The following is a 51,805-nucleotide window of genomic DNA, read 5'->3' on the forward strand; positions in this document are numbered from 1 at the left end:
TTTGGTTTTTTAAGATCATCAGAAGCATCTTACTTAGCTGGCCCAGATGATATTTATGTATCTCCAAGCCAAATTCGCCGTTTCAGCATGCGTACTGGCGATTCTATTTCAGGGCTTATTCGTCCACCTAAAGATGGCGAACGCTACTTTGCTTTATTAAAAGTAAATGAAGTTAACTTCGATAAACCTGAAAACTCTCGCACTAAAATTCTTTTTGAAAACCTTACCCCACTACATGCAAACGAACGTTTTCGTATGGAACGCGGTAACGGCAGTAAAGAAGACATTACCGCTCGTGTACTTGATTTAGCATCTCCAATTGGCCGTGGGCAACGTGGTTTGTTAGTAGCACCGCCTAAAGCGGGTAAAACAATGCTACTGCAAAACATTGCACAATCAATTACTCACAATCACCCAGATGTTACATTAATGGTTTTACTTATTGATGAGCGTCCGGAGGAAGTAACCGAGATGCAACGCCTCGTTAAAGGTGAAGTTATTGCATCAACGTTTGATGAGCCAGCTTCTCGCCACGTACAAGTTGCAGAAATGGTTATTGAAAAAGCAAAACGTTTAGTTGAGCACAAAAAAGATGTGGTTATCTTGCTTGATTCAATCACCCGTTTAGCGCGTGCTTACAACACCGTTATTCCTTCATCAGGTAAAGTACTTACCGGTGGTGTTGATGCTAACGCACTGCACAAGCCTAAGCGCTTCTTTGGTGCTGCACGTAATGTTGAAGAAGGCGGTAGCTTAACGATTATAGCTACAGCTCTTATCGACACTGGCTCTAAAATGGATGAAGTTATCTACGAAGAGTTTAAAGGTACCGGTAACATGGAACTACACTTAAATCGTAAGATTGCTGAAAAGCGTGTATTCCCTGCCATCGACTTTAACCGCTCTGGTACGCGTCGTGAAGAACTACTTACTAAGCCAGATGAGCTACAAAAGCTGTGGATTTTACGTAAGATTGTTCATGAAATGTCAGAGATTGATGCAATGGAATTCTTAATTGATAAGCTTTCTATGAGCAAAACGAACGATGAATTCTTCGATTCGATGAAACGCCAATAAGCGCGTTTTCGTTACATAAAAAAAGCGCCTAGGGCGCTTTTTTTATGTTTAAACGAAATACCAATCGGCTTAGATATTTAGCCTTTCTAGCATACTAAATAAAGCGTTAATGGCGTTATAAATTTATTATGTAGAGCAACTACGTGTCAAAATTCATGCCTTATTACCACTTTATTTATCTGTCGCTATAAATGCCTAATAACCTAACACGATTGGTATCATTAACTCTCGTTATATTTTTTAAGTACACGCTGTAATTCATCTACAAGCTTTTGAATGTGTTCTTTACTTTGGCTTTGTTTATTGAGTAAAGCCATATCGAGATTTTTAGCGGCTTTGGCAATATCGTCTAACGCAAACATTTGCGCAGCACCTAAAATACGATGGCTGTCTTTTTGTAGTGCCTCTAGGTCATTACTATTATGGTGCTGACTTATGGTTTCGCTTTCAAACGTGAAGCTTTGCTTAAAACTTGTTACTAAGTCGCTCATGTCTATCTTAGCTGTATAGGCTGCCTCTTGTTTTGCTTCACCTAAATGCTGGGAAAGGGTGTTATAAAACGCGTTTTTATCTAATGGCTTACCTAAATACCCTGTAAACCCTAGGGCAAGATAATCATCAACTTCATGGCTCATTGCATTGGCCGTTAAAGCAAAAATAGGCGCTTGAAAGCCGCACTGTTGCAACAACGAAAACGCAGCGCGCCCGTCCATAATAGGCATTTGTATATCAAGCAGCACGAGGTCTGGGTATATTTGTAGGCACTTCTCAACCGCTTGCTCGCCATTTTCTACCGCAATAACTTCAAGCCCCATAGAACGTAAATAACGACTTATGAGTCTGCGATTGTCGGGATGATCCTCAGCCAGTACTACGCGCCCGGTTAACTGCTTAACCTGTTCAGCGGCGCTTACATGTTCGTACTCATCTAGCTCTTTTTCGACCTCTACACAGGGTAAAAACAGCGAAAACTGACTTCCGCGCTTAAACTCACTTTGTACGCTAATATAGCCGCCCATCATAGAGGCTAGCTGTTGAGACAAACTAAGCCCTAATCCGGTGCCACCAAAGCGGCGGCTAATACTGTTATCGGCTTGGCTAAAGCATTCAAATATTTGTTTTAGCTGTGATGAATTCATGCCAATACCGGTGTCTTTAACTATAAAAACAAGCCCTTGCTCGGTTTTGTTTAAAGACACAACAACCTGCCCCGCCTGAGTAAACTTAACAGCATTAGCACATAAATTAATGAGTATTTGCTTCACCCGCATTAAATCAAGCTTGGTATAAAACGCATTGCCTACATGGTTATCAAAACGAATTTGTAAATGCTTCGCCTTAGCCTGCGTAATAAACATGGCATGCACATCGCTAACTAGCTGCACTATGTCAAAGCACGAAATATTAAGCTCTAATCTGTTTGCTTCTATTTTACTTAAATCAAGTACGTCATTAATTAAACTTTTTAAGTGATCGCTATGTCGTTGAATTATTTTTAATTCGTCTTGTAGGTTTTCAGGCTCGTACAAACCATTAATTAAATCATCTGTTTGGCCTAAAATAGCGGTGAGCGGGGTTCTAATTTCATGGCTAATATTTGCCAAAAACTGGCTTTTAACATCATTTGCTTCTCGTAGCTCTTGGGCAATAGCTTGTAGCTCTGCTGTACGCTGCGCGACTTGTTCTTTTAATAACTGCTTAGCACGCTTTTCGGCGCCCCGACGATAAAGCGCGGTGCCCGTTACAATTACTAAAAATAATAAAACAAAAATAAAAACCGTAAGCTGCGAACGTTGGCTCATTTTTAACTTTTGTACTTTTCGTTCTTGCTTCAGCTTTTGAATTTCTTGATTTAACTGAGTAGCTTTAAATTGATTTTGTAATACAGCTAAGGCGCTGGTAATTGTTTCGCTATTTATACCGCGCTGCTCTGCTACAAACTTTTCGTGCAGAGTTAATGCCTCAGCGTAGTTGCCTTTGCTTGCCTCTAGGAGCGAGCGTGTACCAAAAGCATCGCGCTTTATACGCACACTATTATATTGTGTGGCCAAATCGGTTGCTTTATCTAAGCTTTTTTGCGAATCAGCAAGCTCGCCTCTCACAAATTGTATTTTAGCCAGTGCATGTAAGGCGTTAAGCTCTAAACTGTGATTGGCAATTTTAAGGGCATTTTGCACCCCCAATTTAGCTTGCTCGTAGGCAACATCCACGTTATTAAGAATTAAATTGATGTTTGCTAAATTAGTATATTGGGTAGATAACTTATTATAATCATTGGTAGAAATATAATAGCGCAGTGCCATTTGGTAATAATGCAGCGCTAAATCAAATTGCGAACTTTCGTAGTAAGCAACCCCTAAATTATTGTTAACTTGCGCTATGCCGCTGGTATCAGCTAATTTTTGATAAACTTTAAGTACTTCTTTATAAAATAAAATGGCGCTTTCGTAACGCGATAACCTTATGTACACCCCTGCGATATTTAGCAAAATATCAGCTTGGTCTTGAGCACTGCCCTTTTTCTCATAAATCTCTTTTGCTTTTAAATAATATTCGAGCGTTAGCTCCATATTATTCATTTCAAAGTACGCTAAACCAATATTACTTAGCAGGTTTGCAAGCTCTACTTGCTTATTGTTTTTTTCAACAATCACCATGGCGCGGCTATATTCAACAATAGCTTGCTGAAAATATCCCTGAAAATAAAACACAACGCCTTGCATTTTAATGGCTCTAAAGTGCATATCTGGTAGGTAGTTTAAGGAAGTGTGCTGTTCTAATTTTTTAAAATACAGCAGGGCATTTTCAAAATCATCTGAGGAGAAGGCTAAATCGGCAAGTTCAGAATACACACTGACCTTTTGGGATTCTGTAATATTTTTTGCTTCAAGCAGTGCATTACCGAGCGTGAGTTTTACGTCCCACTGCTGCTCTTTTTTAAATTCATCAAATAAAGATACACTATTTTGAGCAAAGCTTGGCAGTATGAACACACAACATAAAACAAATAAAAGGCACTTCAATTTGCCTTGCATAATATTATTCCTTCAAACTTTAGCTTTAGTCAGTGTAATCTTTATTGAAGATACACAACAAAACGAGTGCAAACAATGCTTAACCCCCTGATTGATGAGATTTTTGAGCTACTTTTAACTCAGCGTGTTTGGAAAGTTCATACCTTAGCTGCAACGCTCGCTCAACAAGGGGTGTTACCACCTTTAGATGCAAACCCTGAGCAAAATTTATTTAAAAAGAATTTTTTAATTATGAATGCTTTATTTGAGCTGCAAACACAGCTATTACCCAAGCACTTAATTATATCGTCATTACATATTGAACTTACAGAGCCAAGTAGCAATGTAGCAACACAATCCCATTTAAAAGGTTACTATTTAAACTGGGAAAACTACGACACCAGTGCCAAAGACATAGAGGCATTATTAGATAGTTTTTGGCAGCAATTTAACCCACTAATAAAGCAACCAGTTGGGCAAATTGAGCCATTACTTAAGGCTTGGCAACTACCGCCAAACTTTAGCCTGGCTATGCTACAAAAGCGCTGGCGGCAATTGGCATTAAAACATCATCCCGATAAGCAAACTGGGAGTGCATGTAAATTTAGACAAATAAGAGCCGAGTATGAGCAGCTAAAGCTAGCTGCTCAAAACAGGTAATTAACGGGTAAGGCGACGGGCACGAATTTTACGTCCTTTAATATTGCCCTCGGTTAATTTACGTAGCGCAGGTTTTGATGCATTGCGCTCAACGGCTACAAAGGCAACGTTATCGAGTACATTTATTTTACCTACTTGGCGTCCTGCAACACCATCTTTGCCAGTAAGTGCACCTAAAATATCACCAGCGCGCACTTTTTGCTTTTTGCCCGAGTCGATCATTAGGGTAACCATTTCAGGCTTGTAAGGCGGCTTTTCTAATAAACTAAAAGCAGGCATTGGCTCTGGCAAAAAGTCTCGTTCGTAATGGTCGCCTATTTGCGCCACTTTAAACTGCTCAGCCTCACCGTAAATAGAGCATGCAATGCCTTTTTTACCCGCTCGGCCTGTGCGCCCTACACGGTGTACATGGGTTTGTGGGTCGTGTGCTAAGTGGTAATTTATTACCATATCCATGTCGTCAATATCTAAGCCACGCGCGGCAACATCGGTAGCAACTAATATTGAGGCGCTCTTATTAGCAAAATGAATTAACGTACGCTCGCGATCACGCTGCTCTAAATCACCGTGCAACGCCACTGCGCTAAAGCCTTCACTTGCTAAATCATCACAAACTTGTTGTGTTTCTACCTTGGTATTACAAAAAACAACACAGCTTTGTGGTGTAAATTTAAGCAGTAATAATTTAAGCGTTGAGTAACGCTGTTTGTTGTTATCCATTTTGTAAAAGTATTGCTTTATTGTGCTTTTTTCTTGCTCTTCTTCTACTTTTATCATCTCTGGATTTTTTAATACGCGCTTTGCAATAGCTTCAATTGCACGCGGAAAGGTTGCACTAAATAACAACGTTTGACGATTTTGCGGTATGCGCTCAATAATGGCATCAAGGGTATCTTGAAAACCCATATCGAGCATTTGATCTGCCTCATCAAGTACCAGCGTTTCAACATCGTCTAAACGTAGTGTGCCTTTACGAATATGATCGTCCACTCGCCCAGGAGTACCCACAATAATGTGCGCGCCATGCTCAAGCGAGCCTATTTGTGGGCCAATAGAAACCCCGCCACACAAGGTTAAAATTTTAATATTGTGAATACCGCGGGCAAGTTTGCGCATTTCTACCGCCACTTGCTCGGCCAGTTCGCGCGTTGGACAAAGTACAAGCGATTGAATACGAAAACGTTTTACATTTAATTTAGCTAACACACCTAAACTAAAAGCAGCTGTTTTACCTGAACCGGTTTTTGCTTGCGCAATTATATCTTTACCTGCCAAAACTGGCGGTAAGCTTTGCGCTTGTACAGGCGTCATTTGCGAGTAGCCAAGTGTTGATAAATTATCAACTAAACCAGCAGGTAAAGCCAAAGATGAAAATGCAGTAGAAGTCACAATTAATTCCAAAATAATAAAAACAACACAGGGCTTAGCCCCAAAATATGAGCTGTATAATAGCAGAATTCAGATAAGGCAACCATTAATACCCGATGACCATTATTTTACGATGCGTTAATCCTTGTTAATAAAAAAGTTGCAAATGATACTAGTTTTCATTAAGATCTCCAAAAATTTTAACACCCTAACACTGGATGTAATTGATGAAACTAAACTCACTGTACGTAGCACTTGTTGGTGCCATTAGCACAAGCGCCTTTGCCGCCCCTACTGACCTAGAGCGAATTGAAGTTAAAGGCAGCTATTTCAACGACTACAAAGTCGACAACGCCAACGGAGCAATGAGAACATCAGCGTCATTGTTAGAAACAGCGCAATCAGTCACTGTTATTAGCGATACAATAATTAGCGAGCAATTAGCAACCACTCTTGGCGAAGTGCTTACTAACGATGCAAGTTTAACTGCCGGCTCTCAACAACGTAACCGTGAAGTATTTAACTTACGTGGCTTTGAGCTTAGCTCTTCAACAGGCTACTTACGTGATGGGCACCAACATTGGTCTCACTACCAGCAACCGATTGAAATTCTACAACAAGTAGAAGTTATTAAAGGCCCATCAAGTATTTTATACGGACAATCAGGTCCAGGTGGCTTGATAAACATGGTGACAAAAAAGCCTACAGCAACCACATTATTTAACGCCAGTGCAGATGTAGACCAACATGGCTCTACCCGCTTCATGCTAGACGCGGCTGGTGCACTTACCGACGCTGAAGATTTACGTGCACGCGGTATTTTAGTAAAACAAGATGTTGATTACTGGCGCGAATACCAAAACGGCGAAAACCGTGAACGCGACCGCTTTTTAGGCGCTGTAATTGTTGATTACGATTTAAGCGATAACGCATTAGTACGCGTGCATTACGACCGCACAGACGATGAAGCAGGCCTTGATACAGGTGCATGGATAGATGACAACGCTAATGTGATTGGCGATGACAAAACCATTCGCGATATGTCTTGGGCATTTACCGACATAACGGTAGAAAACTTAGGCGTAGATTTTGAAGTGTACTTAAACGATCACTGGCAAGTTAAGCTTGGTTACAACGAGCAAACATTTGAGCGCCAGCGTTTTGAGTCATCTCCTAGTCGAAATTCTTACATCTCACAAACGAATACATACACTTCGAACCCATACGATCGTTTTGATGATTGGCAATTCACCACTGCATTTATTGATTTTATTGGTGAATTTGAAACGGCTGGCATACAACACCAATTTCTAATCGGTGCGAACTCGCTTGACTACTATTATGGTCAACTACGCACATCTGCTGATTCATTTAGTTTTACAGCAGGCCAAAATGAACCTGCCCGCCCAGATGTCAGCTATAAAACTGATCTCACTAAAAGCGAAACTGAATATGACTACTACGGTGTATACGCCCAAGATTTAATTACTTTTTCACCACAATGGCAAGTGTCTGTTGGCGGTCGCTTTGATAAGCAAACACGTGAAGGACAAAATAACGAGTCGTTTTTGCCTAAATTCGGCGTACTTTATCACCCGAATGCATCTGCAACTATTTATGCCAGTTATACAGAAGGTTTTGAGCCACAAAACGAAACCATTACTAACGAAGAAGATATCAACTTTGGTATGAAAATAGATGCTGTCACCTCTGAACAAAGAGAGCTTGGTATTAAATGGCAGCTATTTGATGAGCGTTTAATGCTTAGCGGTGCTATTTTCGATATAAGTAAAAATGGAACCTTAGTTACAGAACAACTTGAAACACCTATCGGCTCAATTACCACTGAAACAAACCAAGTTGGTGAACAGCGTCATAAAGGTTTTGAAATGGCAGCACAAGGTGCAGCAACTGACCGTTTATTTGTTATGGCATCTGCAATGTATTTAGATGCTAACTATGAAAGAGCGAACGAAAATCTACAAGGTAAACGACCTACCGATGCCCCTAAATGGTCTGCATCACTTTGGACACGCTATGAGTTAAACGACACCATTGCGTTTAATGCCGGTGCTTTTTATGAAGGTGAACGCTTTGCAGATAGCGATAATTCTATTACCAAAGATGCCTATACACGTATAGATGTTGGTGCAACTTATAAGTTTAACATGAGTAACACCGATATAAATCTTCGCCTTAACGTTGAAAATCTATTTGATACTGATTACTTAGGTGGCGGCGGTAATGGTAATGTAACTATTGGCGAAGGCACCAATGTACGCCTAGCAGCTCAATTTAGCTTTTAAGTTATAAAACTTATACTTATAAAGCCCGCACAATAATAATTGTGCGGGCTTTTTACTGCCTATTAAAAACACCACTGCATTCATCTCATCTATTTTTTAAAGCCTTTAAAAAGTGCTCTAATACACTTAATTATAAAAAGGCTTACTCTATATGAAAAAAATTATTACAGCGCTACTAATGACTAGCAGCCTCAGCGTTAGCGCAAACAATGCAGAATTCACCACAACGCAATTACAACAGGTTGATGAGGTGCGCACTGCTGCACTTAAAAGCCATTTAAGCTACGAGCTACTCGAGTCACTCACAACAGAAGTTGGCCCTCGCTTACCCGGCACTGAAAACGATAAAAAAGCAGTAGCATGGGCTAAAGCAAAATTTAACGAACTTGGTTTTGATAAAGTATGGCTTGAAGAAGCAACATTTCCAAAATGGCGCCGTTATAGCGAAAGCGGAAAAATACTCACCCCAAGTGAGCAACCTCTGCATTTAACTGCGCTGGGTAACAGTGTAAGCACACCTGATGATGGCATTAGTGCACCGGTTGTGTTGTTTGAAACATTGGATGAGCTAATTGCAGCACCAGCAAATAGCTTAGAAGGTAAAATTGCCTATATTAATTACCGCATGAACCGCGACATAGACGGCAACGGATACGGCCCCGCAGTAAAAGCACGTGCCACAGGCGCAATTGAAGCTGCAAAAAAAGGCGCGGTTGCTTACATGATGCGCTCAGTGAGCACAGCTCACCATCGCTTTGCTCACACTGGTGGTAGTTACTATAAAGAAGGGGTTAAAAAAATACCTAACGTAACTATTGCCAACCCGGATGCGGATCAAATAGCGCGCTTAGTGGCCTTAAACAAAAAGGTAACGGTTAATATAAATGTACAAACACAAAGCCTAGGAGAAGGCACAAGCTATAACGTTATAGGCCAATTTAATGGCACCGAAAACCCAGAACAATATGTGTTAATTGGCGGCCACCTAGACTCGTGGGATTTAGGCACTGGCGCATTAGATGATGGTGCAGGTGTTGCGCTAACAATGGCTGCGGCTAAACACATTAGCGATGTTAAACGCCCTAAGCGCAGTATTCGTGTTGTACTGTTTGCAGCAGAAGAGCTTGGACTTTGGGGTGCAAAAGCTTACTTTGCACAACACAAAAGTGACTTACACAATATAGTTGCAGCTGCTGAGTCGGACTTTGGCGCCGATGTAGTATATGGTTTTGAGTCAAATGTTAATGCGGCTTCTCTGCCAGTAGTGCGTGCCATAGCAAAAGAGCTGGCTGCGTTAAACATTGAGTACATTGGTAAAAACCAGGCTAACGGCGGGCCGGATTTAATCCCATTTAAAAAAGCGGTGTCGGCACCTATATTTGAGTTGGCCCAAGATGGCACTGATTACTTTGATTACCATCACACAGCTGATGACACTCTCGATAAAGTAACGCCTGCTAAACTGCGCCAAAATACCGCTGCCTATGCTGTATTTGCGTTAATGGCAGCAGATGCCAAAACAACAATTCAACCGAAAGCGCAGGCTAACTAATAACTGACATACTTACTTACAGTTTGTCGCTTTGATAAACGCACTCCTTGTTTTACCTTTATATAAATTAAATAAAACAAGGAGTGTGCGGGCATGTTGCTTTTCAATACGAGTCAGTCGTTTCCTCATTTTGCACAAACACAGTGCTGCCCTAACTGCCATAGCCGCGCCTATCATCTAATAAACCAAAGTCGTTTTTTACGCTTTACGGTTATTCCGGTTCTACCTTTAGCACTAAACTATAAATACGAATGCTATCAATGCGGCCATAATGCGCCTGTAAAGTTAAAGCAGTTACCGATGTTTGAAATTTTCACTCTACCTAAATACTTTATAGGGGTATTTTTAGCGTTATGGGTGGGGCTATTTTTTTACCAACAACACGCTGCAGCGCAAGCGCAAAAGCAAAGCTACTTAACTAACCCTAAAGCCTACGATACGTATTTAGTACACGCTGATAAATTTACTCATGAGCCATGGACACTCACCAACTTAAAAGTTGCGCAAGTTTTAAGTTTTGACGAGCAGTTTATTACGTTTCAAGTAAGTAACTACAGCTATAAGCGCAACAAAGGCATTACTACTGCAATGCGTACCAGCTTATTAGTACAAAGAGGTTACTTCTCAGATGACAAAATTACTTTGCCTCGTAGCGAAGTAAAAAGACTTTACAGCGACGGGGTGATTTACGATGTACTGCGCCCCTCAGCAAACAGTTTATATGGTGGTTTTGTAATGTTTCCGCCAAAACCAAAACCGCTATATAAAGGCTTAAAGCTCGACAAAAATAACCAACAGGGCATTACGTATTTTAAAAACGAACAGTATAGCGATGCGCTTGAGAGTTTTACTCTAGCCGCAAATGCCGGCTCGCAATGGGGGCAGCTCAATCTTGCGCAAATGTACCGAGATGGACAAGGCGTGACTCAAAATGTACAAACAGCAAAACATTGGTATGAGCAGGCAATAGCGCAAGGTAATAGCAAAGCTAAAATAGAATTAGAGGAAATGTGCGATAAAGCAAACTGCAAATAAAAAATGGCCAGTTTAACTGGCCATTTTCAATCTTCGTTCATACTTATAATTAGAAAGTCATATGCTCATCTAAAAAGTTAAGTACCTGCTTGTAGTAGCGCGTTCTGTGCTCTGCTTTATAAAAGCCATGCCCTTCATCTTCAAGTAACTCGTATATGTAAGGATGGTTTTCTTTTTTTAGCGCTGCAACTAAAGACTCAGCTTGCTCAATTGGTGCTCTTTCATCCTGCCCACCATGTACAATTAAAACTGGCGCTTTAAGCTTGTCTATGTTGTAGCTAGGTGAAAAACGCTTTAACAGTGCCTCATCAGTACCAAGCGCGCTTTTAAGATAGCGCTGTCCACTGTCACGTTCAGAGATATCGCCTTCTTCAAACATTAGCGGTAAATCGTACACCCCAACGACACCAATAGCACACTGAAACATATCAGGTTCTAAAATTGCACTTTGTAGTGCCGAATAGCCACCAAAACTTGCGCCCATTATACAAATATTATCTTCATTTACAGTGCCTTGCTCTATTAAGTATTTTACACCGTCAATAATGTCGTATTGTATTTCAGCACCCCATTTTTTATGTCCGGCATGTTCAAAGTTGCGGCCAAAGCCACCAGAACCTCTAAAGTTAACTTTGAGTACTGCAATGCCTCTACTGGCTAATAGCTGAGCTTCGCTCTCATAGCCCCACCAATCTCTCGGTCCATGAGGCCCACCGTGAGGCATAACAACTAAAGGTAAGTTTTTCTCATCAGTATTATTAGGGATGGTTAAATATCCGTATATTGTTAAGCCATCTCGCGCTTTATAATTTACAGGTTTGGTTATAGCCATTTCACTTGGCTTGATCCAGCTTTTAGTCGCAAACAAAAAGCGTAAGCTATTCTTTTTGGCATCGAACAAGTAGTAACTGCCAGGATTAGTATCGCTTGACGCAAAGATAATACTCTTCTCACCATCTTTAGTACTACTAACAAGCTGAACTTGCTGCCCTTGAAGCGATTGTATTAATGCCTTTAAGCGCTCACTTTTATGTGAATTATTTATAAAGGAATAGGCAGGATAGCCAAGCTCATTTTCAATTGCGAATAATTCTTTAGAAACTTCATCTACCCACACTTTTTTTGGAGAGACCTGTGGTTCTTTATGTAAAAGCTCAAACTTTTTGCTCTCTAAATTTAGTTTATAAAGCCCCTTTGCTTCGCCATTTTCTGACGCTGTAACATAAACAGAAGCCCCCGTACTATCAAACGCATGGAGGCTAATATCAGTGTATTTTAACTCTCCTAAATCAAGCTGTTGCCATTCACTACCTGACTTCTCACGGGTATAAATTTTTTGGTTAATGTAATCATCGTTTGAAACAGCAACACGCACATTACCATCATGATCTGTTAAAAAGCCTGCCATTCTTGATGGTGAGCGAGCGACTCTTTTTCGCTTTCCACTGTAAATATCAACTTCATAAACTATTGTATGCGGCTCATTTGAAGCGCTCCATGGGTAGGTCAGGATCAGCATTTTACGCCTATCATGAATAAGCGGGTCTAGTACATAAGAAGTACCTAGTATGGGTGTCGCTTTTTTTATACGGGTTCCTGTTTGCATTTCACCTTGGTAACCCACTAGGTATTTGCCTTGGCTACCATCAGCATTTACACCAAAAAGCTCACCATGAAATTCGGGATGATCTTTCCAGCCTTTAATGTACTCTTTAGCCAGTACAATTCTTTCATTGTTAACCCAATAATAATTACCAACCTGGGCATCATTAGGAAACCTAATTGCATGACTTACTTTAAATGTATCAGTGCTTAGCACCATTAATACATTTTTTCCTTCAGGGCGAGTTATTACAGCTAAGTATTTTCCATCAGGTGAAATTTTCACACCTGCAAACTCTATATCTTTACTAAAGCTTTCTATCGGTACCAAGTCGTTACTTGCTGTAGTATGAGAGCTAAAAATACTAGCCAGCAATAAAGACAGACAAGCCAAAAACTTATTCATTAAAGTTCCTTTTATTTATTTTTGATTGAGCTTTTATGTTACATACTTTTAACAAAAATATACACCATACTTCTTCCCTTTATGTAAACAGGCGTAAATTAATAGGGTTATAAATCTAATGCTTAGGGTTAGTAAGCTTACTCCAAACTAAATGCAGAATAACAATGCATAGCCCTGCTACTACTCCTAGTAATCCGTCAAATATAAGGGGGGCTAATGTTTCGCCGGTGCCATTTAATAACGACTTGCCTATGGCTATTACTTCTAATTGCCAATGATGTAGTAGCTCAATACCGTGGGATAAAATGCCGCCACCGACTAAAAACATGGCCACCGTGCCGGCAAAGGCTAAAAATTGCATAAGCCTTGGTGCTGCAGCTAATAACCCCTTACCAAGCATCTCTTTAAATTTATTAGCCGACACCTTTGATTGATTAAGCAAGTACAACCCCGCGTCATCAAGCTTTACAATACCGGCTACAAGGCCGTATACACCTATGGTCATTAATACGGCTATAACACATAATACAAGCGCCTGATTTACAAGTGTGGCACCTGCAACCGTTCCTAAGGTGATCACTATAATTTCGGCAGAGAGAATAAAGTCGGTGCGTATGGCTCCTTTTACTTTTTGCTTTTCATACTCAGCTGGGTCTAATTGTTGCGACTCATCAGCCTCTTTTTCGGGGTGAGGTAAAAACCGAGTAAATACTTTCTCAGCGCCTTCAAAACATAAAAATAAGCCACCGATTATTAGCAGCGGGGTTATTAACCAAGGCAGCCATACACTTATGAGCAATGCACCAGGCACCAAAATGGCTTTATTTAAAAATGAGCCCTTTGCCACAGCCCAAACTACAGGTAATTCGCGGTCGGCTGTAACCCCTGTAACTTGCTGAGCATTAAGTGCTAAGTCGTCACCAAGTACACCGGCTGTTTTTTTAGTGGCGACTTTACTCATTGTGGCAATGTCATCAAGTAAGGTGGTTATATCATCAAGTAATGTTAAAAGGTTAATGCCTGCCATGTTGCTTCCTAGCTAAAAAATAATGCTATCAACATAGCGTAATCCGTAATTTTCACCAACGGTTAATTTTGCTTTGTTATGCTGATTAAACGCACTGATTTTTATCAATGGCAAACTTACTTAGGGGATATTAATGAAAGCATTGGTGGTTATTTTTACAAGCATGCTGGTTTTATCAGCCTGTAGTAATGAGTCTAAAAGTACCCACTACTTATGCAACGAGCGCGTAGTAGAATTAGCCCACCAAGGAGCGGGGGCAACACTTACTTTAAATGAGCAAACATATACGCTTAATAAAGAGCCGAGCGCATCAGGGGTAAAGTATATTAATGAGCGAGTGCTATTTTGGTCTAAAGCCGATGAAGCCATGCTGATTGTTTCAGGTAATAAATACCATTGCCAACTTCAACAAGCCGACGCCTTATAATTTTGTCGTTCGCGATTTAAACTTTTTCTTTTTTCTCATCGTAATAAATAGCCTGTTTTTACGCTAAACAACTGCACATGCATTTGTTGTTTAGTTGGGTATAATACTTTCACTTTTTGCTTAGTAGCGGCCTACCATGAAATATAAAGATTTACGTGATTTTATCGATTTGCTTGAAAAAAAAGGCGAACTTAAACGAATTACTCAAGAAATCGACCCGTATCTTGAAATGACCGAAATAGCCGACCGTACATTACGTGCTAAAGGCCCCGCATTATTGTTCGAAAACCCAAAAGGTCACAGTATGCCTGTGCTTGCAAACTTATTTGGTACACCTAAACGCGTTGCTATGGGCATGGGCCAAGAAGATGTAAGCGAGCTGCGTGAAGTTGGCACGCTACTCGCTTTTTTAAAAGAGCCCGAGCCACCAAAAGGGATTAAAGAAGCACTAGGGCAAATTCCGGTATTTAAACAAGTACTCAATATGCCGGCTAAAGAAGTTAAAAAAGCACCGTGCCAACAAGTTGTTCTAGAAGGTGACGAGGTAGATTTAACTAAGTTACCAATACAGCATTGTTGGCCTGGAGATGCCGCTCCCCTTATTACTTGGGGTTTAACCGTTACCAAAGGGCCTTATAAAAAGCGCCAAAATTTGGGTATTTACCGCCAGCAGCTATTAGGTAAAAATAAAATAATTATGCGTTGGTTATCGCATCGCGGTGGCGCACTCGATTTTCAAGAATGGTGTAAAGAAAACCCTGGCGAGCCTTACCCGGTTTCGGTTGCATTAGGGGCTGATCCTGCCACTATTTTAGGTGCGGTGACACCTGTGCCAGACACGTTAAGCGAATATGCCTTTGCTGGGTTACTGCGTGGTAGTAAAACAGAAGTGGTTAAGTCAATTTCAAATGACTTACAGGTCCCTGCCAGTGCCGAAATAGTACTTGAAGGCTACATTATGCCTGGCGAAATGGCTCCCGAGGGGCCATATGGCGATCACACTGGTTATTACAATGAAGTTGATGACTTTCCTGTGATGACAGTGACCCATTTAACACACCGTAAAAACCCAATTTACCACAGTACATTTACCGGCCGTCCACCTGATGAGCCAGCTATTTTAGGTGTGGCATTAAACGAAGTGTTTGTGCCTATATTGCAAAAGCAATTTCCAGAAATCGTCGACTTTTATTTGCCACCCGAAGGCTGCTCTTACCGTATGGCCGTGGTAACCATGAAAAAACAATACCCAGGCCATGCTAAGCGCGTCATGATGGGCGTATGGTCGTTTTTACGTCAGTTTATGTACACTAAGTTTGTTATTGTTTGCGATGATGATGTAAATGCCCGTGACTGGAACGATGTTATTTGGGCCATCACTACCCGTATGGACCCTGCGCGCGACACCACATTAATTGAAAACACGCCAATAGATTACCTCGATTTTGCATCGCCGGTATCTGGGCTTGGCTCAAAAATGGGCATGGATGCAACAAATAAGTGGCCAGGTGAAACCGACCGCGAATGGGGCGAGCCAATTGTCATGGATAAAGCGACAAAAGATCGTGTTGACGAAATTTGGCAAAGCCTCGATATACTTTAAGCACGCTTAGTGAATATAAACAGGCTATAAAATAACCCCGCAGATATGTTAATATTGCTCCACTTAACTGCATATCTGCGTAAACGCTGCTAAAAGGTAAAAAATGCAAACATTAAAAGCTGAAGTTGTTGCCATCAGCCCACTTACAGAATTTGTTCATAAAGTAATTTTAAAGCCTCAACAACCTGTTACGTTTGAAGCTGGCCAATACATGCAACTTGTACTTGGCGAAAAAGACAAGCGCGCATTTTCGATTGCAAGTCGTCCATCGCAATGTGATGAAATAGAGCTTCATATTGGCGCATCTAAAGCCGATTCATACGCAATGCAATCGCTTGAGCATTTGCGTAATGCGCATCAAAATAATACACCGGTAGATATAGAAGCCGGCCTTGGTGTATCGCAACTACGCCTTCAATGCGAGCGCCCTATTATTTTATTGGCTGGCGGCACTGGTTTTTCTTATGCAAAATCAATGGCTGATCACTTAGCTGAAATTAACTGCGACCGCCCGGTATTATTTTACTGGGGTGTTAAAGAAGAGTCTGCATTGTATGCTCACAGCGAAATGCAAGCATGGGCAGAGAGTAACGAGCACTTTGAATTTATTCCTGTTGTAGAAAACCCATCTGCTAATTGGCAAGGCCACACCGGGTTTGTACACAAAGCAGTCATGCAAGATATTGTGTCGTTAGAACCTTACGACATTTATATGGCTGGTCGCTTTGACATGATTGGCATTGTCCGGGATGACTTTATTGCTCACGGCGCTGTTCGCGAAAACATGTACGCCGATGCATTCGCGTTTATAAAATAAATTTTTATTTATAATACAAAGGCGCCCCATGGCGCCTTTGTTATTTCTATCAAATTTAAGCTATTAATTGGTATAACCTATTACTTTAATCAGTATAAACAATTTCCTAAATTCCTATCTATAAACCATACTTTGTATAGAACATCAGCGGGAGAGACCCAAATGTTAAATACAAAAGTAAAAGATTTTATGCAACGTAAGTTGCCACACATTACCCCAAATACCGAAATGACCACCGCCATTAGTGAGCTGCAAAAGTTTAACTTATTAGGTGCACCAGTATTTGATGACAATAAATCGCTGGTTGGCTTTATATCTGAGCAAGAGCTGTTAAAACCATTAATGCGAAGCAGCTATTTTTGCGATGGCGTTGTAAAAGTTTCGCAGCTTATGCAAACCGAGGTTGTAACCGTTAATGCCGATACCAACATTATCGAGCTTGCAGAGCAAATGAAAACAGGAAAGCCAAAAAACTACCCCGTTGTTGAGGGTGATACCGTGATAGGGCTAATTGGCCGAAGCGATGTATTAAAAGCACTGTTTGATAATTACGTGAGCTGCCAAACAAAAGTAAGCTAACATAAAAATGCCGCTAATAAGCGGCATTTTTTGTATTAAGCGTATTTAACGTGCTGCAGCAAGCGCAGTTAATGCGTTTTTATCGCTGTCGCTTAAAAATGCAATCTCTAAGGCATTAGCTTGTGCCTTATGCATATCGGCTTGTGTTAAACCCGCCTTTGGCGCAGCCACTAAATATTCATGCTCAATTTCAATGCCCTCTACAGCCGGATCGTCGGTATTTATACACGCTAAAATACCGTGATCTAAAAACTGTTTAAGGGGGTGTTTAGCTAAATCGTTTACGGTACTGGTTTGAATATTACTGGTTAAGCACGACTCAATACCAATGCGGTTATCGCGCAGGTAGTCCATTAGTTTAGGGTCTTCAATTGCTTTTACCCCATGGCCTATACGGCTTGCACCTAATTCATTAATGGCTTGCCAAATACTCGCTGCGCCCAGCGCTTCACCGGCATGAATGGTAGCGGCTAGGTAAGCGTCTCTTACTTGCTTAAATTGTTCGACAAAAAGCTCTCCCGGAAAACCAATTTCATCTCCGGCTAAATCAATCGCCACTAAATCATTTTTAAAGGCAAGTAATGCGTCAAGCTCCTGCTGGCAAGTTTTAACACCGTAAGTACGCGACATAATACCAATTAAGTTTGCTTTAATATTTGCGCCTTGAGTAGCCGATTTAATACCATCAACCACGGCCTCAACCACCCCTTGCGGGTGTAAACCTTGGCTTTGTGCCATATAATACGGGCTAAAGCGAAGCTCTACATAATCAAGTCCCTGCGCTTGAGCATCTTCTATGTTTTCAACTGCAATGCGTCTACAGGCGTCGTAGTCGCCCAGTACCGTTACCCCCCAGTCGAGCTTTTGCAAAAATGCCATTAAATCAGGCTCAGGATCAATAACTTGCACGTGAGGGATAAGCGCCTCTACGTTATCAGCAGGTAGCGTAATATTAAACTGTCGACCAAGCTCTAGTATGGTTTGCGCACGTACATTGCCATCTAAATGACGATGAATATCTAGCAGAGGTAATTTTTTATTTATCATAATAGCGACTCGGTTAGGTTAAAATTGCGCGCATGATACGCAGGTACAGTTATTTTTCAAGTGTAGAGCAGTTAAAGTAAATATTAGCGGTCATATGTCTGCTTTTTACTCAAAAAGTGAACAAAATTAGGTTTTTATTCACTTATTTTGATGAGCTAAGTGATGCCAGAGTGTTTTAAATAAGGTATTTGCTTCAATGGGTTTAGTAATATAATTATCCATACCGCTGGCAACTGCTTTTTTAACATCGTCATCGTGGGCATTAGCAGATAAGCCAATAATAGGTAGGTCAAACAAACCAAGTTCATTACGAATAACTCGCGTGGCTTCAAGGCCATCCATTTTTGGCATTTGTATATCCATAAGCACAATGTCGTAGGTATGCTCTGTCAGCTTTTCAATCGCCTCAAAACCATCATTAGCAATATCAGCAACGCACCCTTTGGTTTTTAAAATAGCGCTCGCGACGTGCTGATTTAATGGGTTATCTTCAACAAGTAATAATTTATAATCTGCAAAAGAAAGCGTACTAACATCTATCTCATCATATTGTTGCTTTATTTGCTCAGCCTTTGGTAGCGGCGAATAAATTGGTAAGCTAAAGGTAAACGTAGAACCGTGCCCTTCGTGGCTTATTAAATCAATTTCTCCACCCATCAACTCTACAAGCTTTTTGCATATACTTAAACCCAAGCCCGTGCCGCCATATTGACGCGAGGTAGAGCTATCTGCTTGTGCAAACGGTTTAAAGAGCTGTTTTTGTGCCTCTTTACTAATACCAATACCGGTATCGTTAACGCTAAAGTAAGTCATTTTTTTAGATTGCCACACTTTAAGCGTGATGCTGCCTTTGGCTGTAAACTTAATGGCATTATTGATTAGGTTTAGCAAAACTTGTTTTAAGCGTATTGGGTCGGTGTTAATAACCAAGTTACTTGATTTATCGTAATCAAGCATAAATTCTAGCGACTTTGCTTCTATATCAAACTGCAGTAAATTGGCCACTTCTTCACTGAGTGTGCCTACATCAATTGGCTCTTGAATTAAATCAAGTTTGCCTGCTTCCATTTTAGAAAAATCGAGCACATCATTTAATACTCTTAGCAATACGCCCAGTGCCCCATCCGCTTGTTCAATATAACTGCGAGCTTGCTGCCAATCGTTTTGCTGTAGGGCTAAATAATGCAGCCCTTTAATACCATTAATAGGCGTGCGAACTTCGTGGCTCATATTTGCTAAAAACTGGCTTTTTATTTCATTGGCTTCATCGGCCTTTTGCTTTTCTAAGCGTAAAATTTTAGTTTGTTTTGCTACCTGCTCACGTATACGAATATTGGTACCCGTTACCGATATTAAAAAGGTAATAAGCAGCCAAACAAATAACATGCCGGCTATTTGCGCAAGCCAGTAAACTAACCACGACTCTCGCTGCATTGGCTGATGCAGCTCCACCTGCCACACCCGCTTACCTACCAATAACTTATAGTCTTTTAACGGCAATAGCTGTTGATGATCGGCAATAAAAATAGGCTGTGCATTATTCTCTGTCGTGGTGTCTGTAAAGCTCACTGCAACGCCGTTGTTTTGATCAAATAACACCGCGTTAGATAGTCTTTCTAAACTAACAACGGCTACCACAAAACCTTTAAAATCGTCTTCGGTAATATTGTTGCCAAACACCGGATGAAAAAACAACACGCCGCGCTCAGCTTCGTTTTGCACTAAATTTATTGGCTCACTGATCACCAACTCATTTAACACTTTTGCTTTTATTAATGCAGATCGCCTTACCTCATTTGAGGCAAGATCAAAGCCAATTACGTCTTCATTTCCCGACAAAGGATGTGCGTATTGTACGGGGTAGTAAAAATCTCGTGGGGGTACGGCCTGCCAACTGCCATCTTTTGCTCTTTCTTTTAAGCTATATTTAGCCAGCTCTGTGTTGTTATTAGCCTCTATATACTGAGCTAGGTTTTCACTTGGTAAGTAGGGCACCCACTCAAATGCTAAAATTTCTTCGCTGTAACTAAGCTGCTTAGAAGTAAATTGCTTAAATTCAGTAAAGCTCACATCGTCACTACTAGAAAAAAAGGTCGCCAGTAAGGCGAGGTGTGCGGTTATTTCGTTAATTTTATTGTTGATAGCATCTTGAGTGGCTAATATTTTCAGCTCTTCTTTTTGAATGTTTTTTTCTTTTTTTACACTGGCCGCGCCATAAAAGCTAATACTTATAACCATATAAATTAACAGTGAGGGCAGTATAACTTGTAGGCGATAATTTACCTGTGAATAATTAAATGCCGCCAGCATAAGCGGAGTAAAAACAAGCACCCCAATACTGTCGCCTATCCACCACGCTATAAACGTATCCCAACCGGCTTGAGACACAATAACGCCATTAAAAATTAATAAGCTGGTGCCTACACCTGCAGCTATAACACAGCACAATGGGCCGGCAACAACGAGGCTTTGAATACAGTGTTTTAAAGAAGATAAGTCGAGTGGTGCTTTAATCACTTTCGTGACCAATTGGCTACCTACCCATGCTTGTAAAGTAGCAGCAAAGGTAACAGCCGCAGCATGCATAAATACACTTAACTGAAATATCGCTGAGGCGCTTTCTAAATGAATGAGGTTAGTAAAAAAAGCCCCTAAAACAATACCTAGTAAGCTCTTTCTGCCCCAAATTAAAAAGCCAGCAAGCGCAATCCCCGAAGGCGGCCACACAGCCACTGCGTAGCCATCTATCGCTAATAGTAAATTACTGAAATATCCGGTAAAAAAGTAAGCGCACGCTAAACTTACAGTGACAATGAAAAAGTGTTTCAACCCAATGCTCCCGAATATCAAAGCTGCAAAAGTATAAGTGTAGCCTTTATTGATACAAAACGAGTGCTTTATCGGCTTGTGCGGTATTTTTATAGCTAAGCGCTGCTTGCTGAGCAAATTGCTTTTTGTTTTCGATATTCAAGGCTTTATCAAAAACCTTTGCGGCTAACTCATAATCGCCTTGGGCATTAGCTAAACACGCAAGCGAGAGTAATAATGCGTTGTTTGCATCATCTTTTTTCAGGCGCTCTTGAATACTACTTTGAAGCTTTACAGCCTCTGCCGAGGTGGCGTTACTTAATATATTAGCCAGCTGAGCATGTTGCTCGTCGTGCTTCACCATTTTAATTAAGTCACTTTCAATCGCACTTAACTGACCCACTTTAGCCATTTGCATTAAGTAAGCTGTATTAGCATGAGCTTGTAGCTTTTTAGGAAGTTGTTTATATTTTTCAGTGATTTTATCGCTAGCTTGTGCATTAAAATAGGCATTAAACAGCTGTGTCCACTGCGCATCGTTAAGGACTTTTTTACGAAGTAAACGCGGTAAAAAGTCTTCAAGTGCACTAAAGTGCTGTTGCTGTACAAGTATTTCGGCGTATAGCTTAAGCTCAAGTGGTGTCGCTTTTTTTGAATCGCTGTTAGCACGCATTTGTGATTCTATTGCGCTGCTATCGCCACTGGCTATCCAAAGTTTAGCAACGTTAAGTTGCTGCTCTGGGCTAATTTCAAATAAACGCTCTAGAGCTTTGTCGGTTTGGTTATTAGCAAGCGCTGCTTTTGCTAATAGCGCTAAGCGTATATCTTCAAACTTACTGGGTACACTATTACCTGATAACGTTTGCTCAACAAGCTCGTAATCATCGTTTATCGCACTCCATAAGGCTTGCTCTATAGCTGCTTGCTTTCGCTCTTCGCTACGCGCAAAAAATCCATGTTTAGTATTATGATAAATCGACAATAAATAGCGCACTAATTTGTAAGTTAAAAACAAAATTGTTGCACTAATTACCGCCATAATACAAAACGATACAATCGTGCCTTCAATCGTGGTGTTGTTAAACGAGATCAGCACATAGCCTTTTTCATCCAGTACAAATGGCGTAATCGCTAAAACTAAAACAATCGCAACAATTAATACTATAAGCCCTATCATTGCGCCCACTCCTTAACCTGCTGCGTACTTTGTAGGTTTACTTCAGGGTTAAAGTTTAATGGCTCTTTTTCTAGGCTAGTTAGTGCATTTATAACCACTTTTGTCGTCTCGTCATCTTGTTTAAAGTACTCATTAACAAGACGCTTTGCCTCACTTATGGCACTAAAATAAATGCTCGCTTGTTTGCTCATTAATGCATCTTGAGCTTGCGTCACATTTAATTTAATACGTTGATTAATTAAGTGGCGCTCCTGATCGGTTAGCAGTGGCTCTATAGCAACCCCTTCGTGCTGGCGAATAGTAATAAAGCTATCAACTAGCTTATTCCAGCTATTACTTAGGTTTTGCTGCCAATCGCTTACATCTTCACTCAAGGCATTTTTTTCAATTTCTGTTGCTTCTTGCGGTATGTTAACGGCATTAAATGCAAGGTTATCTATGTTTGATAACACGCTATTAAGCTTTAAGTAAATGGCTTCTGTTGGGATAGGTTTTAAGCTATCTAGTGTTTGAATGTCTTGTGTTATTGCTTGGCGAACTGCAACAGTACCTGGGTGTTCACTCAATAAGGCATCTAAGCGTTTAAGTACAGCGCTGGCACCTTGGTAATCTTTTTCAGCCCACAGTTTAAACTCAGCCATACGTTGTAAGCTGGTTACTTCTTGCGGGTTTAGTGAAGCGCCTTGCTGCTGAGCTTGTTGCAATGCTGCTTTTAATTGTTGCTGGTTACTCTCTGCACTTTCATTAAGCGCAGCTGCCACTTTTTGCTCACTATTGAACAATGCTTGCTGAAGATTAGATTGCGCAGACTTGAGCGCCTGTAACTCTTGTGACAATAACGCGTTTTCTTCTTTTAGTTCATTAACAGCTACATTTTGGGCTTTACCTGCATTGAGTTTTTGGTAAAACTCATACCCCACACCACAGGCAACAATAAGCGAAATGATCAGCGCTAATACCGCTAATTTACTTATTTTTTGCTTATCGTTATGTGGTTTACTGTGTGCTTTAGCTGCCTCTTTTTTTTGTGCAGAGGCCGCTGCCTTAGTGGTTGGTGTGTTATCTGCCGTTACTGGCTTTGACTGTTCGCTCATCTTGCTACCTTGCTGTTTTATGCAGGAAAACATAGCGGTATCGCTTGCCCCTGCGGCAATGTGTATATTAGCCGAGCTTACCTGTTGCTGTTGTAAATAAGCGGCTATACGCTCGCTAGCAACATAAAATCGGCACTGTTGTAACCACTGTAACTGTTGTTCAGTCAGGTTATTAAATATTGCATCAACTGCTGCATTACTGGTTATGACTATACCTTGTACTTTCAGGCTTTGCCAGTGGTCTGTCCAGTTGGTTTTTACAGCGCTTATTGGCTCGCGCTTGTATACCACACAGTTATTTAAAAATGCCCCACGCGCCTTTAAGGTTTTGGCAATATCTGGGCGCCCCGCTTGGCCTTTTACTAATACAATATTGCTACCATCAACCTCAGCTAACGAGTTTAGCGCCAATAACCCTTCAGAATCATGTAGTTTAGGCACTGCTGCTCGCACGCCAAATAACGCGTAAATAGTATCTGCAGTTTGCTGCCCTACTGCGTAAAATTGTGCTTTGGTATTTATTGTTGGCTTTAATTGCGCAAGGGCAGTAACGGCATCTTGAGAGATAAAAATAATTTTATCGGCATTAATTAACGGGCTTAGCTCGGTAGTAGAAGGCGTAAGGTAGGATATTTTTAAAACAGGAAATAATGACGCCTGATAACCCGCTTGCTCAAGTTGCTGAGCAAGGGCTGCGCCTTTTCCTTCGGGCCGAGTTATCAGGATATGTGTCATTTATGCGTCTCTATATACTTCTGCTAATATTTTGTCGGCGCCTTGCGCTAATAACTTTTTAGCAAGCTGCACACCGATAGCTTCTGCATCATTTATATGACCGGTTACTTCGTCATGTAAAATTTCACTACCATCTACTGCGCCCACGAGGCCGCGTAAATGCACTTGCTCGCCATCAACTAATGCGTAGGCACCAATTGGTACTTGGCAGCCACCTTCTAAATGACGATTCATAGCACGCTCTGCATTTACACGAATACGTGTTTGGGTATGCTCAAGTGGGGCCAGTAAGGCTTTTGTTACTTCATCGTCAATACGACATTCAATGCCGACAGCACCTTGGCCGTTAGCAGGTAGAGATACCTCAGGCTCAATATAATCAGCAATACGCTCGTCCATTTTTAAACGTAGCAGTCCGGCTGCAGCTAAAATAATCGCATCGTACTGGCCATCATCTAGCTTAGCTAAACGAGTATTAACATTACCACGTAAGTCTTTAATGACTAAATCAGGGCGCAAAGCTCTAATTTGGCACTGACGACGAAGGCTAGAAGTACCGACTACAGCGCCTTGTGGTAATTCGCTTAAATTGGCAAAATTATTTGATACAAACGCGTCGCGCGGGTCTTCACGCTCACAAATTGTGTGCAGTGCTAAGCCTTCTGGAAATTCTACGGGTACATCTTTCATTGAATGCACTGCTATATCCGCGCGGCCATCTAACATTGCTTGCTCAAGCTCTTTAACAAACAAGCCTTTACCACCAATTTTAGCAAGCGGTGTATCTAAAATAATATCCCCTTGAGTAGACATAGGGACTAATTCTACGCGCACATCAGTATGAAAATGCTCAAGCTGTGCTTTTACAAATTCAGCCTGCCAAAGCGCTAAAGCACTTTTACGGGTTGCAATGCGTACTAACTTTGTTTTTTCTGTCATAGGGGTATCCAAATAGTTACAGCTAATAGCCAAGCTTAATTAGCTAAAATTCTAAATTCTTTTTGAGCAATTAAATTACCTTGCTCATCAACAACATCTACACGCCAATGGCCTGTTTGTGTATTCATAATATTTTTGGTTGAGTACGTTCTGTAGCGCGGCGAGGTAACATTAAGTGAAATCTCAGCCATGGTTTCACCCTCATAAGACCATACATGCTTTACTTGTTGGCCTTGTAGGTTTTTAAGCTCACTAAAAAACGAAAGCGCCTCTTCAAACTGATTTAAGCGAATATCTGCAGCAAATACATTAGTGGGCTCGCGCTTACTTACTTTGCGAGTAAGCACTGCACGGCTAATTTTACCTGTATCAATTTGTGCGCCTAACGCAACACTGGCAATGTGCGCATTAGATGAAAAACCTTCACTGCTAGTTAGCGAGCCGTCGTCGTTTTCAATATCTGGAAGCAGTTCACTGGGTGATGCGCTTAACTGCGTACTATTAAGCGGCTGATTAGCGATAGGCTCAGCGAGTTCAGTATCTGATTGCTCAATAACAGAAACTTGATTGCTTTGAACGTTAGCAATTGGCTCTCTATTCGTTTGCTCATTATTGCTTTGCGCTAACGAAGTATTATTAACGCTTTCACCTTCAAGCACAGCTGGCGCAACATCTGCTATATCATTTGTAAGCTCATTTGGGCGCGCTTGCTCGTCATTTACACTCACCGTGGGCTCAACATTATCTGCTGTGTTGTCGCTTAAAGGTGAATACGGCGATTGCTCATTAGGTTGCTCGCCCTGCTCGGCATTTACTGAGCTAGTTAAGCCATACACAACCGCTGCCGAGGTCATTGCTACCAACATAGAAACACTCGCAATACGACGCCAATGCCACTCGTAGCTTACATTAGGTACACTATTTTGTGGTTCGCGTTTTACATTTGCTTTAATAACTATTTTTTGACTCATATTGACCTCAGCGGCTCCAAATTAGCTTAAACGGGCAATTAACCATTGGCGAATAGCTTGCAGTTCTTCTGCGCAAACCTGATGAGCCATAGGGTATTCTTGCCAGCTTACATCCATGTTCTGTGCTGTTAATACTTCAAACGCACTTCTACCCGCGCTATGCGGCACTACATTATCTTGGCTACCATGAGCCATAAATACATTTAAATCAGTATGCTTTGCTTCTTGCGCTAGCTTTTCAGGCACGCACATATAAGTAGACAGCGCCATAACACCTGCAAGTTTGTGCTCAAATCGCGGCGCTAAATGTAAAGACACCACGCCCCCTTGCGAAAAGCCCGCCAAAATAATTTTATCGGCAGGTATACCATTTTCAATTTCTTGATTGATCAGGGCTTGCACTTTTTCGGCTGAATCTCTCACGCCTTGTTCATCGGCACGTTTGTCTAATTCTATAGATTTAATGTCGTACCACGAGCGCATTTCCATGCCACCATTTATGGTGACCGGTTGAATAGGCGCATGCGGAAAAATAAATCGTATACCAAGCTCACTGGGTAAGTTAAGTTGCGGTGCAACCGGTGCAAAGCCATCGCCCGAGTCGCCTAAACCATGTAACCAAATAACAGTGGCTTTGTGCTCACCTTGCGCTGGATATTGTGCAAACTCTAAACTCATAAGCTTGATTGCCACTTAATTTCTTGGCCAGCTTGGCGAGTAGACGCTTGGTTCATAAACTCCCAAAACTCTGCGCCAGAGCGGTTATCAATCCACTGGCCGTCACGCATTTCAAAATGGTGGCCATTAAATTTAGTCGCAACCCACACTTGATGCAAAGGCGCTTGTTTGTTAATTACAATTTTACTTTTATCAGGGAAAATTATTTCTAAAATACCCTCTGCCGATTCGTAATCTAAATCTGCTTCGCAATCATCAACTTGCTCTTCAATTGTGAACATAAGAGCTTCGGCTAATTGGTGATATTCGTGTTCAGTCATTGTAATTTTCCTTTGCAGGCGAGCTGCCTAATATTGGGTACGGTTTATATACAGCTAGTGTAACAGGAATAAAATCATCCGCGAATAGCTGCATTTTTTAGATATTCTGTTACTCTGCGATTATAAAGCCAGCAACCGTATTAATCTAATGAAAGCGACACATACCTTACAATTAAAACGACTATATATAAGTACTTTACTGCTAAGTGCATTAGCTGGCTGCGGCCAAAGCGGGCCTTTGTATTTACCAGAGCAACAGGCTGAGCAAAACACACCCCCTAATACAGCACAGCCAACGCCCGTAAAAAAAACCAACACAGAGCAAGTGCAGGAGCAATAAATGGATTATTTTAACTATCAAAACAATCAATTATTTGCCGAAGATGTCAGCATTGCCACAATTGCTCAGCACTATGGTACGCCGTGTTATGTGTACTCGCGTGCTACTTTTGAGCGCCATTATTTAGCCTTTGCAAATGCCACTAACAATCATAAAAGCTTGGTGTGCTACGCAGTTAAAGCCAATTCTAATATTGCAGTATTAAATATATTAGCGCGTTTAGGCTCAGGGTTTGACATAGTGTCTAAAGGTGAGCTGGCGCGTGTGATAAAAGCTGGCGGTGATGCCAGTAAAGTGGTGTTTTCAGGAGTGGCTAAAACCGCCGACGAAATTGCTTATGCACTAAAGTTAGGCATTAAATGTTTTAACGTTGAATCGGCCTCAGAGCTTGAGCGTATTTCTGAGGTAGCGTGCGAGTTAAATTTAGAAGCCCCTATTTCTATTCGTGTAAACCCTGATATAGATGCTAAAACACACCCGTATATTTCTACCGGTTTAAAAGAAAACAAGTTTGGTATCGATATTCAAACGGCTGTGAGCGTTTATCAGCATGCGGCATCTTTACCAGGTCTAAAAGTAACCGGCGTAGATTGCCACATAGGCTCGCAATTAACAGAGGTTAAACCTTTTTTAGAAGCGCTTGATAAGCTAATGGCATTAATAGATGAGCTTAAAGCAAATGGTATTGAGCTTACTCATTTAGATATTGGCGGCGGATTAGGCGTTCCTTACAATGATGAACAGCCACCCCACCCAAGTGAATATGCTGCGCAAGTTACCGAACGCTTAGCCAATTACAAACACCTTGAACTTATTTTTGAGCCAGGGCGCGCTATAGCCGCTAATGCTGGAATTTTAGTTACACAGGTTGAATTTATTAAGCAAAACCAAGATAAATTTTTTGCCATTGTCGATGCGGGTATGAACGACATGCTTCGCCCTTCGCTTTATCAGGCATGGCAAAAAATCATTCCTGTATCGGTGCGCGATGACGACACCCCAACACATAACTTTGATATTGTGGGCCCAGTGTGCGAAACCGGCGACTTTTTAGGAAAAGACCGCGAACTAGCCCTTAAACAAGGCGACTTATTGGCGCAGCGAAGTGCTGGTGCCTATGGTTTTACAATGAGTTCAAACTACAACTCTCGCCCACGCGTGGCCGAAATAATGGTAGATGGTGAGCAACACCACCTTATTCGCCAACGCGAAACCATCGAGAGCCTTTATCAAGGTGAGAAAATTTTACCATAAACGTTTTTGTTAAGGCGCTGCTCTGTGGCATGATTAGCGCAGAGCAAACCCGAATTAGAGCGCTATGTTAGTTAATTTTTCCAAAATGCACGGCTTAGGCAACGACTTTGTTGTAATTGATAACATTACACAAAATGTATTTTTGTCTCGCGATCAAATCAAAAAACTGGCTGATCGCCACTTTGGTATTGGCTTTGACCAATTACTTATGGTTGAAGCCCCTTACTCCCCTGATCTCGACTTCCATTACCGTATATTTAATGCCGATGGCAATGAAGTAGAACAATGCGGAAATGGCGCACGCTGTTTTGCCCGCTTTGTCCGCATGAAAGGCTTAACTAACAAGCACAAAATTAGTGTCTCGACTAAGTCGGGCAACCTCACGCTATACATAGAAAAAGACGGGCAAGTGACGGTAAACATGGGCCATCCTAATTTTGAGCCTGCTAAAATCCCGCTTAAAGCCAGCAAGCGAGAACTAACTTATATAATAAGAGCTCAAGAGCACACTGTATTTAGTGGCGCTGTGTCTATGGGTAACCCGCATTGCGTGTTAGAAGTTGACGATATAGCTACCGCACAAGTTGAGGTGCTTGGTCCGCTGCTTGAAAACCACGAACGTTTTCCAAATCGTGCCAATATTGGCTTTATGCAAGTGGTATCGCAAGATCATATTAAACTTAGAGTGTGGGAACGCGGCGTTAGTGAAACCCTAGCGTGTGGCACGGGTGCCTGCGCAGCAATGGTAATTGGCCACATTCAAAGCAAACTTAACACCACGGTACAAGTTGATTTACCCGGCGGCACATTACAAGTACGTTGGAGCGGCGAAGGCCACCCTGTCCGCATGACCGGCCCAGCCGAGCATGTATTTGATGGGCAAGTTGCCTTATGAGCGAGCTAACAAAAGAGCAAGTCGCTGAGTATTTAGCGCGCCACCCTGATTTTTTAATAGAGCAGCCAGAGCTGCTTGCACAACTTGAGTTACATCACAAAACGCAAGGCGCCACCTCGCTTGTGCACATACAACAGCGCCAATTGCGCGAGCACAATACTCAGTTAAAAAATCAAATACACAGTATGAGCGAACACGCTACGCAAAATGAGCTAGTGTATCGCTTGTTTAGCCAATGCCACCGCCAACTGTGGACAAACTACGACTTTAATACGCTTGCCGCAAATTTGCGCAATATTATTTGTACCAGCCCACACATTAGCGAGTGTAGGTTGGTTAAATACAACAACACTTTAGATGGGCTTATTGAGCACCGCCTTAGCCAATTTGGGCACTACTTAGGACGCGTTAATCAGCAAGAGCGTGAGCTATTATTTTGCGAAAACACGCAATCATCTGCTATTTATCTTATTGGTTGCGCTGAAAAACCCGTCGCTATATTGGCCTTTGGCAGCCATGATGAAAACCATTTTGAACCCGCACAAGATAACCTATTCGTGCTTGATTTTGTTCATGCATTGCAACTTAGGCTGTTGGAATTGGCATGAGCGACGAGACGCCTAACACTGAGCAATTAAGTGAGCATTGGCGTACACCCATTCATTTATTTAGTGACTATTTAAAGTACGAAAGACAGTACTCAGAGCACACTGTAAATCAGTATGTTAGCCAACTAAACTTTGCTGCCCTGTATTTTAGTAAATTATGTGATGACTGGTTTGGCGTACAAGGCGAGCATATTCGCCGCTACAGCATGGCGCTTCGTTCAAAGCAATTAAGTGGGCGCACTATTAGTTTAAAATTAAGCTGCATTCGTAGTTTGTATAAATTTTTAAAAGCCAAAAACATCGCTCAGCACGCGCATTATCATAACCCGGCACAAGGCATTAAAGGGCCTAAATTTTCTAAGCCTTTACCTAAAAATCTCGATGTAGATCAGATGGCAAGCCTACTAGAGATTAACGATGACGACCCATTAGCCATACGAGACAAAGCTATGATGGAGCTTATGTACTCATCAGGACTGCGCATTAGCGAGTTAGTTGGCACCAACTTACGCGATATAAACGCCGCAAGCGGCGAAATATTAGTCAAAGGTAAAGGTAACAAAGAGCGCCTCATTCCCGTGGGTCGCAAAGCGCTCACAGCGTTAAAAAATTGGCTCAACATACGAGGGCAATTTGCAAAGCCTGACGAAATGGCGGTGTTTTTAAGCAGTAAAAAAAATCGTATTTCGGTTCGCCAAGTTCGCTTACGCATGCAAGAGTGGGGAATAAAACAAGGCATTAGCTCACAAGTGCACCCGCATAAACTTCGCCACTCGTTTGCCTCTCATATTTTAGAATCATCTGGCGATTTACGCGCTGTGCAAGAATTATTAGGGCACAGTAGTTTATCGGCTACGCAAGTATATACGCATTTAGATTTTCAGCATTTAGCAAAAGTGTACGACAACACGCATCCGCGCGCTAAAAAACAAACCGATTAGGAATGTAATTATGATCCGATTTAATCGTGCTCCTCGCCCTTTTTCAGTTATGAGCTTTGACTTAGACGACACCCTGTATAACAACCACCCCATAATAAAAGCCGCGGTTAAAGCCCAGCAAGATTATTTAAACGCGCTACCCAGCTACTTACAACAAGGCCCAAAATACTGGCAACAATGCCGCAACGAGGCTGTATTACAGTTACCAGAGCTTGCTGATAATGTAACTAAATGGCGCCAACATACGCTTCGCTTAGCTCTTTCAAAGCTAGATTTAAATGAGCAAGAGGTAGAGCATCATGCCGATGCTGCCTATAACGCTTTTGCCGATGCGCGCAGTAAAATAGTGGTAACTGACGACGTACTAAAGCTGCTAGATAACTTAGCCCAGCACTTTACGCTGGTTGCAATAACCAATGGCAATGTTGAAATTGAGCGCTTTAACTTACGCGATAAATTTGCGCTAGTATTGCAAGCTGGTATGCACGGTAAAGCCAAACCCCACGGTACACTGTTTGATAAAGCCGCCGCGCACTTAAACGTGGCTAAAAGTGAAATTTTACATATTGGCGATAGCCTAGATACCGACGTACAAGGCGCTAATAATGCAGGCTGCCAATCGGTTTGGTTAAACGACCAAGGCGCGGCTTATCACTACAAAGGCCTTGCCGATGTTGAAATTGCGAATATTCATGCCTTAGCGCACTTTATCAAATAGCCTAAATAGAACGAAGAGGTTGCAATGAGCCATTATACCAAGCTAATTACCTTGCTATTAATAGGCTCACTTGGCCTAAACGCTTACTTATTGTGGCCACAAAAACAGCCTGTAGTTGGCACACACAAAATCCACAGCGGCAAGAGCATCAAAGCGCCAAAAAGTAACCTGCTCAGCCAAGCTCAACAGCAATTTACACAACACAAATTTGATGATGCTGTAAATACGTATCAGCAACTAAATCTAAGCGCTCCAAAAAAAGCACATACTTTATACGCTTCGTGGGTAGCACAACTAAAGCAATGGCTAAACACAAACCTACCGCTTAGCCAGTCATTGTTAAATGCACTTTTAAATAAAGACCCTTACAATACCGAGTTACTCACTTTACACGTAGATTACCTAGTAAAAAGCGGGCAGCGGCAAAACGCAATTATTGCGCTATTTGAGCTCTACCCATTATTAAATAAGCACCAACAAGGTCCTGTAGATAGGCGCCTTGTGCATTTAACGACTAACGAACTGCATAGTTTGAGTGAGCAGCAAAATTGGCAAACAATTAGTGAACAAACTCAAATTTGGCTGGACTATCAAAACGACAATAGCCATTTTTTATACGCACTCGCTCATGCTTATTATCAACTAGAGGACTTTATTAGCGCCTTAACAACTATTGAGCGCATGCCACCAAATCACCCACTACAAGCCGAAGTAACAGCCTTACACGCAATGATAGAGAAAGCTCAATCGCAAGATGACTTTATTGCACTTACCCCCTACGGCGCACATTACTTAATTAGCACCGAGCTAAATAGCTCAATTAAAACAGAGCTAATGATAGATACCGGCGCAAGTATTACTTCTCTTTCGAGTGACGTGCTTAACCAACTTTCACCCCGACCACTGTATTTAGGCGATGTAACCGTAAACACGGCGAATGGGCAAATTAGAGTAAAACGCTACCAAATTGAGTCGTTTAAAGTAGGGGTGCAAACTATTTACGGTTTTGAAGTGCTCAGTATTGAAAACACCCGCGGCCAAGGTTTGTTAGGAATGAACTTTTTATCTAGATATAAATTTAATATAAATCAACAAACAGATGAGTTAGAGTTGAGTGCTAAATAAACAAAAAATAATAAAAGGAAGTTTATGCGTACTCTACTATTTACACTACTTTGTTTTTGGCAATGTACTGCTCAGGCAACAAATTATTTTGTAAAAGACAAAAGTTGTGAGGCTATTTCACCCGAAATAGAAATAAGCCTTAGCGCTACACTGAGAGATTTAGATAACCATCAAAGAAAAAGACAAAACCTTAGACAAAAAGCGCTGAATAAGTATAGCGAACAGTACAATCAACAGCATGAGCAACTATATGTAGAGGAACGCTTTACTACAAATAGCAGCCACTCTGCTGAAACTCCTACAATAAGCAGAGCCCAAAAAAAATTACATTACCTTATTAAGCTCACCCCCTCAAAAAACTGCAATCAACAAGTCGCTATGACTAGCGAGCTATTTATTTCTGGAGTGCACAAGCACAGCCTCTCAAATACCATTGAGGGGAATGCAATTGATGTCACTTTAGACATAAACAGTTCCCCTAAGTTTACTCAATTTAACAACCCCCTCATCACCCCCACTAACTTTTTTGGACTCCAATTTGGCAGTAGCTATGAGCAGGTATTAGCGTCTCTCGGACTTGCTAGTTTATCGCTAAGCGATAACAATAACGCAATACTTGTATATGGAAGAAATCATGCTTTTCACTTTAAAAACAATGTATTTATAGGTTATCAGTTCCATGAAACGCTACTACCTATGGTGATAAATAATGAGCTTTCTTTGGCAAATGAAAAATTACAAATAAGCACCGGTACAGATCAGGCTATTTTCTTAGATACAGATTTAACCCAACCAGCAATTAATAAATTAAAAAACAGTTTTGATGAAGTGGAAACCGCATCTTATAAAGTATCTATTAACAAGTCAGAGCAAAGAGTTGTTGGTATATCGCACGGTGAATTAGTTGAACATATAAAGAGCAACACTCAATGCTATAACGGCACAATATTGGCCGATGAATACTTAAAAAAACACAAAAATAGTAAAACGCTTAAAGTAGTTAATGAAAATCATGACAATATAATCATTACTCCTTGTTATGAGTTTATATATGAAGGCAACGGCTACATTTCTAAATTAAAGCTTGTGGAGCCCTTTTCAACCGCTAAAATTAAGCTCGCTGCATTAGCTGGCTATATTAACCAAAGTACACAGTGGAACTTATCAGGCGTAAAATACAACGACCCTGTTGCAAGCCTTGCTAAGTTAGGCGATTACGACGAGTTCTTTGACTCAGCAGAATTTACTTCTCAACACTGGGATGGTTATTTTTATATTTATGACGGAAAGCTTTTAAGTGCAGAGCTTACAAGCAACGACTATTAATTTTTCTCTTTGAATCTTCTGTTAGAAAAGGACAAACATGTTATTAAACGATTTTTTACAGCAACTTGCAGACAACCCTAAAAGCATACAATTTAGCGATACCATGGCGGTAATAGAAGCTAATTACGATTTTACCGCGTGTGGATTTAATAACCACGGCTTACTTAGCTCTGCAAGCGAGAACAACGGCTCATGTAAAATTTTTGCATTTGCTAAATTAAACGATTTAAGCAAGCAAAATACATTGGATTGCTTTGGTAAGTTTTACCGCGAAGACGTACTACAAAACCCTAAAGGCGATGATCACATGAACATTCGCACGTTTATGTTAGCGCCAGAAGCGACTCCATTTTTAGGCCTGAGCTTTGATGGTGAGCCACTAAAAGAGAAATAACACTAAGCTGCTAAATTAAAGCGTTTTTTCCATAAAGTAACGCGTACCAGATCGCGGATAGTTGTTAAGCTGATACTTAACCACGTATCCGCGCTTTTCATAAAAAGGCTTGGCCTGAAAATCAAGCGTATCGAGCTGAGCGGTCGTTGCACCTAGTTCAGCAGCTGATTGTTCAAGTGCCGTTAGTAACTTATCTGCAAGCCCTTGACCTCGCGCTACATCGCTACACCAAAGCCAACTAATCATCAGCCAATTTCCAAACACACACCCACTAATACCTGCAACAAGCTCACCTTGCTCATCAACAAATTTATAGCCTAATGGCACTCTTTGCGCATCAAAGTGCTGTGCGTTAAATTCAACTATTTTAGTGCGAAGCGCTGAGTTTAACGCATCGGTATTATCTGCTTTTAATTGATACATGTACCGCCCTTAAAGAAGCAGATACTAGCAAACAAACTTAATTAAAAAAGGTTATTTTTTCCATAAGGTACTTCTAGCAAATTGCTGCTTGTTTTTTCGGGTTGGCCGCACATTTCATCGTAAGCGCTAGTGTGTCGCAGTACCATTTCGGCATAGGCTATTTTTTCAAAACGTTTTTGAATATGCAGCGGGCTGAGCGCTTTAACAAACTCGCCATTTTCTTCAGTAACGTAATACTCTACGTTATTTATAATGACAGACACCTGATAGAGCGCCATTTCAAGGGAGTGCGCGACCACTTTTTGTAATGGTTCGTGCCTTTTTAACTCAGAAAATTTCATACCCATAACAATCGCCTTTTAATAAAAAGTAACTTTACAGATACGCACCTTTGCTATAATCGCGATCAAATTATTACATCACTGCCTTTTAAGCTTATGAGCAATAAAATTCGACTCGCTAAATACATTGCTCACGCTGGTGTGTGCTCACGAAAACAAGCATCGCGCTTAATAGATGATGGGAGAGTAACGGTAAATAATCGCCCAGCGAATCATATTGATCACGTTAATGAGCAAGACGACGTAATAGTTAATGGCCAAGCAGTAAAAGGGGCTGCCGATTTGGTTTATTTTGCGTACCACAAGCCTGTAGGTATTGACTGCAAATTAAATGAAAATGACCCTGCCAGCCTTATTCACCATTTACCTACCCTCACTCGGGTTTACCCCATTGGCCGATTAGATAAAGACTCTCGTGGCTTGCTTATTTTGACCAACGACGGAGATTTTTGTAATCAACTTATTCACCCTGACTTCCACCAGCCCAAACGTTATTTAGTCACGGTAGATAAACCTATTAATAACGCGTTTTGCGAAAAAATGGCCGCAGGAATCCCCGTCGATAAACAAGTAACCTTACCGTGTGAAGTAACAAAAATAGCTGACAACCAGTTTAGTATTATTTTAAAGCAAGGGCTTAACAGACAAATACGTAAAATGGCGCATTACTGCGGCTTTAAAGTAATTGATTTATTTAGAGTGCAATTTAGCGAACTCGCTCTCTCAAACCTAAACCTACCTGAAAACCACTATATACAAATTAATAAAACAGATATTTCAAAAATCTAATACCAAGTCGCTTAATTACATCATAAAAAGTTAAAAAATAACCTTGCAAAAATAGATTACAGGTGTAGTCTTAACTTAAAGATTACATTTGTAGGCAATAAAATGATTGAGTTATCAAAAGCAGAATTCGACGTGCTTGATGCGCTTTGGATTAATTACCCAGCAACCGCCAGCCAAATTATTGAGCGCTTAAGCGATGACAAACAATGGCACGAAAAAACCATTAAAACCCTACTGGGTCGATTAGTTAAAAAAGGCGCACTGACCTTTGAAAAAGACGGCCGCCAATATATTTATACTCCTTGTATGGAGCGCGCCGACTACACATTAAAAGAAAGCAAAAACTTTATTGAGCGCTTTTTTAGTGGCCGCATAGCGCCGCTGGTAAGCGGGTTTGCTAAATCAGAGCAGCTTTCGCAGCAAGATATAAACGAGCTAAAAAAGGTCATTGATGACTGGGAAAAAAACCAAAAGTAAGGAGTGGCTATGGATATTCAAACCCTGTTTAACTGGTTACTAGAGCAGCAATTATTACTCAGCATAATGCTTGGCGGGTTTATTATATGTGAGCGTTTTAGTTTAAGGCTGCTTGGCCCAGGCTTTGTGTATAAATTAGTATGCCTAATCCCGGTATCGTTACTGGTTGCAAACTTACCAAGTAACATTAAGCCACTACAAAATAGCGCCATTAGCCATTATTTAATAACGCCTAACCAGCCCCTTATTAATAACTTAGGCCTAAATTGGGCCGTGCTTTATGTAGTGGTTAGCCTAGTGCTGTTTAGCATAGCGTTTGTTGTGCATATTCGCTTTATAAAAAACCTGCAGCTCAATTATTTAATTAATAGCGAACACACTCTAACCTCACACATTAAAACCTATACCAGTAACCATATTGCATCGCCAATGGTGGTAGGTATTTTGCAAAGTAAGCTCATACTGCCTAGTAATTACAAAACCCAGTTTGATAAAGCCATTTTGGCACTTATTTTAGAGCATGAGGCTGTGCACATAAAACGCAAAGATAACCTAATAAATGCCCTGCTGTTACTGACTACTATTTTAATGTGGTTTAACCCGCTCGCCTGGATGGCTTACGCAAGCTTTAGACGCTTGCAGGAGCTAACTTGTGATCAGCGGGTACTTGCCAATAAAACCACACACCAACACATTTTATACAGCAAAGCCTTAGTTAACTGCGCGGCAGCAACGCCCGCAGGCCTAATGGCTTATTCACACTACGGAGATAAAAAAACCATGTTACAACGACTTACCAATATAAAGCACAGTGGCAATCACTCTCGCCTAGCCAAAGGTGGCTTACTGCTAATAGCAACAAGCATGCTTAGCGGTTTAGCCATTGCAAAACAGCCCCAAACTGAAATAACGAAAAAGGATCATATTTCACCAACAATACGCATTGAACCTGCCTACCCAGCCCAAGCCGCTAAGCAAGGCATTAGCGGCTCGGTTGTATTAAAGTACGATATAGCCGCCAATGGCAGAACAAAAAACATTAGTGTCATTCAATCTAAGCCGTCAGACGTTTTTGATAAATCAGCTAAAGAAGCGCTGGCAAAGTGGGAGTATAAAATCTCTGAGTCAGGCTTTAATGATGTACTTGTACAGCTCGATTTTGCTATAAACAGCGAGGTTGCTAATACCGATTTAATAGAGCGAATTAAAGTATCGCATTAAGGCTAATGAGTGATGCAAGAGCACAAAGCAAGCGCCCTTTTAGGCCGCTTGCTTTGTGGTTTTAACAATAAAATTAAATACTCACTACAATCATGGCAATGGCAGTGCCTAAGCCAATAAACCATACAAGCGTACGTATAATATCTAAGTTCAACCAATAAAAAATGCAATACAAAGTACGCGAAACTATATGAGTAACCGCCAAGGTTTCGGTTACTGCATTTACCGAGTTAGTTCCCAGTACCACCGCAATAGCAACAGCAAAAACAGCGAGTGATTCAAAACAATTTTGATGAGCAGCGAGCGTTCGCGCACCAAAGCCCGTTAATTTTGCTTGTTGAGAGCGCGGGTGTTTATTATCGTATCGACCAAGCTTTGCCATTGCAATGGCCACTGGTATTTTTGCAAAATAAGGCATTAATACAGCAAGTAATGCGCATACTACTAATGTTGTCATAATTTATTCTCTTATTTTAAAACCTAGTTATTTAACCAATACATATAACACACATACACAAAAAAGCCGCCAACACGTTTTATGACATACGCAGGCGGCTAAACAATAACATCATACTTACTATAGCTAAGTTTACCTATAAAGCAGTGCGGCATAATGTCGCAGGTGATGAATATTCACTATCACCCTTAATGCATCGCATTAATAACTAAAGATTGTTAACTTATAGACCTTATTTTTTACCGACGACCCCTATGACCTGGATCTTTTTCACTTTTTTAGCCGCCTTTATGCAAGCATGGCGAAATGCCCTACAAAGTAAATTAAGCGCACATGCAAGTGTGGCTGGCGTAACCCTTTCGCGCTTTATTTTAGCCGGCCCTATTGCTGCAGTGTATTTGTATGGTCTTTATCAATATAAAGACACAGCCATGCCTACGTTTAATAATGCCTTTTGGGGGTTTGTTATTGGCGCAAGTGTTATGCAAATACTCGCCACCGGCTTAATGGTAAAACTGTTTAAAATGAATAATTACGCCATAGGTGCAGGGCTTGCTAAAAGTGAGGCATTAGTAGCGGCTATTTTAGGGGTATTGTTTTTTGGTTCTGCGCTCAGCCTTCTTGGTTGGCTGGGTGTATTTTTAGGCGCTATTGCGGTGCTTTTACTTAGCGGCATAACCAGCGTAAAACACTTTGATGCTAAAACAGCGTTACTTGGCCTTGCCTGTGGTACCAGCTTTGCCCTTACATCGCTGTGGGTGCGTGAAGCGAGCTTAAATTCAGGGTTATTGTTTCCACACTCAGCTGCATGGGTTTTACTGTTTGTAATAAGCCTACAAACGCTTATATTACTTGGCTATTTATTACTAAAAGAGCCACACACTGTTGGCAAACTTTGGCAATATAAAGGCACCACTGCCGCAATTAGTACTTTTAGCTGTATAGGCTCTATTGGCTGGTTTAGCGCGATGAGTTTACAGCACGTAGCGTATGTTAAAACGCTTGGTCAGGTGGAGGTATTTTTTACCATACTAATTGCTGTACTTTGGCTCAAACAGCCACTTAAAAAGCAAGATACTGCGGGCTTAATACTTATAGCCATTGCCGCTATTTTAGTAATGCTGCCAAATTGAGAACATAAAAAAGCGCAGGCTTTTAAACCTGCGCTACTATAGGCTGCTAATAACGTTTAAAGCGAGTATTAAGCGCTCTTTTTAAGAGCTAATTTTTAGCGTTATCACACCGCAAATAATCATGAGTACACCAGCAATACGGCCAAACGTGGCTGCATCACCGTAAAGTAATATACCCACTAAAAACGTACCCGCAGCACCTATTCCGGTCCATACGGCGTAGGAAGTCCCCATTGATATTTGCTTTTGTGCAAGCCACAACATAAAACCACTGGCTGTTAAAAATGCAATGGCCATTACTATACCCTGCCAGCGTGTGTCGGGATTTTGTGAAATTTTTAAACCAATTGGCCAGCCTATTTCAAGCAAGCCGGCAATGACTAAATAAACCCATGCCATTAAACATCTCTCTTTTTCAAAATTACGTCGTATAAATCTTCGCGGCGATCTTTTAAATTGCGCACCGTACCTTCGCTATGAAGAATTTTTAGCTTATCCATATCAAGGTCGCTGAATAGTAACATTTCAGTATTAGGTGTGGCTTCATTTAATGTTGCATCGTGCGGAAAAGAAAAGTCAGACGGGGTCAAAACTGCCGATTGCGAGTACTGTACGTCTAGGCTTTCTACCTCAGGTAAGTTACCCACTGAGCCTGCAATAACCACATAACATTCGTTTTCGATTGCGCGCGCTTGCGCACAGTGACGAACCCGTAAATAACTATTTTTAGTATCGGTCCAAAACGGCACAAAGAGTATATCAAGCCCCTGCTTGGCTAATATGCGCGAAAGCTCTGGAAACTCTACATCGTAACAAATTTGAATACCTACACGCCCAGCATCGGTGTCAAACACGGCAATTTTGTCACCGCCTTGAATCACCCAATCATTTTGCTCATGCGGGGTTATATGTATTTTTCGCTGCTCGTCTATTTTACCGCTACGGTGGCATAAGTAACTTACGTTATAAATTTTATCGTCTTCGGCAAGCGGCATAGAGCCGGTAATAATATTGGCGTTATATTCTATTGCCATACGCGACATCGCGTTTTTAAATGTTTCGGTATATTCGGCTAAATAGCGGATAGCTTCGGTTTGATTATTCTGATCGCCTAAGCCCATAAGTGGCGCGTTAAAAAATTCCGGAAATAATATAAAATCGCTTTTGTAGTCAGATACCGTATCTACAAAGTATTCTACCTGCTTGAGCATTTCGTCAACCGACTCTACACAGCGCATTTGCCATTGCACCGCACCAATACGCACTATCGATTTAGTTGATTCGAGCACGGTGTCGGTTGGCTCGTACATTATGTTATTCCACTCAAGCAAGGTGGCGTAACCTACAGACTCTTGATCCTCCGGCAGGTACTTTTTAAGTAACCGTTTTACCTGAAAGTCGTTAGAGAGCTGAAAACTTAAAATTGGGTCGTAAAGCTCTTTTTGGTCAACCTTTTCAATGTATTCCATTGGCGTCATTTCACTACTGTGATTGTAATAACGCGGAATACGGCCACCGGCTAAAATAGCACGTAAGTTATATTGGCGGCACAGCTCTTTACGGGCATCGTATAATCTGCGCCCTAAGCGCATGCCTCGGTGGGTTTCGCTAATTGCTACATCTAAACCGTATAGTGCATCGCCATCGGAGTCACTAAATACCCGGTCGTGCCCATCGGCTATGTCTTCGTATGTGTGAGGATTTGAAAAACGCGCGTAGTCTACTTGCACGCTTAGTGCTAAGCCCACCAGCACGCCATCATCTACAATGCCTATTTGCCCTTCAGGGAACTGATCTATCAATCTAAAAATAGTATGGCTTGGCCACGCGCCACCTAAATCAGGATAAGCCTGATCCATCAAGGTTTTAATTTGCGGATACTGCTCTTTTGTTAAGTTACAAATTTCTAGGTGGGTTTTTTCTGCCGACATACACAACTCCTTTGGGCATAATAAAATAAAAGCCGAATGTACGCTAAAGTACACTCAGCTTTGTATCATGTTTTTTACGTTACGCGTACTACTTTAAGCTGCGATAAAAAAGTGTAGTCACTTTCTCTTTTGGCAACCAGCCTGCGTATTCAAGGCCAAGCTCTGCCAATGGATCGGCTTTTAGTACTTGCTCTAAGCTTGCGTCATTTTGCATTGCTTTTAGCATTAAATCTTTGGCTTTTTTAACAAGTTTAGCATACGTTTCCAGCCCTGAACGGTCACTTACCGGCCCATGCCCGGGTATCACTATGGTGCGCTCGTCTATTTGCTTAATAACGTCATTTACGGCTGCTAATATTCCGTCAACACTGCCGCCGCTATCTACATCAACAAACGGCAAGCTGCCAAAGTTAAAGTAAATATCGCCCATGTGCACTATGTTATCGTTATTAAAAAATATCACCGAATCACCGTCGGTATGTGCATAGGCGTAGTGCACTACATGGGCGTGTTCGTTATTAAAATGCAGTTTTAAATCGTGGCCAAAGCTAATGCGTGGCAGGTAATCTGAGTTTGCACCGTGTTTTTCTTCTAATCGCTTATGTACGTTGTCGTGCGCAATGACATGCGCACCGGCTTTGGCAAAGTTTTCGTTGCCGCCAGTGTGGTCGCCATGATGATGCGTATTAATTACAAACTCTGCACTACCGGGTTTTAAATCGCTAATGGTTTTTTTAATGTCGTTTGAAAGCTTAGCAAATTGGTCATCAATAATGTAAATGCCATCTTCCCCTACACTTGCGGCAATGTTACCGCCTTGGCCAAACAGTACATACACACTGTCGCTTAGTTTTTCTGCCGTTACCGGATTTTCATCTGCATGTGTTGCACTGCTAAGTAATAAGCCTGTTATTAATGCGGGTAGTATTTTTTTCATTTTAGTTCTCTGTTGATTTATTAATGATTATATAGAACGTGATTAACTGTAATTTAGTTCATCGTGCTGGCTCTATCACTATTTGATGTATTAGCGTTTGTGGTAGTAAAGGCGTGTGCTTACCTTCAATGTAGTCACTAAAGCCTGCACGATAAAACGCGGATAGCGGATGCCCCGACTGCCCACCGGGCACTGCCATAATGGCGTTTTCTAAATGCCCTGGTTGGGCAATAAAGCGCTGTGATGCACCAAAGCTTTTGCCCTGTACAGCCGGCATGTAGCTATCGCCAAAAGCTGGCGCTACAGGCATATTTAAAAGCTTAGCCAGTATGGGCATTTGTTTAGCAAACGGGTGCTCAATATTAAGCGCATTTACTTTACCCCACTGCCAATTTTGCAAGTTATCCCCATACTCAGCCCCAAGTGCTGTCACTGTTTGGCTAAATGCACCTAATAACTGCTCGTCCCAATTTTTATACTCAGGGTTTACCCATGAGCCCGGTCTATCCTTAATAAGCTGCCATATAGCTGGTTCTAGATCGCGTTTTACATATTTAAGCGTGGCGTCTTGCTCATTAAGTTTGTTCTCCATGCTTGCAAATACAGTATTAATTAATGTGCTGCGGTAGTGTTTAACTAAGGTATAACCTACCGAGCTTGCACATGCGCATTGCTGCCAGTTTTCAAGTGCACTTATGTACTGTGCGTTTTTGGCTTTGTCTTTTTTAAGCTGATTAAGTAGCAATGTGTGCCATGGCGTTAAAAAGCGGGCTTGGTTATCAAGCTGTAGCGCGTAAAAGTCGCTCTCAGCAAAGCTTTGTTTTTCAAATAACCTATCACGAATTTGGCTCGAGCGAGCGCCTAGCGCGTACCCGCCATTGCCAAAGCGTGCATTATCAGTGGCCGACACAACGCGCGAATTACCTGTCCATAATCGCCCATTTTGCGGGTTTTTAACATAAGGGCGCTGATGCTCATTTTGCTGCCAGTCGGGTGAGTATTCGTTTGCATTAACACTTAGCTCACTCGGTGTTTTACGCGCCGGTATAGCCCCAATATGTTGCCATGCAGCACTGCCTTGGCTATCTACCACCATTAAATTTTGTACCGGAATACCCACATCGCTTGCCACATCTAGCGCATCATCTACGCTAGTGGCTTGCTCTAGTTTGAGCAGGTCCATGTTTACAGCATAAAGTTGGTGTGCAGCCCAGCTAAGTGCATAAGGCTGTTTATTTATATATTTTACTGGGCCATATTCGCTTAACGTTAATGGGTAGTTTTCTACCTCATCATTTGGCAGCGCTATTGGCTCATTTACTTGCCATGTTTTACTGTCATCATTTAGCGCTATCCAATCAGCGGTATCTATGTAGCCGTTAGTAAAGCCCCAGGCAATTTTATTATTGGTACCCACCACAATAGCAGGGGCGCCGGGTAGCGATACGCCAGTTACCTGAGCTTGCTCGCCATTTTGTGTGTAATTAAGCTGCGCCCTGTACCAAATAACCGGCACCGCCATAGATAAATGCATATCATCAGAGAGCATGGCTGCTCCCGTTTGGGTATGCGCACCGGTTACTGCCCAGTTATTGCTGCCGCGCTCTTGGTTTGCCTGAATATTTTTAACCGTGTGCTGTGCTTGCTCTGGAAGTTGAGGAATGGTGCCTGTAAACGGGGCAAGTTTACTGCCATCAAGCGCCGCTTGGTATTGGCTAGGTTGTGTTAAAAAATCAACCATGTGTTGCCCGTATGCTTGCTCAATATGTATGAGAGCTTCATCTCGCTCAAAGGTGGCACTTTGCAAATCAAGGTACATGCTAAATATAACTAATAGGCTATCTTCACTTTGCCATGGTTTTTGCGCTCCGCCTGTAAGTAAATACTCAAAGCTTGCAAAGCCAACTTGTGCCAGCCCTTCGTTTACACCTTGGGCGTAGCTGTTTAATAGCTGTTTATCGCTTTCGGGTAAGGTGTTTAATATAGCGCGGCTGCGTTTTCGCAATTGATGAAAGCGCATTTTTTTATCAAGCCCAAGGGCCGCTTTACCAAATAACTCACTAAGCTCACCTGCGGCGTTACGTCTTAATAAGTCCATTTGAAAAAAACGGTCTTGCCCATGCGCATAGCCTAACCCGTATGCGGCGCTATTGCGGTTTTCGGCCTTTATAACCGCCTGCCCTAGTGCATCACGCGAAATAGTAACCGGCTTATTAATTGCTGTACTTTGGCCTTTACCATCAAGTGTGGGCATACTTAAACTTAATACGCCATACACAAGCGCTGTACCAGCTAACCCTAAAACCACAACGAGTAACACTAGCCATTTGATTACTTTAAACATTAATTTGTCCTTTGCACCATTTGTTGCACATATAATAACCATAGTTTTATTAAATAATAATGTTCTTACTCGCAAAGGGTGAAATAAACATCAAAATCCACGATAATAGCCATTCCACATTTTGTGCAGATCTAGTTGAGACTCATATGACTGAAAAAACATTTATCAAAGGTAAAGACCGCGACCTAGAATCGTCTATCTCTACCATGCAAAACAAGTTAAAAGCGCTAAACATCAATGTTGAAGAAGCACTTTGGCTTAACCCTGTAGCTAACTGTTATTCAGTTCATATAAAAGACAGCGACTGCGGTGTAATGTTTACCAATGGTAAAGGCGCAACCGATAAAGCATCTATCGCCTCTGCGTTAGGTGAATACTTTGAACGATTAAGCTGTAATTACTTTTTTGCCGACTTTTACTTAGGTGAAGAATTTGCAAACAGCGACTTTACTCATTATCCAAATGAGAAATGGTTTAAAGTTGAAGGCAATGAAGTGCCAGAAGGCATAATGGACGAAAGCCTTTGGGATTACTTTGACCCAGAGCGTGAGCTTAATGCCTCACACCTTTTTGACTTTAACTCAGGTAATAACGAGCGCGGCATTTGTACATTGCCATACACACGCCAACGCGATAACCAAGACGTATACATTCCGGTAAACGTAATTGGTAATATTTTTGTTTCTAACGGCATGAGCGCAGGTAACACTAAGTTTGAAGCACGTGTACAAGGGCTATCAGAAGTATTTGAGCGCGCCATTAAAAACCGTATTATCGCAGAAGGTATTTGTTTACCTATCGTCCCTGAAGAGGTTGTAAAGCAATACCCTAAAATTCACGAGGCGTGTGAAGAGCTACGCAGCCATGGTTTGCATTTACGTATTGCCGATGCATCACTTGGCGGTAAATACCCTGTAATGAGCGTAACGCTTATTAACCCTGTTGATGGCTCTGTGTTTGCCTCATTTGGTGCTCACCCATCATTTGAAGTTGCCCTTGAGCGTACCGTTACCGAGCTACTACAAGGTCGTCGCCTTGATCAACTTGATGTGTTCCAACCAGCTACTTTTGATAACGATGAAGTTGCAACGCCTGAAAACATTGAGCTGCACTTTATCGACTCAAGCGGTTTAATCTCGCATGACTTTTTCCGTGCCGGCGCCGACTTTGACTTTGTTCATTGGGACTTTAGCGGTACAACAGAGCAAGAATACAATTTCTGTACTGACTTAATTCACAGCATGGGCCACGACATTTACATTATGGATTACACACACTTAAACGTGTATGCATGTCGTATTTTAGTACCAGGTATGTCAGACATTTACCCAGTAGATGAACTAATTTGGCGTAACAACAACGAAGGCGCTAAATTCCGTGAAGCATTCCTATCGCTTGATCAGTACGATGCGCAGCAGTGGATGGACATTTACGACAGCCTAGAAGAAGCAGGCCACAGCGATATTATTCGTGCTGCTGAATTTATTGGCCTTGCCACCGATGCCGATACACCATGGCATACACTGCGTATTGGTGAGCTTAAAGCGCACTTATGTTTAGCCGCAGGCAACGAAGAAGCCATTGATTGGGTAGACTGGATACTACACACAGGCCAAGTAAACGAAGATGCAATGCGTCACTTCCGCTGTTTAAAAGCCATTCTTGAAATTAAATACGATGACGAGCGCGACTACGCCGACTACCAAGATGCACTGGGTTTAATGTTTGGCAGCGATAACGTAACGCTGGCTATTGAAATAGCAGAAGGCCGTAAATTATTTAATGGTTTAACCTTCCCAGGTTTATCGCTTGAAGGCTTTAAAAAGCATGCAGCACTACTTGATGGTTACCGTAAGTTACATGTCGCTAAGCAAAACCATTGGGCACGTGAAGTAACCGATGCTTAATAGTTAAACTACTAATTATAAAAATAAAACGGCGCTAATTTATCAGCGCCGTTTTTATTTATACAATAAATTAGCTATAGTTAAATTGCCTAAAATAACAGCATGACTTAGCCAATGCCGCCAAAAAATAACAACAAAAAAAACACTATTAGCAACTATAAGCTGACCTTTTGGTTATCGCTTACGCTAATAATATTAGTGAGCATTGTGTTAGATAGAATTAACTACAATCGCGCAAAAGACGCCCACCGCCTACAAATTTTATCTCAAGTAAGTACATACCGTGCACAACTAGAGGCCACCTTGGTATCAAACATTCAGCTTGTTCGTGGATTAGCGGTTGCTGTGTCAGCTGAACCTGAGTTACAACAAGCACGGTTTGAACAAATTGCCGCGCCTTTGTTTAAAACCTCCAGTGAGCTGCGCCATATTGGTGGTGCACCCGACATGATAATTCGTATGTCTTACCCACTAAAAGGTAACGAAAAAGCCATTGGCTTAAACTTTTTAGAAAACAAAAACCAACGCCTAGATGCCATTAGAGCCCGTGATACCAATACTATTGTTATGGCAGGACCACTTAAACTAGTGCAAGGCGACATTGCCCTTATTGCCAGAGTGCCTGTTTATATTCCGCCCGAAAACCGCTTTTGGGGGTTGTTATCGGTGGTGCTCGACATTGAAAAAGTATATAAAAACTCAGGCATAAAAGAGCTTGAAAAAAACTACAACATTGCTATTCAAGGGCGTCATGGTTTAGGCAAAAAAGGCGAGTTTTTTTATGGCAATAACAATATAACCACACAAGAGCCGCTTGATTTTACGCTTAATTTTCAAGGGGGAAGCTGGCAATTATACGTAGCCCCTAAAGAAGGTTGGAGCCCCGCACCTTCAACTATATGGCCGCTTAGAATCGCCATTATAATTATTTGCGGATTACTAATATGGGCGTTCTTATTCTTTTTAAAAATGCTAAACCGCCAGCAACAAAACGAAAAAATGCTGGAGGCAATGAGTGACCTTGCCCAAATTGGGGCGTGGTCATTTAATTTAGAAACCAAACAAGTGTATTGGTCAGATATGACCAAAAAAATATTTAAGTACCCGCTAAATAAAGAGCCTACCTGGCCTACAAACTTAAATTACTTTAAAGCCGGTGAAAGCAGAGAACGTATCACTCAGCTAGTTGAATCTGCAATTAAAGAAGGCAAAAGTTATGAAGCCGAACTTGAAGTAATTGACTCTGAAGGGCGCGAAATGTGGGTGCTTATTCATGGTGAAGCCGAGCGCAAAAACGAGCGCTGTGTAAGAATATTTGGCTCATTGCAAAATATTGATACCCGTAAGCGTATTGAGCTTGAAAACAGCAAAATTGCCCTACATAATGAAATTTTAGCGTCGCTTACAGCCAACGACCTTATTTTAAGTGGCCAATTAAGCCAATCTAAACAAGTTATTACTGAATCTATTTGCCATGCTTTAAACATTGAGCAAGCCAGTATTTGGTTTTTTAATAGCTCAAAAACCTCATTGAGCCCTATAGCAGCCCATAATATTGAAAACAGAATGGGTAATAATAATGCGGTATGGCTTAAAAAAGAGGCGCCAGATTTTTTTGAAGCCATAGAAAAACACGCTGTGTTTAGCACCAGTGATGCCCAAAATCACCCACTACTAAAACCCCTTAAAGCGCATTACTTTGCGCCGCTCAATATTAATGCCATGCTGTGCGCAATCATACCGGCGGGAAGTGGCTCCATTGGCATAGTATGCGCTGAGCAATGTGCTTCAATGCGCCCGTGGTCACGTAACGAAGAAAGCTTTTTAATTGCTGTAGCCGCCCTCGTGGGCAGCTTGCATTCAAGTCAGCAACGTATTGAAACAGAGCAACAGCTAGTCACCGCCAAAGAAGCTGCAGAGCAAGCAGTAATGGCTAAAAGTGAATTTTTAGCCAGTATGAGCCACGAAATAAGAACCCCCATGAACGGCGTACTGGGCATGCTAAATATTATCAAGCGCACTCAGCTCAACCAACAGCAAGAGCACCATATTGAGCTTGCACAATCTTCAGCTCAGTCGCTGTTAAATATAATTAACGACATTTTAGACTTTTCTAAAATTGAAGCAGGTAAACTTGATATAGAAAATGTGCAATTTAACTTACCTAAATTACTTGGTGAAGTTGTTGAGTCGTTTGCGCTTAAAGTGGAGCAAAATAATACCAATCTCATTTTAGATGCCACCCAAATTACTATCAGCGAAATAATTAGCGATCCGAATAGGTTGCGTCAAATTTTAAATAACCTGATTGGCAATGCCGTTAAGTTTACTATTGATGGGCAAATTCTGGTGACCACGCAGATAGATGAAACCACCGATGGCAGTTTTTTACATTGCTCTATTATTGATACCGGCATAGGAATAGACGCAGAAAAACAAAAAACTCTATTCGACTCATTCACTCAGGCCGATGCCTCAACCACCCGCCAGTTTGGCGGCACAGGCCTTGGCCTAGCTATTGTTAAGCAGCTTTGTGAACTAATGGATGGCGAAGTAAGCGTAACCAGCATGCTAAATGAAGGCAGCACTTTTTCGTTTTCTATAAAAATACAGCCCCGTTTAACTAAAGCGCAAGATTTACCCAGCCACTTAATTAATAACAAACATATTTTAATTATTGATGCCTGCACACTTAACGCCAATATTGCCGCCAAACAATTACGCGTATGGGGCGCACATGTTAATATTTTAAATGACTATAGCGGCATCATTAATTATTTTGATAACTGCGATACCCAACCAGACGCATTGCTAGTCGATTATCATTTTTTTGAGCAAGCTGCGCACCCACAAATAAATACATTAAAAAACCGAGTAACCACCAAGCAAAGCAAACTGGTTGTTATGGCACCGATGAGTTATTCGCAAGAGCATAACAACATTGGCATAAATATAGACTGCCTGATATTTAAACCGCTCACCCCGTCAGATTTATTTGATTCACTCACTAACGATAAATACATTGAGCAACAACAGCGCCAAGCACAACTTCAAAATGAGTTAACCGAAAAGCCCAAAGAAATATCAGCGCAGGCGCAAGTGCTTTTAGTAGAAGATAACAAAGTAAATCAGGTGGTGGCCTCAGCGCTGTTAAAACAAGTTGGGCTTACCTTTGATATTGCACAAAACGGCCAAGATGCACTAGATAAGCTAAACAGCAGCCAAGACAAAAAATACCAGTTAGTTTTAATGGACTGCCAAATGCCCGTGATGGATGGCTACCAAGCCACGCAAGCTATACGCGAAGGAAAAGCGGGCAAGCATAATAAACATATTACAATCATTGCGTTAACGGCAAACGCAATGCAGGGCGATAGAGAGAAGTGCCTCGATGCAGGAATGAACGATTATTTAACCAAACCTTTAGATTCCGCAGCACTAGAGCCTAAATTACAACAATGGCTTGGTACACAATAAAGGTGTAAGCTAAAAATACTGTTTACTAATAAAGAAAAGCCATGCATTTATCAGCAAATCAGCAGCGCGTTATTGGCTGCCTTTTAGAAAAACAAAACACTACACCCGAGCATTATCCACTGTCGTTGAACGCACTGACGAATGCGTGTAACCAAAAATCAAATCGAGACCCGGTTGTAAACTTGAGCGAAAGTGAGGTGCAACAAACACTTGATGAGCTTATAAGTCAGCGCCTTGTAACGCTAGACGAAGGGCTTTCGGGACGAGTTAATAAATACGATCACCGTTTTTGTAATACAGAATTTAGTAGCTTACAGTTAAGCACGCAGCAACGGGCAATTATATGTTTACTGCTGTTACGCGGCGCACAAACACCCGGTGAGCTAAGAACGCGCAGCGCTCGCCTAGCTGAATTTACAAACGTTAGCGAAGTAGAAACTGCCCTGAGCGCGTTAGCAAAAGATGACTACGTAACAAAGCTTGAGCGCGAGCCCGGCAAACGAGAAAGCCGCTACATGCACCTTTTTGCTGACCCAGCAATAGCGCCAAGCCCAGCGCCAGCTACAGAAGTCGCAGAAGTTAAAAACGATGAAATTAACGAGTTACTTGCAGAAATTGAGGAACTAAAAGCCGAGCTTAGCCGTATAAAAGCACATTTAGGACTTTAATTAATAACCACTAAACCAGATAATGTAAGCCTATTTAAAAACAACTTATTAAATAACGAGGAGCTGGCCATGCGCGCCGAAATTATGGCTGAAATGAAAGTTCAGCCAACTATTGATGTAAACGCCGAAATTACCCGTCGAGTTAACTTTATAAAAGCACGTTTAGTGGCAGCCCATAGTGTATCGCTAGTGCTTGGAATTAGCGGCGGTGTTGACTCATCGACCTGCGGGCGCTTGTGCCAATTAGCCGTAGATGAACTAAACGCAGAGCAAAACACTAATAAGTACCAATTTATTGCGGTTCGTTTGCCATACGGTGTACAAGCAGATGAAGACGAAGCGCAAATGGCCGTTGATTTTATCAAGCCAAGTAAACGCATGACCGTTAACGTAAAACCCGCTGCCGATGCATTACACGAGCAAGCTATGGCGGCAGTAGTAGGCAGTGGTGAAGAGCTACCAGAGCAAGCTAAAATTGACTTTGTAAAAGGTAATGTAAAAGCACGCCAACGCATGGTAGCGCAATACGAAATAGCTGGTTTTTGCCAAGGCCTCGTTGTGGGTACCGATCACAGCGCTGAAAACATTACTGGTTTTTACACCAAATTTGGTGATGGCGCATGCGATTTAGCCCCATTATTTGGCTTATCAAAACGTCAAGTTCGCGCACTTGCAACTGCCTTAGGTGCGCCTGAACTATTAGTAACAAAAGCCCCAACAGCTGATTTAGAAAGTGACCGCCCAGGCCTCACCGATGAAGAAGCATTAGGACTGAGCTATGACCAAATTGACGACTTTTTAGAAGGCAAGCCGGTGGCTGCAGAGGTTGAGCAAAAGCTAACTGATATTTATGTTCG

The 51,805-nt window shown here is 41.5% G+C and carries 45 protein-coding genes; 26 read left to right on the forward strand and 19 right to left on the reverse strand.

Annotated elements, in window-relative coordinates; translation table 11 throughout:
* On the forward strand, positions 1–1,077 hold a 1,077-nt coding region (gene rho / locus B2R65_RS18050), incomplete at its 5' end, for a transcription termination factor Rho (RefSeq protein ID WP_286744975.1).
* 221 nt (positions 1,078–1,298) lie between these two features.
* Here rho and B2R65_RS18055 read toward each other — a convergent pair.
* Positions 1,299–4,112: a tetratricopeptide repeat-containing hybrid sensor histidine kinase/response regulator gene (locus B2R65_RS18055; protein ID WP_273587995.1), complete on the reverse strand. Its 2,814-nt coding sequence runs from the start codon at positions 4,110–4,112 to the stop codon at positions 1,299–1,301.
* Between the two features lie 75 nt (positions 4,113–4,187).
* Between B2R65_RS18055 and B2R65_RS18060 the strand changes: the two genes are divergently transcribed.
* Complete coding sequence (locus tag B2R65_RS18060; protein ID WP_273589732.1) at positions 4,188–4,751, forward strand: DNA-J related domain-containing protein; 564 nt, start codon at positions 4,188–4,190, stop codon at positions 4,749–4,751.
* On the opposite strand, the gene dbpA is transcribed toward B2R65_RS18060, so the two are convergent.
* A complete protein-coding gene (gene dbpA / locus B2R65_RS18065) occupies positions 4,752–6,140 on the reverse strand; it encodes an ATP-dependent RNA helicase DbpA (protein WP_055019977.1) in 1,389 nt (462 codons plus the stop codon).
* Positions 6,141–6,346: 206 nt separating this feature from the next.
* Between dbpA and B2R65_RS18070 the strand changes: the two genes are divergently transcribed.
* The 3 genes from B2R65_RS18070 to B2R65_RS18080 all read left to right on the forward strand — a co-directional run bounded on the left by B2R65_RS18070 (position 6,347) and on the right by B2R65_RS18080 (position 11,012).
* Positions 6,347–8,425, forward strand: a complete 2,079-nt coding sequence (locus tag B2R65_RS18070) for a TonB-dependent siderophore receptor (protein WP_054983728.1) — start codon at positions 6,347–6,349, stop codon at positions 8,423–8,425.
* Positions 8,426–8,576: 151 nt separating this feature from the next.
* Positions 8,577–9,977, forward strand: coding sequence for a M20/M25/M40 family metallo-hydrolase (locus B2R65_RS18075; protein WP_286744982.1), 1,401 nt, complete (start codon positions 8,577–8,579; stop codon positions 9,975–9,977).
* A gap of 93 nt (positions 9,978–10,070) precedes the next feature.
* Positions 10,071–11,012 (forward strand): tetratricopeptide repeat protein, encoded by a 942-nt coding sequence (locus B2R65_RS18080; protein ID WP_273587989.1) that lies wholly within the window; start codon positions 10,071–10,073, stop codon positions 11,010–11,012.
* A gap of 49 nt (positions 11,013–11,061) precedes the next feature.
* Here B2R65_RS18080 and B2R65_RS18085 read toward each other — a convergent pair whose 3' ends face one another.
* Positions 11,062–13,020: a S9 family peptidase gene (locus tag B2R65_RS18085; RefSeq protein ID WP_286744987.1), complete on the reverse strand. Its 1,959-nt coding sequence runs from the start codon at positions 13,018–13,020 to the stop codon at positions 11,062–11,064.
* Positions 13,021–13,135: 115 nt separating this feature from the next.
* Positions 13,136–14,047, reverse strand: a complete 912-nt coding sequence (locus B2R65_RS18090) for a DUF808 domain-containing protein (protein WP_273604174.1) — start codon at positions 14,045–14,047, stop codon at positions 13,136–13,138.
* 133 nt (positions 14,048–14,180) lie between these two features.
* On the opposite strand from B2R65_RS18090, the gene B2R65_RS18095 reads away from it, so the two are divergent.
* The 4 genes from B2R65_RS18095 (at position 14,181) to B2R65_RS18110 (ending at position 17,473) form a co-directional block, all read left to right on the forward strand.
* Entirely contained in the window at positions 14,181–14,474 is a 294-nt protein-coding gene (locus tag B2R65_RS18095) for an MliC family protein (RefSeq protein ID WP_024032060.1), read from the forward strand.
* Positions 14,475–14,610: 136 nt separating this feature from the next.
* Complete coding sequence (ubiD, locus tag B2R65_RS18100; protein ID WP_286744992.1) at positions 14,611–16,077, forward strand: 4-hydroxy-3-polyprenylbenzoate decarboxylase; 1,467 nt, start codon at positions 14,611–14,613, stop codon at positions 16,075–16,077.
* Positions 16,078–16,180: 103 nt separating this feature from the next.
* The gene (gene fre, locus B2R65_RS18105; RefSeq protein ID WP_273607460.1) at positions 16,181–16,894 is read left to right on the forward strand and encodes an NAD(P)H-flavin reductase; all 714 of its coding nucleotides are present in this window, start codon (positions 16,181–16,183) and stop codon (positions 16,892–16,894) included.
* Positions 16,895–17,056: 162 nt separating this feature from the next.
* Positions 17,057–17,473, forward strand: a complete 417-nt coding sequence (locus B2R65_RS18110) for a CBS domain-containing protein (protein ID WP_004588969.1) — start codon at positions 17,057–17,059, stop codon at positions 17,471–17,473.
* 45 nt (positions 17,474–17,518) lie between these two features.
* On the opposite strand, the gene add is transcribed toward B2R65_RS18110, so the two are convergent.
* The 8 genes from add to cyaY form a co-directional block, all read right to left on the reverse strand.
* Positions 17,519–18,520, reverse strand: a complete 1,002-nt coding sequence (gene add, locus B2R65_RS18115; RefSeq protein ID WP_055019972.1) for an adenosine deaminase — start codon at positions 18,518–18,520, stop codon at positions 17,519–17,521.
* 138 nt (positions 18,521–18,658) lie between these two features.
* Positions 18,659–21,349: a CHASE domain-containing protein gene (locus B2R65_RS18120; RefSeq protein WP_273587984.1), complete on the reverse strand. Its 2,691-nt coding sequence runs from the start codon at positions 21,347–21,349 to the stop codon at positions 18,659–18,661.
* A gap of 46 nt (positions 21,350–21,395) precedes the next feature.
* Positions 21,396–22,505 (reverse strand): heme biosynthesis HemY N-terminal domain-containing protein, encoded by a 1,110-nt coding sequence (locus B2R65_RS18125; RefSeq protein ID WP_024032065.1) that lies wholly within the window; start codon positions 22,503–22,505, stop codon positions 21,396–21,398.
* A complete protein-coding gene (locus B2R65_RS18130; protein WP_286744997.1) occupies positions 22,502–24,334 on the reverse strand; it encodes a uroporphyrinogen-III synthase in 1,833 nt (610 codons plus the stop codon). Before B2R65_RS18130 ends, B2R65_RS18125 begins: the two co-directional genes overlap by 4 nt.
* Positions 24,335–25,273, reverse strand: a complete 939-nt coding sequence (gene hemC / locus B2R65_RS18135) for a hydroxymethylbilane synthase (protein WP_138611374.1) — start codon at positions 25,271–25,273, stop codon at positions 24,335–24,337.
* Between the two features lie 35 nt (positions 25,274–25,308).
* Complete coding sequence (locus tag B2R65_RS18140) at positions 25,309–26,244, reverse strand: DUF2914 domain-containing protein (RefSeq protein WP_138611373.1); 936 nt, start codon at positions 26,242–26,244, stop codon at positions 25,309–25,311.
* A gap of 21 nt (positions 26,245–26,265) precedes the next feature.
* Entirely contained in the window at positions 26,266–26,922 is a 657-nt protein-coding gene (locus B2R65_RS18145) for an alpha/beta hydrolase (RefSeq protein WP_138611372.1), read from the reverse strand.
* Entirely contained in the window at positions 26,919–27,242 is a 324-nt protein-coding gene (gene cyaY, locus B2R65_RS18150; protein ID WP_004588977.1) for an iron donor protein CyaY, read from the reverse strand. The genes B2R65_RS18145 and cyaY overlap by 4 nt, the downstream gene beginning before the upstream one ends.
* A gap of 148 nt (positions 27,243–27,390) precedes the next feature.
* Here cyaY and lptM point away from each other — a divergent pair, with 148 nt between their 5' ends.
* The 9 genes from lptM (at position 27,391) to B2R65_RS18195 (ending at position 34,843) form a co-directional block, all read left to right on the forward strand.
* Complete coding sequence (lptM, locus tag B2R65_RS18155; protein ID WP_004588978.1) at positions 27,391–27,582, forward strand: LPS translocon maturation chaperone LptM; 192 nt, start codon at positions 27,391–27,393, stop codon at positions 27,580–27,582.
* Complete coding sequence (gene lysA / locus B2R65_RS18160) at positions 27,583–28,836, forward strand: diaminopimelate decarboxylase (RefSeq protein WP_138611371.1); 1,254 nt, start codon at positions 27,583–27,585, stop codon at positions 28,834–28,836. It abuts the gene before it with no gap.
* A gap of 64 nt (positions 28,837–28,900) precedes the next feature.
* Positions 28,901–29,731, forward strand: a complete 831-nt coding sequence (gene dapF, locus B2R65_RS18165; RefSeq protein ID WP_004588980.1) for a diaminopimelate epimerase — start codon at positions 28,901–28,903, stop codon at positions 29,729–29,731.
* Positions 29,728–30,339: a DUF484 family protein gene (locus tag B2R65_RS18170; protein WP_024032071.1), complete on the forward strand. Its 612-nt coding sequence runs from the start codon at positions 29,728–29,730 to the stop codon at positions 30,337–30,339. Before dapF ends, B2R65_RS18170 begins: the two co-directional genes overlap by 4 nt.
* Complete coding sequence (locus B2R65_RS18175) at positions 30,336–31,280, forward strand: tyrosine recombinase XerC (RefSeq protein ID WP_004588982.1); 945 nt, start codon at positions 30,336–30,338, stop codon at positions 31,278–31,280. Before B2R65_RS18170 ends, B2R65_RS18175 begins: the two co-directional genes overlap by 4 nt.
* Positions 31,281–31,290: 10 nt before the next feature.
* Complete coding sequence (locus B2R65_RS18180; RefSeq protein WP_004588983.1) at positions 31,291–31,998, forward strand: HAD-IA family hydrolase; 708 nt, start codon at positions 31,291–31,293, stop codon at positions 31,996–31,998.
* Positions 31,999–32,022: 24 nt separating this feature from the next.
* Positions 32,023–33,123, forward strand: a complete 1,101-nt coding sequence (locus B2R65_RS18185) for a retroviral-like aspartic protease family protein (protein WP_286745007.1) — start codon at positions 32,023–32,025, stop codon at positions 33,121–33,123.
* A gap of 24 nt (positions 33,124–33,147) precedes the next feature.
* A complete protein-coding gene (locus B2R65_RS18190) occupies positions 33,148–34,449 on the forward strand; it encodes a hypothetical protein (RefSeq protein ID WP_286745009.1) in 1,302 nt (433 codons plus the stop codon).
* 37 nt (positions 34,450–34,486) lie between these two features.
* Positions 34,487–34,843 (forward strand): HopJ type III effector protein, encoded by a 357-nt coding sequence (locus B2R65_RS18195; protein WP_029773753.1) that lies wholly within the window; start codon positions 34,487–34,489, stop codon positions 34,841–34,843.
* A gap of 15 nt (positions 34,844–34,858) precedes the next feature.
* Here B2R65_RS18195 and B2R65_RS18200 read toward each other — a convergent pair whose 3' ends face one another.
* Positions 34,859–35,266 (reverse strand): GNAT family N-acetyltransferase, encoded by a 408-nt coding sequence (locus B2R65_RS18200; protein WP_024032077.1) that lies wholly within the window; start codon positions 35,264–35,266, stop codon positions 34,859–34,861.
* 41 nt (positions 35,267–35,307) lie between these two features.
* A complete protein-coding gene (locus tag B2R65_RS18205; RefSeq protein WP_024032078.1) occupies positions 35,308–35,613 on the reverse strand; it encodes a DUF6482 family protein in 306 nt (101 codons plus the stop codon).
* A gap of 90 nt (positions 35,614–35,703) precedes the next feature.
* Between B2R65_RS18205 and B2R65_RS18210 the strand changes: the two genes are divergently transcribed.
* The 3 genes from B2R65_RS18210 to B2R65_RS18220 all read left to right on the forward strand — a co-directional run bounded on the left by B2R65_RS18210 (position 35,704) and on the right by B2R65_RS18220 (position 38,094).
* Complete coding sequence (locus B2R65_RS18210; RefSeq protein WP_286745014.1) at positions 35,704–36,396, forward strand: pseudouridine synthase; 693 nt, start codon at positions 35,704–35,706, stop codon at positions 36,394–36,396.
* 102 nt (positions 36,397–36,498) lie between these two features.
* Positions 36,499–36,873 (forward strand): BlaI/MecI/CopY family transcriptional regulator, encoded by a 375-nt coding sequence (locus tag B2R65_RS18215; protein WP_004588989.1) that lies wholly within the window; start codon positions 36,499–36,501, stop codon positions 36,871–36,873.
* Between the two features lie 9 nt (positions 36,874–36,882).
* Positions 36,883–38,094, forward strand: a complete 1,212-nt coding sequence (locus tag B2R65_RS18220) for a M56 family metallopeptidase (protein ID WP_286745018.1) — start codon at positions 36,883–36,885, stop codon at positions 38,092–38,094.
* Between the two features lie 73 nt (positions 38,095–38,167).
* Here B2R65_RS18220 and B2R65_RS18225 read toward each other — a convergent pair whose 3' ends face one another.
* Positions 38,168–38,551, reverse strand: a complete 384-nt coding sequence (locus B2R65_RS18225; protein WP_286745020.1) for an MAPEG family protein — start codon at positions 38,549–38,551, stop codon at positions 38,168–38,170.
* Between the two features lie 254 nt (positions 38,552–38,805).
* Between B2R65_RS18225 and B2R65_RS18230 the strand changes: the two genes are divergently transcribed.
* A complete protein-coding gene (locus B2R65_RS18230) occupies positions 38,806–39,684 on the forward strand; it encodes a DMT family transporter (protein ID WP_286745022.1) in 879 nt (292 codons plus the stop codon).
* Positions 39,685–39,765: 81 nt separating this feature from the next.
* Here the strand turns inward: B2R65_RS18230 and B2R65_RS18235 are convergent, their stop codons facing one another.
* From B2R65_RS18235 to B2R65_RS18250, 4 genes are all read right to left on the reverse strand, one after another.
* Entirely contained in the window at positions 39,766–40,083 is a 318-nt protein-coding gene (locus B2R65_RS18235) for a DMT family transporter (protein ID WP_004588993.1), read from the reverse strand.
* Positions 40,083–41,615 (reverse strand): bifunctional GNAT family N-acetyltransferase/carbon-nitrogen hydrolase family protein, encoded by a 1,533-nt coding sequence (locus B2R65_RS18240; RefSeq protein ID WP_029773759.1) that lies wholly within the window; start codon positions 41,613–41,615, stop codon positions 40,083–40,085. The genes B2R65_RS18235 and B2R65_RS18240 overlap by 1 nt, the downstream gene beginning before the upstream one ends.
* Positions 41,616–41,703: 88 nt before the next feature.
* Positions 41,704–42,552 (reverse strand): MBL fold metallo-hydrolase, encoded by an 849-nt coding sequence (locus B2R65_RS18245; protein ID WP_286745026.1) that lies wholly within the window; start codon positions 42,550–42,552, stop codon positions 41,704–41,706.
* 58 nt (positions 42,553–42,610) lie between these two features.
* Positions 42,611–44,896 (reverse strand): penicillin acylase family protein, encoded by a 2,286-nt coding sequence (locus B2R65_RS18250; protein ID WP_286745028.1) that lies wholly within the window; start codon positions 44,894–44,896, stop codon positions 42,611–42,613.
* Positions 44,897–45,042: 146 nt separating this feature from the next.
* Between B2R65_RS18250 and ycaO the strand changes: the two genes are divergently transcribed.
* The 4 genes from ycaO to nadE all read left to right on the forward strand — a co-directional run.
* Positions 45,043–46,803 carry a 30S ribosomal protein S12 methylthiotransferase accessory factor YcaO gene (gene ycaO / locus B2R65_RS18255; RefSeq protein ID WP_286745031.1) on the forward strand — a complete coding sequence of 587 codons (1,761 nt, stop codon included), beginning with the start codon at positions 45,043–45,045 and terminating at the stop codon, positions 46,801–46,803.
* Positions 46,804–46,917: 114 nt separating this feature from the next.
* The gene (locus B2R65_RS18260) at positions 46,918–50,280 is read left to right on the forward strand and encodes an ATP-binding protein (protein ID WP_286745034.1); all 3,363 of its coding nucleotides are present in this window, start codon (positions 46,918–46,920) and stop codon (positions 50,278–50,280) included.
* A gap of 41 nt (positions 50,281–50,321) precedes the next feature.
* The gene (locus tag B2R65_RS18265; protein WP_286745036.1) at positions 50,322–50,948 is read left to right on the forward strand and encodes a YceH family protein; all 627 of its coding nucleotides are present in this window, start codon (positions 50,322–50,324) and stop codon (positions 50,946–50,948) included.
* 69 nt (positions 50,949–51,017) lie between these two features.
* On the forward strand, positions 51,018–51,805 hold a 788-nt coding region (nadE, locus tag B2R65_RS18270; protein ID WP_286745038.1), incomplete at its 3' end, for an ammonia-dependent NAD(+) synthetase.

The organism is Pseudoalteromonas sp. UBA2102 (genome assembly GCF_002331165.1).
Taxonomy (GTDB): Bacteria; Pseudomonadota; Gammaproteobacteria; order Enterobacterales; family Alteromonadaceae; genus Pseudoalteromonas; species Pseudoalteromonas atlantica.

What these genes read in the sequence shown, in the direction of transcription:
- B2R65_RS18055 (WP_273587995.1), bottom strand. Translation starts at nt 4,112, where the DNA reads ATGCAAGGCAAATTGAAGTGCCTTTTATTTGTTTTATGTTGTGTGTTC.
- B2R65_RS18060 (WP_273589732.1), top strand. Translation starts at nt 4,188, where the DNA reads ATGCTTAACCCCCTGATTGATGAGATTTTTGAGCTACTTTTAACTCAG.
- B2R65_RS18070 (WP_054983728.1), top strand. Translation starts at nt 6,347, where the DNA reads ATGAAACTAAACTCACTGTACGTAGCACTTGTTGGTGCCATTAGCACA.
- B2R65_RS18075 (WP_286744982.1), top strand. Translation starts at nt 8,577, where the DNA reads ATGAAAAAAATTATTACAGCGCTACTAATGACTAGCAGCCTCAGCGTT.
- B2R65_RS18080 (WP_273587989.1), top strand. Translation starts at nt 10,071, where the DNA reads ATGTTGCTTTTCAATACGAGTCAGTCGTTTCCTCATTTTGCACAAACA.
- B2R65_RS18085 (WP_286744987.1), bottom strand. Translation starts at nt 13,020, where the DNA reads ATGAATAAGTTTTTGGCTTGTCTGTCTTTATTGCTGGCTAGTATTTTT.
- B2R65_RS18090 (WP_273604174.1), bottom strand. Translation starts at nt 14,047, where the DNA reads ATGGCAGGCATTAACCTTTTAACATTACTTGATGATATAACCACCTTA.
- B2R65_RS18095 (WP_024032060.1), top strand. Translation starts at nt 14,181, where the DNA reads ATGAAAGCATTGGTGGTTATTTTTACAAGCATGCTGGTTTTATCAGCC.
- ubiD (WP_286744992.1), top strand. Translation starts at nt 14,611, where the DNA reads ATGAAATATAAAGATTTACGTGATTTTATCGATTTGCTTGAAAAAAAA.
- fre (WP_273607460.1), top strand. Translation starts at nt 16,181, where the DNA reads ATGCAAACATTAAAAGCTGAAGTTGTTGCCATCAGCCCACTTACAGAA.
- B2R65_RS18110 (WP_004588969.1), top strand. Translation starts at nt 17,057, where the DNA reads ATGTTAAATACAAAAGTAAAAGATTTTATGCAACGTAAGTTGCCACAC.
- add (WP_055019972.1), bottom strand. Translation starts at nt 18,520, where the DNA reads ATGATAAATAAAAAATTACCTCTGCTAGATATTCATCGTCATTTAGAT.
- B2R65_RS18125 (WP_024032065.1), bottom strand. Translation starts at nt 22,505, where the DNA reads ATGATAGGGCTTATAGTATTAATTGTTGCGATTGTTTTAGTTTTAGCG.
- B2R65_RS18130 (WP_286744997.1), bottom strand. Translation starts at nt 24,334, where the DNA reads ATGACACATATCCTGATAACTCGGCCCGAAGGAAAAGGCGCAGCCCTT.
- hemC (WP_138611374.1), bottom strand. Translation starts at nt 25,273, where the DNA reads ATGACAGAAAAAACAAAGTTAGTACGCATTGCAACCCGTAAAAGTGCT.
- B2R65_RS18140 (WP_138611373.1), bottom strand. Translation starts at nt 26,244, where the DNA reads ATGAGTCAAAAAATAGTTATTAAAGCAAATGTAAAACGCGAACCACAA.
- B2R65_RS18145 (WP_138611372.1), bottom strand. Translation starts at nt 26,922, where the DNA reads ATGAGTTTAGAGTTTGCACAATATCCAGCGCAAGGTGAGCACAAAGCC.
- cyaY (WP_004588977.1), bottom strand. Translation starts at nt 27,242, where the DNA reads ATGACTGAACACGAATATCACCAATTAGCCGAAGCTCTTATGTTCACA.
- lptM (WP_004588978.1), top strand. Translation starts at nt 27,391, where the DNA reads ATGAAAGCGACACATACCTTACAATTAAAACGACTATATATAAGTACT.
- lysA (WP_138611371.1), top strand. Translation starts at nt 27,583, where the DNA reads ATGGATTATTTTAACTATCAAAACAATCAATTATTTGCCGAAGATGTC.
- dapF (WP_004588980.1), top strand. Translation starts at nt 28,901, where the DNA reads ATGTTAGTTAATTTTTCCAAAATGCACGGCTTAGGCAACGACTTTGTT.
- B2R65_RS18170 (WP_024032071.1), top strand. Translation starts at nt 29,728, where the DNA reads ATGAGCGAGCTAACAAAAGAGCAAGTCGCTGAGTATTTAGCGCGCCAC.
- B2R65_RS18175 (WP_004588982.1), top strand. Translation starts at nt 30,336, where the DNA reads ATGAGCGACGAGACGCCTAACACTGAGCAATTAAGTGAGCATTGGCGT.
- B2R65_RS18180 (WP_004588983.1), top strand. Translation starts at nt 31,291, where the DNA reads ATGATCCGATTTAATCGTGCTCCTCGCCCTTTTTCAGTTATGAGCTTT.
- B2R65_RS18185 (WP_286745007.1), top strand. Translation starts at nt 32,023, where the DNA reads ATGAGCCATTATACCAAGCTAATTACCTTGCTATTAATAGGCTCACTT.
- B2R65_RS18190 (WP_286745009.1), top strand. Translation starts at nt 33,148, where the DNA reads ATGCGTACTCTACTATTTACACTACTTTGTTTTTGGCAATGTACTGCT.
- B2R65_RS18195 (WP_029773753.1), top strand. Translation starts at nt 34,487, where the DNA reads ATGTTATTAAACGATTTTTTACAGCAACTTGCAGACAACCCTAAAAGC.
- B2R65_RS18200 (WP_024032077.1), bottom strand. Translation starts at nt 35,266, where the DNA reads ATGTATCAATTAAAAGCAGATAATACCGATGCGTTAAACTCAGCGCTT.
- B2R65_RS18205 (WP_024032078.1), bottom strand. Translation starts at nt 35,613, where the DNA reads ATGGGTATGAAATTTTCTGAGTTAAAAAGGCACGAACCATTACAAAAA.
- B2R65_RS18210 (WP_286745014.1), top strand. Translation starts at nt 35,704, where the DNA reads ATGAGCAATAAAATTCGACTCGCTAAATACATTGCTCACGCTGGTGTG.
- B2R65_RS18215 (WP_004588989.1), top strand. Translation starts at nt 36,499, where the DNA reads ATGATTGAGTTATCAAAAGCAGAATTCGACGTGCTTGATGCGCTTTGG.
- B2R65_RS18220 (WP_286745018.1), top strand. Translation starts at nt 36,883, where the DNA reads ATGGATATTCAAACCCTGTTTAACTGGTTACTAGAGCAGCAATTATTA.
- B2R65_RS18225 (WP_286745020.1), bottom strand. Translation starts at nt 38,551, where the DNA reads ATGACAACATTAGTAGTATGCGCATTACTTGCTGTATTAATGCCTTAT.
- B2R65_RS18230 (WP_286745022.1), top strand. Translation starts at nt 38,806, where the DNA reads ATGACCTGGATCTTTTTCACTTTTTTAGCCGCCTTTATGCAAGCATGG.
- B2R65_RS18235 (WP_004588993.1), bottom strand. Translation starts at nt 40,083, where the DNA reads ATGGCATGGGTTTATTTAGTCATTGCCGGCTTGCTTGAAATAGGCTGG.
- B2R65_RS18240 (WP_029773759.1), bottom strand. Translation starts at nt 41,615, where the DNA reads ATGTCGGCAGAAAAAACCCACCTAGAAATTTGTAACTTAACAAAAGAG.
- B2R65_RS18245 (WP_286745026.1), bottom strand. Translation starts at nt 42,552, where the DNA reads ATGAAAAAAATACTACCCGCATTAATAACAGGCTTATTACTTAGCAGT.
- B2R65_RS18250 (WP_286745028.1), bottom strand. Translation starts at nt 44,896, where the DNA reads ATGTTTAAAGTAATCAAATGGCTAGTGTTACTCGTTGTGGTTTTAGGG.
- ycaO (WP_286745031.1), top strand. Translation starts at nt 45,043, where the DNA reads ATGACTGAAAAAACATTTATCAAAGGTAAAGACCGCGACCTAGAATCG.
- B2R65_RS18260 (WP_286745034.1), top strand. Translation starts at nt 46,918, where the DNA reads ATGCCGCCAAAAAATAACAACAAAAAAAACACTATTAGCAACTATAAG.
- B2R65_RS18265 (WP_286745036.1), top strand. Translation starts at nt 50,322, where the DNA reads ATGCATTTATCAGCAAATCAGCAGCGCGTTATTGGCTGCCTTTTAGAA.